57 protein-coding genes and 1 pseudogene (1 of these 58 running past the window's edge) are annotated in these 54,834 nt (G+C 71.3%); 29 read left to right on the plus strand and 29 right to left on the minus strand.

Annotated elements, in window-relative coordinates; genetic code table 11:
• Positions 1–89: 89 nt before the first annotated feature.
• Entirely contained in the window at positions 90–440 is a 351-nt protein-coding gene (locus AB0I91_RS26555) for a hypothetical protein (protein ID WP_499616570.1), read from the plus strand.
• A 67-nt stretch (positions 441–507) separates the two neighbouring features.
• On the opposite strand, the gene qcrB is transcribed toward AB0I91_RS26555, so the two are convergent.
• From qcrB to ctaE, 4 genes are read right to left on the minus strand one after another with little or no spacing between them, the layout of a single operon-like run.
• Positions 508–2,178, minus strand: a complete 1,671-nt coding sequence (qcrB, locus tag AB0I91_RS26560; RefSeq protein ID WP_498773643.1) for a cytochrome bc1 complex cytochrome b subunit — start codon at positions 2,176–2,178, stop codon at positions 508–510.
• Positions 2,175–3,299, minus strand: coding sequence for a cytochrome bc1 complex Rieske iron-sulfur subunit (gene qcrA / locus AB0I91_RS26565; protein WP_498773641.1), 1,125 nt, complete (start codon positions 3,297–3,299; stop codon positions 2,175–2,177). The genes qcrB and qcrA overlap by 4 nt, the downstream gene beginning before the upstream one ends.
• Entirely contained in the window at positions 3,296–4,105 is an 810-nt protein-coding gene (qcrC, locus tag AB0I91_RS26570; protein WP_498773639.1) for a cytochrome bc1 complex diheme cytochrome c subunit, read from the minus strand. Before qcrC ends, qcrA begins: the two co-directional genes overlap by 4 nt.
• 44 nt (positions 4,106–4,149) lie before the next feature.
• Positions 4,150–4,758 carry an aa3-type cytochrome oxidase subunit III gene (gene ctaE / locus AB0I91_RS26575; RefSeq protein WP_499639344.1) on the minus strand — a complete coding sequence of 203 codons (609 nt, stop codon included), beginning with the start codon at positions 4,756–4,758 and terminating at the stop codon, positions 4,150–4,152.
• 84 nt (positions 4,759–4,842) lie between these two features.
• On the opposite strand from ctaE, the pseudogene AB0I91_RS26580 reads away from it, so the two are divergent.
• From AB0I91_RS26580 to trpD, 3 genes and pseudogenes are all read left to right on the plus strand, one after another.
• Positions 4,843–5,220, plus strand: a pseudogene (locus AB0I91_RS26580) (hypothetical protein); the annotation flags it as partial.
• A 67-nt stretch (positions 5,221–5,287) separates the two neighbouring features.
• Positions 5,288–5,698: a hypothetical protein gene (locus AB0I91_RS26585; protein WP_498773637.1), complete on the plus strand. Its 411-nt coding sequence runs from the start codon at positions 5,288–5,290 to the stop codon at positions 5,696–5,698.
• 7 nt (positions 5,699–5,705) lie between these two features.
• Complete coding sequence (trpD, locus tag AB0I91_RS26590; protein WP_498773634.1) at positions 5,706–6,758, plus strand: anthranilate phosphoribosyltransferase; 1,053 nt, start codon at positions 5,706–5,708, stop codon at positions 6,756–6,758.
• Between the two features lie 172 nt (positions 6,759–6,930).
• Here the strand turns inward: trpD and AB0I91_RS26595 are convergent, their stop codons facing one another.
• Positions 6,931–7,803, minus strand: coding sequence for a LysR family transcriptional regulator (locus tag AB0I91_RS26595; protein ID WP_498773632.1), 873 nt, complete (start codon positions 7,801–7,803; stop codon positions 6,931–6,933).
• 82 nt (positions 7,804–7,885) lie between these two features.
• On the opposite strand from AB0I91_RS26595, the gene AB0I91_RS26600 reads away from it, so the two are divergent.
• Both AB0I91_RS26600 and AB0I91_RS26605 read left to right on the plus strand, forming a co-directional pair.
• Complete coding sequence (locus AB0I91_RS26600; RefSeq protein WP_499639346.1) at positions 7,886–8,782, plus strand: MBL fold metallo-hydrolase; 897 nt, start codon at positions 7,886–7,888, stop codon at positions 8,780–8,782.
• Positions 8,783–8,849: 67 nt separating this feature from the next.
• Positions 8,850–9,518 carry a lysophospholipid acyltransferase family protein gene (locus AB0I91_RS26605; protein WP_498773628.1) on the plus strand — a complete coding sequence of 223 codons (669 nt, stop codon included), beginning with the start codon at positions 8,850–8,852 and terminating at the stop codon, positions 9,516–9,518.
• 60 nt (positions 9,519–9,578) lie between these two features.
• Here AB0I91_RS26605 and AB0I91_RS26610 read toward each other — a convergent pair whose 3' ends face one another.
• Positions 9,579–9,995, minus strand: a complete 417-nt coding sequence (locus AB0I91_RS26610) for a cytochrome c oxidase subunit 4 (protein WP_230566755.1) — start codon at positions 9,993–9,995, stop codon at positions 9,579–9,581.
• Positions 9,996–10,007: 12 nt separating this feature from the next.
• Positions 10,008–10,940, minus strand: a complete 933-nt coding sequence (ctaC, locus tag AB0I91_RS26615) for an aa3-type cytochrome oxidase subunit II (RefSeq protein WP_498773626.1) — start codon at positions 10,938–10,940, stop codon at positions 10,008–10,010.
• Positions 10,941–11,147: 207 nt separating this feature from the next.
• Between ctaC and asnB the strand changes: the two genes are divergently transcribed.
• Positions 11,148–13,076 (plus strand): asparagine synthase (glutamine-hydrolyzing), encoded by a 1,929-nt coding sequence (gene asnB, locus AB0I91_RS26620; RefSeq protein ID WP_498773624.1) that lies wholly within the window; start codon positions 11,148–11,150, stop codon positions 13,074–13,076.
• A 55-nt stretch (positions 13,077–13,131) separates the two neighbouring features.
• Here asnB and AB0I91_RS26625 read toward each other — a convergent pair whose 3' ends face one another.
• Positions 13,132–13,551, minus strand: coding sequence for a MerR family transcriptional regulator (locus tag AB0I91_RS26625; RefSeq protein WP_498773622.1), 420 nt, complete (start codon positions 13,549–13,551; stop codon positions 13,132–13,134).
• A gap of 81 nt (positions 13,552–13,632) precedes the next feature.
• Here AB0I91_RS26625 and AB0I91_RS26630 point away from each other — a divergent pair, with 81 nt between their 5' ends.
• Together AB0I91_RS26630 and AB0I91_RS26635 are read left to right on the plus strand one after the other, a co-directional pair.
• Positions 13,633–14,811 (plus strand): MFS transporter, encoded by a 1,179-nt coding sequence (locus AB0I91_RS26630; RefSeq protein WP_498773620.1) that lies wholly within the window; start codon positions 13,633–13,635, stop codon positions 14,809–14,811.
• A gap of 73 nt (positions 14,812–14,884) precedes the next feature.
• Entirely contained in the window at positions 14,885–15,058 is a 174-nt protein-coding gene (locus tag AB0I91_RS26635; RefSeq protein WP_498773618.1) for a hypothetical protein, read from the plus strand.
• A 178-nt stretch (positions 15,059–15,236) separates the two neighbouring features.
• Here AB0I91_RS26635 and AB0I91_RS26640 read toward each other — a convergent pair whose 3' ends face one another.
• The 3 genes from AB0I91_RS26640 to AB0I91_RS26650 all read right to left on the minus strand — a co-directional run bounded on the left by AB0I91_RS26640 (position 15,237) and on the right by AB0I91_RS26650 (position 17,120).
• The gene (locus AB0I91_RS26640; protein ID WP_498773616.1) at positions 15,237–15,551 is read right to left on the minus strand and encodes a PASTA domain-containing protein; all 315 of its coding nucleotides are present in this window, start codon (positions 15,549–15,551) and stop codon (positions 15,237–15,239) included.
• Positions 15,552–15,635: 84 nt separating this feature from the next.
• Positions 15,636–16,010, minus strand: a complete 375-nt coding sequence (locus tag AB0I91_RS26645) for a HesB/IscA family protein (protein ID WP_498773614.1) — start codon at positions 16,008–16,010, stop codon at positions 15,636–15,638.
• A gap of 90 nt (positions 16,011–16,100) precedes the next feature.
• Complete coding sequence (locus AB0I91_RS26650; protein WP_499639349.1) at positions 16,101–17,120, minus strand: glycerate kinase family protein; 1,020 nt, start codon at positions 17,118–17,120, stop codon at positions 16,101–16,103.
• Between the two features lie 42 nt (positions 17,121–17,162).
• On the opposite strand from AB0I91_RS26650, the gene AB0I91_RS26655 reads away from it, so the two are divergent.
• The gene (locus tag AB0I91_RS26655) at positions 17,163–17,795 is read left to right on the plus strand and encodes a DUF3043 domain-containing protein (RefSeq protein WP_499616549.1); all 633 of its coding nucleotides are present in this window, start codon (positions 17,163–17,165) and stop codon (positions 17,793–17,795) included.
• 83 nt (positions 17,796–17,878) lie between these two features.
• On the opposite strand, the gene AB0I91_RS26660 is transcribed toward AB0I91_RS26655, so the two are convergent.
• From AB0I91_RS26660 to AB0I91_RS26675, 4 genes are all read right to left on the minus strand, one after another.
• Positions 17,879–18,229 carry a hypothetical protein gene (locus AB0I91_RS26660; protein WP_498773608.1) on the minus strand — a complete coding sequence of 117 codons (351 nt, stop codon included), beginning with the start codon at positions 18,227–18,229 and terminating at the stop codon, positions 17,879–17,881.
• A complete protein-coding gene (locus AB0I91_RS26665; RefSeq protein ID WP_498773606.1) occupies positions 18,229–21,948 on the minus strand; it encodes a hypothetical protein in 3,720 nt (1,239 codons plus the stop codon). The genes AB0I91_RS26660 and AB0I91_RS26665 overlap by 1 nt, the downstream gene beginning before the upstream one ends.
• Positions 21,949–22,438: 490 nt before the next feature.
• Positions 22,439–24,439: an FG-GAP-like repeat-containing protein gene (locus AB0I91_RS26670; RefSeq protein ID WP_499639351.1), complete on the minus strand. Its 2,001-nt coding sequence runs from the start codon at positions 24,437–24,439 to the stop codon at positions 22,439–22,441.
• On the minus strand, positions 24,436–24,963 hold the full coding sequence (locus AB0I91_RS26675; RefSeq protein WP_498773602.1) for a hypothetical protein: 528 nt from the start codon (positions 24,961–24,963) through the stop codon (positions 24,436–24,438). Before AB0I91_RS26675 ends, AB0I91_RS26670 begins: the two co-directional genes overlap by 4 nt.
• Positions 24,964–25,259: 296 nt before the next feature.
• Here AB0I91_RS26675 and AB0I91_RS26680 point away from each other — a divergent pair, with 296 nt between their 5' ends.
• Both AB0I91_RS26680 and AB0I91_RS26685 read left to right on the plus strand, forming a co-directional pair.
• Positions 25,260–26,246 (plus strand): aldo/keto reductase family protein, encoded by a 987-nt coding sequence (locus AB0I91_RS26680; RefSeq protein ID WP_498773600.1) that lies wholly within the window; start codon positions 25,260–25,262, stop codon positions 26,244–26,246.
• Positions 26,247–26,342: 96 nt separating this feature from the next.
• The gene (locus AB0I91_RS26685; protein WP_499639353.1) at positions 26,343–27,809 is read left to right on the plus strand and encodes a HEAT repeat domain-containing protein; all 1,467 of its coding nucleotides are present in this window, start codon (positions 26,343–26,345) and stop codon (positions 27,807–27,809) included.
• On the opposite strand, the gene AB0I91_RS26690 is transcribed toward AB0I91_RS26685, so the two are convergent.
• On the minus strand, positions 27,776–27,976 hold the full coding sequence (locus AB0I91_RS26690; RefSeq protein WP_498773596.1) for a hypothetical protein: 201 nt from the start codon (positions 27,974–27,976) through the stop codon (positions 27,776–27,778). The genes AB0I91_RS26685 and AB0I91_RS26690 overlap by 34 nt on opposite strands.
• A 78-nt stretch (positions 27,977–28,054) precedes the next feature.
• On the opposite strand from AB0I91_RS26690, the gene cobU reads away from it, so the two are divergent.
• The 3 genes from cobU to AB0I91_RS26705 are packed head-to-tail and all read left to right on the plus strand — an operon-like array spanning position 28,055 to position 30,353.
• Positions 28,055–28,612 (plus strand): bifunctional adenosylcobinamide kinase/adenosylcobinamide-phosphate guanylyltransferase, encoded by a 558-nt coding sequence (gene cobU / locus AB0I91_RS26695; protein WP_498773594.1) that lies wholly within the window; start codon positions 28,055–28,057, stop codon positions 28,610–28,612.
• Positions 28,609–29,646 carry a nicotinate-nucleotide--dimethylbenzimidazole phosphoribosyltransferase gene (gene cobT, locus AB0I91_RS26700; RefSeq protein WP_498773592.1) on the plus strand — a complete coding sequence of 346 codons (1,038 nt, stop codon included), beginning with the start codon at positions 28,609–28,611 and terminating at the stop codon, positions 29,644–29,646. Before cobU ends, cobT begins: the two co-directional genes overlap by 4 nt.
• A complete protein-coding gene (locus AB0I91_RS26705) occupies positions 29,646–30,353 on the plus strand; it encodes an adenosylcobinamide-GDP ribazoletransferase (RefSeq protein WP_498773590.1) in 708 nt (235 codons plus the stop codon). Before cobT ends, AB0I91_RS26705 begins: the two co-directional genes overlap by 1 nt.
• Before the next feature lie 234 nt (positions 30,354–30,587).
• Here the strand turns inward: AB0I91_RS26705 and AB0I91_RS26710 are convergent, their stop codons facing one another.
• A complete protein-coding gene (locus AB0I91_RS26710; protein WP_498773588.1) occupies positions 30,588–31,688 on the minus strand; it encodes a branched-chain amino acid aminotransferase in 1,101 nt (366 codons plus the stop codon).
• Between the two features lie 87 nt (positions 31,689–31,775).
• Positions 31,776–33,035: an amino acid permease gene (locus AB0I91_RS26715; RefSeq protein WP_499639355.1), complete on the minus strand. Its 1,260-nt coding sequence runs from the start codon at positions 33,033–33,035 to the stop codon at positions 31,776–31,778.
• Between the two features lie 149 nt (positions 33,036–33,184).
• On the opposite strand from AB0I91_RS26715, the gene AB0I91_RS26720 reads away from it, so the two are divergent.
• Positions 33,185–34,681 (plus strand): leucyl aminopeptidase, encoded by a 1,497-nt coding sequence (locus tag AB0I91_RS26720; protein ID WP_499615018.1) that lies wholly within the window; start codon positions 33,185–33,187, stop codon positions 34,679–34,681.
• A gap of 155 nt (positions 34,682–34,836) precedes the next feature.
• Here the strand turns inward: AB0I91_RS26720 and AB0I91_RS26725 are convergent, their stop codons facing one another.
• On the minus strand, positions 34,837–35,445 hold the full coding sequence (locus tag AB0I91_RS26725) for an NAD(P)-dependent oxidoreductase (protein WP_498773584.1): 609 nt from the start codon (positions 35,443–35,445) through the stop codon (positions 34,837–34,839).
• Positions 35,446–35,495: 50 nt separating this feature from the next.
• Here AB0I91_RS26725 and AB0I91_RS26730 point away from each other — a divergent pair, with 50 nt between their 5' ends.
• A complete protein-coding gene (locus AB0I91_RS26730; protein WP_499639358.1) occupies positions 35,496–36,065 on the plus strand; it encodes a TetR/AcrR family transcriptional regulator in 570 nt (189 codons plus the stop codon).
• Positions 36,066–36,177: 112 nt separating this feature from the next.
• Here the strand turns inward: AB0I91_RS26730 and AB0I91_RS26735 are convergent, their stop codons facing one another.
• Positions 36,178–36,498 carry an oxidoreductase gene (locus tag AB0I91_RS26735; RefSeq protein WP_230566773.1) on the minus strand — a complete coding sequence of 107 codons (321 nt, stop codon included), beginning with the start codon at positions 36,496–36,498 and terminating at the stop codon, positions 36,178–36,180.
• Between the two features lie 176 nt (positions 36,499–36,674).
• On the opposite strand from AB0I91_RS26735, the gene lpdA reads away from it, so the two are divergent.
• Positions 36,675–38,045, plus strand: coding sequence for a dihydrolipoyl dehydrogenase (gene lpdA, locus AB0I91_RS26740; protein ID WP_498773579.1), 1,371 nt, complete (start codon positions 36,675–36,677; stop codon positions 38,043–38,045).
• Positions 38,046–38,099: 54 nt separating this feature from the next.
• Positions 38,100–39,881, plus strand: a complete 1,782-nt coding sequence (sucB, locus tag AB0I91_RS26745; RefSeq protein WP_499639360.1) for a 2-oxoglutarate dehydrogenase, E2 component, dihydrolipoamide succinyltransferase — start codon at positions 38,100–38,102, stop codon at positions 39,879–39,881.
• A 111-nt stretch (positions 39,882–39,992) separates the two neighbouring features.
• Here the strand turns inward: sucB and AB0I91_RS26750 are convergent, their stop codons facing one another.
• Entirely contained in the window at positions 39,993–40,253 is a 261-nt protein-coding gene (locus AB0I91_RS26750; RefSeq protein ID WP_499639362.1) for a hypothetical protein, read from the minus strand.
• Between the two features lie 352 nt (positions 40,254–40,605).
• Here AB0I91_RS26750 and AB0I91_RS26755 point away from each other — a divergent pair, with 352 nt between their 5' ends.
• The 5 genes from AB0I91_RS26755 to AB0I91_RS26775 are packed head-to-tail and all read left to right on the plus strand — an operon-like array spanning position 40,606 to position 44,343.
• Positions 40,606–41,490 carry a TIGR01777 family oxidoreductase gene (locus AB0I91_RS26755; RefSeq protein WP_499639364.1) on the plus strand — a complete coding sequence of 295 codons (885 nt, stop codon included), beginning with the start codon at positions 40,606–40,608 and terminating at the stop codon, positions 41,488–41,490.
• Entirely contained in the window at positions 41,490–42,086 is a 597-nt protein-coding gene (locus AB0I91_RS26760) for a phosphatase PAP2 family protein (protein WP_499615006.1), read from the plus strand. Before AB0I91_RS26755 ends, AB0I91_RS26760 begins: the two co-directional genes overlap by 1 nt.
• Positions 42,073–42,816, plus strand: a complete 744-nt coding sequence (gene lipB, locus AB0I91_RS26765) for a lipoyl(octanoyl) transferase LipB (RefSeq protein WP_498773569.1) — start codon at positions 42,073–42,075, stop codon at positions 42,814–42,816. The genes AB0I91_RS26760 and lipB overlap by 14 nt, the downstream gene beginning before the upstream one ends.
• Positions 42,817–42,875: 59 nt before the next feature.
• Positions 42,876–43,862, plus strand: coding sequence for a serine hydrolase (locus AB0I91_RS26770; protein WP_499639366.1), 987 nt, complete (start codon positions 42,876–42,878; stop codon positions 43,860–43,862).
• 10 nt (positions 43,863–43,872) lie between these two features.
• Positions 43,873–44,343, plus strand: coding sequence for an ArsR/SmtB family transcription factor (locus tag AB0I91_RS26775; RefSeq protein ID WP_498773565.1), 471 nt, complete (start codon positions 43,873–43,875; stop codon positions 44,341–44,343).
• Here the strand turns inward: AB0I91_RS26775 and AB0I91_RS26780 are convergent.
• Both AB0I91_RS26780 and AB0I91_RS26785 read right to left on the minus strand, forming a co-directional pair.
• Complete coding sequence (locus AB0I91_RS26780; RefSeq protein WP_499639368.1) at positions 44,328–45,260, minus strand: LLM class F420-dependent oxidoreductase; 933 nt, start codon at positions 45,258–45,260, stop codon at positions 44,328–44,330. The genes AB0I91_RS26775 and AB0I91_RS26780 overlap by 16 nt on opposite strands.
• Positions 45,261–45,308: 48 nt before the next feature.
• Complete coding sequence (locus AB0I91_RS26785) at positions 45,309–45,953, minus strand: TetR/AcrR family transcriptional regulator (protein WP_498774081.1); 645 nt, start codon at positions 45,951–45,953, stop codon at positions 45,309–45,311.
• Between the two features lie 131 nt (positions 45,954–46,084).
• On the opposite strand from AB0I91_RS26785, the gene AB0I91_RS26790 reads away from it, so the two are divergent.
• From AB0I91_RS26790 to lipA, 3 genes are read left to right on the plus strand one after another with little or no spacing between them, the layout of a single operon-like run.
• Positions 46,085–46,543 (plus strand): hypothetical protein, encoded by a 459-nt coding sequence (locus tag AB0I91_RS26790; protein ID WP_498773562.1) that lies wholly within the window; start codon positions 46,085–46,087, stop codon positions 46,541–46,543.
• A 20-nt stretch (positions 46,544–46,563) separates the two neighbouring features.
• Entirely contained in the window at positions 46,564–47,505 is a 942-nt protein-coding gene (locus tag AB0I91_RS26795; RefSeq protein ID WP_498773560.1) for an oxidoreductase, read from the plus strand.
• 15 nt (positions 47,506–47,520) lie between these two features.
• Positions 47,521–48,525: a lipoyl synthase gene (lipA, locus tag AB0I91_RS26800; protein WP_498773558.1), complete on the plus strand. Its 1,005-nt coding sequence runs from the start codon at positions 47,521–47,523 to the stop codon at positions 48,523–48,525.
• Here the strand turns inward: lipA and AB0I91_RS26805 are convergent.
• A complete protein-coding gene (locus AB0I91_RS26805) occupies positions 48,500–49,531 on the minus strand; it encodes a saccharopine dehydrogenase family protein (RefSeq protein ID WP_499639370.1) in 1,032 nt (343 codons plus the stop codon). The two genes, lipA and AB0I91_RS26805, sit on opposite strands and share 26 nt — an antisense overlap.
• 24 nt (positions 49,532–49,555) lie before the next feature.
• Positions 49,556–49,846: a hypothetical protein gene (locus AB0I91_RS26810; RefSeq protein WP_498773554.1), complete on the minus strand. Its 291-nt coding sequence runs from the start codon at positions 49,844–49,846 to the stop codon at positions 49,556–49,558.
• 429 nt (positions 49,847–50,275) lie between these two features.
• Here AB0I91_RS26810 and AB0I91_RS26815 point away from each other — a divergent pair, with 429 nt between their 5' ends.
• On the plus strand, positions 50,276–50,680 hold the full coding sequence (locus AB0I91_RS26815) for a TIGR04141 family sporadically distributed protein (protein WP_498773552.1): 405 nt from the start codon (positions 50,276–50,278) through the stop codon (positions 50,678–50,680).
• A 5-nt stretch (positions 50,681–50,685) separates the two neighbouring features.
• Here the strand turns inward: AB0I91_RS26815 and AB0I91_RS26820 are convergent, their stop codons facing one another.
• Positions 50,686–51,126, minus strand: a complete 441-nt coding sequence (locus tag AB0I91_RS26820; protein ID WP_499614997.1) for an Lrp/AsnC family transcriptional regulator — start codon at positions 51,124–51,126, stop codon at positions 50,686–50,688.
• 80 nt (positions 51,127–51,206) lie between these two features.
• Here AB0I91_RS26820 and AB0I91_RS26825 point away from each other — a divergent pair, with 80 nt between their 5' ends.
• Entirely contained in the window at positions 51,207–52,073 is an 867-nt protein-coding gene (locus tag AB0I91_RS26825) for an MOSC domain-containing protein (protein WP_499639372.1), read from the plus strand.
• Here AB0I91_RS26825 and AB0I91_RS26830 read toward each other — a convergent pair.
• The 3 genes from AB0I91_RS26830 to AB0I91_RS26840 all read right to left on the minus strand — a co-directional run.
• Positions 52,064–52,849, minus strand: coding sequence for a hypothetical protein (locus tag AB0I91_RS26830; protein WP_499614992.1), 786 nt, complete (start codon positions 52,847–52,849; stop codon positions 52,064–52,066). The two genes, AB0I91_RS26825 and AB0I91_RS26830, sit on opposite strands and share 10 nt — an antisense overlap.
• Positions 52,850–53,988: 1,139 nt before the next feature.
• The gene (locus AB0I91_RS26835) at positions 53,989–54,516 is read right to left on the minus strand and encodes a flavoprotein (RefSeq protein ID WP_499639374.1); all 528 of its coding nucleotides are present in this window, start codon (positions 54,514–54,516) and stop codon (positions 53,989–53,991) included.
• On the minus strand, positions 54,513–54,834 hold the 3' end of the coding sequence (locus AB0I91_RS26840; RefSeq protein WP_499639376.1) for a helix-turn-helix domain-containing protein. 893 nt of this gene lie beyond the right edge of the window; the window shows 322 of its 1,215 coding nt (coding positions 894–1,215); its start codon lies off the right edge, out of view; the stop codon is at positions 54,513–54,515. Before AB0I91_RS26840 ends, AB0I91_RS26835 begins: the two co-directional genes overlap by 4 nt.

Consider the following 54,834-nt stretch of genomic DNA (forward strand, 5'->3'; position numbering starts at 1 on the left):
GCCAGCGTCCGCCGGGAGCAGGGGGTCGCCGGCGCGGGCCGGGAGCGCGCGCACCTGCGGCGACCCGCGTCCCGGCTAGGGTCACTCCCGTGTGCGAGTACTTCGCGATCCGCGCCGCCGACGGCGGGGCGTTGCCGCTCGCGGACGTCGGTGAGCGGCTCGTCGCGCTCGGGCTCAGGCACGACCGCGCCGCCACCTGGCTCACCGGGGACGAGACCGGCGCCATGATGGTCAACGCCGAGGTCGACGCCTCCGGCCGGTTCGCGACGGCGCCGGACGACCTCGTGGTCAGCCTCGACGTCACGCGGTGGTGCCCGCACTCCCACCGCACGGCGCTGTGGCCCGACGAGGCCACCACCCGGGCCCAGCACCACCTGCTGGACGCCCTCGCGCGCACGCTGGGGTGGACGCTGCTCGACCAGGACGACCCGGCCTACTGACCCCCGACCCGGGCACGACGAGGGCCCCGCACCTGGAGCAGGTGCGGGGCCCTCGTCGTCAGAACCGTCAGTCCTCCGGCTGGGCCGGCTTCCCGGCCAGCTCGCCCGCCGGCTTGTTCTCGGCGGTCAGCGAGTCCGCCGCGACACCGCGCTCGGCCCGCGCGCGGGACAGGGCGGCGGTCTCCTCCTGCGGGTCCGGGGTCAGGAAGCTGCCCGGCACCGGGTGGCCGGCCGAACCCAGCTTGTTCATCTTCTTCGGCACCGACGCGCCCTGGTAGGCCAGCGGCAGCGGGTGGCCGTGCTCGTCCACCGGGCCCAGCGGCTGGTGGACCTCGATGAACTCGCCGTGCGGCAGGCGCTTGATGATGCCCGTCTCGACGCCGTGCTCCAGCACCTCGCGGTCCGCGCGCTGCAAGCCGATGCAGATGCGGTAGGTGATGAAGTACGCCAGCGGCGGGACGAGGAGCATGCCGATGCGGCCCATCCACGTCATCGCGTTCAGCGAGATGTCGAACTTCATCGCGATGATGTCGTTGCCGCCCGAGAGCAGCAGCACCATGAAGTACGAGATCGCCATGGCGCCGAGCGACGTCCGGACCGGCACGTCGCGCGGGCGCTGCAGCAGGTTGTGGTGCGCGTAGTCCTTGGTCATCTTGCGCTCGATCCACGGGTACACCGCCGCGAGACCGGTCAGCAGCGGCAGGCCCAGGAGGAACGGCAGGAACGGCGCGGGCACCGTGTAGTTGCCCAGGTACAGCTCCCACGCGGGCCACAGGCGGATCAGGCCGTCGGTCCAGCCCATGTACCAGTCGGGCTGCACGCCCGCCGACACCTGCGCCGCGTTGTAGGGGCCGAAGTTCCAGATCGGGTTGATCTGGAAGATGCCGCCCATGATCGCCGTGACCGCCACGACCACGGCGAAGAACCCGCCGCCCTTGGCCGCGAACACCGGCATGATGCGCACGCCGACGACGTTGGTCTCCTTGCGGCCCACGCCCGGGAACTGCGTGTGCTTCTGGTACCAGACCACGCCGAGGTGCACCGCGATCAGCGCCAGGATGATGCCCGGGATGACCAGGATGTGCAGCGTGTAGAGCCGCGGGATGATCTCCGTGCCGGGGAACTCGCCGCCGAACGCCAGCCAGTTGATCCACGTGCCGACCACCGGGAACGAGATCAGCAGCGCCGCCATCACCCGCAGGCCGGTGCCGGAGAGCAGGTCGTCGGGCAGCGAGTAGCCGAGGAAGCCCTCGATCGCGCCCAGCATGAACAGCACGATGCCGATGACCCAGTTGATCTCACGCGGGCGGCGGAACGCGCCCGTGAAGAAGATCCGGAACATGTGCACGACGATCGCGCCCATGAACAGCAGCGCGGCCCAGTGGTGGACCTGGCGGACGAACAGGCCGCCGCGCACCTCGAACGAGATGTGCAGGGTCGACTCGAACGCCCGGGACATCTCGATGCCCTGGAGGTTCACGAAGCTGCCGTTGTAGACGACCTCCTCCATGGAGGGGTCGAAGAACAGCGCCAGGTAGGTGCCCGACAGCAGCAGGACGATGAAGCTGTACAGCGCGATCTCGCCGAGCAGGAACGACCAGTGCGTCGGGAAGACCTTGTTCAACTGCTTCCGCATGCCGGAAGCCATGTGGAACCGGTCGTCGGCCCACTTGGCGGCGCCACCCGCCACGCGGGCGCCCGCGCCCTGCCGTTTCGTCGGCGTGGTGATGCCACTCATGACTTACGCTCCCAGAACGCCGGACCCACGGCCTCGATGAAGTCGCCGCGGGCAATCAAGTATCCGTCCTCGTCAACCGTGATCGGAAGCTGCGGCAGGGCACGGGTCGCCGGACCGAACCGGGGCTTGGCGTAGTGGAAGACGTCGAACTGCGACTGGTGGCAGGGGCACAGGAGCAGGCCGGTCTGCTGCTCGTACAGCGAAGTGGGGCACCCGAGGTGGGTGCAGATCTTCGAGTACGCGTAGAAGTCGCCGTAGTTGAAGTCCTCCTGGCCCGCGCGCTTGGTCACGGCCTGGCCGGGGCGCAGGCGGATGAGCATGACCGGGCTGTCGGCCCGCTTCAGCGCGTGCACCAGGGCTTCTTCGTCGTCGCGCTCCGACTCGCGGAACGGGAACACCGTTTCGAAACCACCGGCTTCGAGGTCCTCGGGGCGCACCAGCGCGACGTCGTGGAAGTTGCCCGTGTGCCGGCGCAGGTAGACCTTCTCGCCGTTCTCGGACTTCCACGCGGTGTGCCAGAGCGAGTCCTTCGAGTCGCTGTCCGCCCACGGGTTCTTGATCAGGCCGCCGAGCGGCACGGCCAGCACGCCGAGGCCGAACACGCCGGCGCCGAGGCCCGCGGTCCGCTTGATGAGCGAGCGGCGGCCGATCGTGGAGCGCTCGCCGGCGTCGGCCAGCTGCGCCACGATCGTGGCCTTGTCCACCTCGGACGAGCCGCCCTCGTGGCGCTGCTGGACGGACAGCTCCTCGGGGATGAACTTCTTCGTGTACAGCAGCGCGCCGACGCCGAGGCCGAGGATCGACAGGCCCAGCGTGAAACCGATGACCGGCGTGTAGAGGCTGTACAGGATGTGCTCGTTGGTGTGCGGAGCCTCGTACTTCCACGGCCACCAGATGAACGCCACGAGGAAGGCGATGCCGGCGAGCGCGGCGATGGCGAACCAGAGGGCCACCAGTCGCTCGGCGCGCTTCTCCGCGCGCGTGCCCTTGACCGGCCAGCGGTCCTCGTAGTGGACGATCTCGACGCCGTCCAGCGCGGTGCCGAGCTTGACCAGCTCGTCCCGGCTCATCTCGGCGAGTTCCGCCTCGTCTGGCAGCTCGTTCGGCTTCACGCCGCTCATGCCTTGGCTCCGATCCAGAGGGTCACGCCGATGAGTGCGGCGATACCCACGATGAACGCGATCAGACCCTCCGATACCGGCCCTAGGCCGCCGAGGGGGGCGCCGCCGGGGTTGTTGTTCCCGTCGGTCACCGACTTGATGTAAGCGATGATGTCCTTCTTCTCCTCCGGCGTGAGCTGCCGGTCGGAGAACTTCGGCATGTTCTGCGGGCCCGTGAGCATCGCGGTGTACAGCTGCTCCTCGGACACGCCGTCCAGCTCCGGCGCGAACTTGCCGGACGACAGCGCCCCGCCGCGGCCGGTGAAGTTGTGGCACGCCGAGCAGTTGAGCCGGAACAGCTCGCCGCCGCGGGCCGGGTCCTCGCCGCGCAGCGCCTCGCCGCGCTCCGCGGGGGTCTGCGGGCCGCCGCCGCGGGTCTGGATGAACGCGCCGATCGCGTCCACCTCCTCCGGCGTGAACTTGGCGGGCTTGCGCTGCGCCTGCGCCTCCTGGCGGGCCATCGGCATGCGACCGGAGGACACCTGGAAGAACACCGCCGCCTCGCCGACGCCGATCAGGCTGGGTCCGCGGTCCTCGACGCCGTCGAGGTTCTCGCCGTGGCAGGTGATGCAGGTGTTGTTGTAGAGCTGCTCGCCCAGTCGCACCTGCGCCGGGTCGTCCTGCGCCTGCGCGGTCTGCGGCTGCGGCGCGAGGGCGCTGAACAGGAAGCCCGCGGCCAGCAGCGCGAAGCCCAGCGCGAGCAGGCCCGAGATCCGCCTGCGCAGCTTCGTGCCGCGCTTCCGGGCCCGTGTGGTGTTGGTGGTCATGTGTGCGGCAACCCTTGCTGGTGTGAGTTCGGGGTACGAGCTGGTCAGGGCACGATGTAGATGATGGCGAACAAGCCGATCCAGACGACGTCGACGAAGTGCCAGTAGTACGACACGACGATCGCGGAGGTCGCCTGCGCGGGCGTGAACTTGCTCAGCTTCGTGCGGACCAGCAGGTAGCCGAACGCGATCAGGCCACCGATCACGTGCAGGCCGTGGAAGCCGGTCGTCAGGTAGAAGACGGTGCCGTAGGCCGAGGCCGGGATCGTCGTGCCCTCGCTCACGAGGGTGACGTACTCACCGGCCTGACCGGCGACGAAGATCGCGCCCATGATCAGCGTCACGATGTACCAGCGGCGCAGCCCGAACACGTCACCCCGCTCGGCGGCGAACACGCCCCACTGGCACGTGAACGAGGACGCCACCAGGATGACCGTGAAGAACAGTGCGTAAGGCACGTTCAAGTGGGTCGGTGCTGGTGGCCAGTGCCCTTCGTTCTGGGCCTTCACCGTGAAGAACATGGCGAAGAGCCCGGCGAAGAACATGAGCTCACTGGACAGCCAGACGATCGTGCCGACGCTGACCATGTTCGGGCGGTTCAGCGAGTGCACGCGCTGGCCGATTGAGGGCGCTGCCGTTGTCACACGACGCATTATTGCTTGCAGGTTTTCGTCCCGCCCATCGGGTCCGGGGCACGTACGCAGGTCATCTGGGTCACACGCACGGTGAGGACGGTCATGGGGTTGTTGAGCCGGTGGCGTGATCGACGCGCGCGACGGGGTGTACCCGCACTGGAGATCGATTCACCCGGCCTGGCGGTGGTGGTGGAGGCGTTCGACGTCGCGGAGGCCGACTCGGCTGCGCTGGCCAGGTCGCCCCGGTGGCGACCGGACGAGCCCGCGGTCCTGCGCCACCACCTCGAACTGCCGCCTGACCAGGTAGAACGCGCGCGTGAGCTGCTCGCGCCGGACGGCTGGGCGCTCCGCCGCGAAGATCGCTGGCACGCGTTGCGGGTGCAGCGGTTGGACGCGTTGGGCTGCGCCCAGGAGCGGGCCCGGATGGCGAGCCTGGCCCAGCGGCTCGGCGGCGACTGGATCGGGTGGGACGCACTGCAAGTCACGCACGGTCAGCCGGATAACATCTGGGCCACCTCGCACCCCGACCCGCCGGAGGATCGCGCCGATGAGCACGCAGACGACCAGGATCCTGGTGTTCAGCCACCGCCCCGAGGTGCGTGAGACGATCATCACTGCGGTGGGCCGCCGACCCGCGCCCGACCTGGGTCGCGTCGAGTACGTCGAGGTCGGCAAGATCGCCGACGTCCTGTACGAGATGGACAACGGCGGCGTCGACCTGGCGATCCTGGACGGCGAGGCGCAGCCCACCGGCGGCATGGGCCTGTCCCGGCAGCTGAAGAACGAGATCACCGACTGCCCGCCGATCGTGGTCGCGGTGCGCCGCAAGGACGACCGGTGGCTGGCGACGTGGTCGCAGGCGGACGCGGTGCTGGTGCACCCGCTCGACCCGCTGGCCGCCGCCGAGACCGTGGCCGAGGTGCTGCGCTCGACGGCGCTGCCCGCCGTCCGGGGCTGAGGTCGCCGTGGAGCGCACCTGGCCGTTACTGCTGAACCAGCTCGTCGACCGCGTCGACCTGTCCCAGGGCGACACGGCGTGGGCGATGGACCAAGTGATGTCCGGCGCCGCGACGCCCGCGCAGATCGCCGCGTTCGCGGTGGCGCTGCGGGCCAAGGGCGAGACGCCGGAAGAGGTCGACGGCATCGCCACGATGATGCTGCGGCACGCCCGCCGGTTCACCGTGGACGTGCGCGCGGCGGACATCGTCGGCACGGGCGGTGACAACTCCGGGTCGGTGAACATCTCGACCATGGCGGCGATCGTCGCGTCCGCCGCCGGCGTGCCGGTGGTCAAGCACGGCAACCGCGCGGCGTCGTCCAAGTGCGGCACGGCGGACGTGCTCGAAGCGCTCGGCGTGGCCATCGACCTGCCGCCGCTGGGCGTGCAGCAGACGGTGGAGGAGCTGGGCATCGGGTTCTGCTTCGCGCCGGTGTTCCACCCCGGTTTCCGGCACGCGGGCGCGCCGCGGCGCGAGATCGGCATCCCGACCTCGTTCAACCTGCTCGGCCCGCTGACCAACCCGGCGCAGCCGAAGGTCGGTCTGGTGGGGTGCGCCCGGGTGGCGTTCGCGCCGCTGATCTCGGGCGTCTTCGCCCGTCGGGGCAACACCGTGCTGGTCGTGCGCGGTGACGACGGGATGGACGAGATCACCACGACCACCACGACGTCGGTCTGGGTCGCCGACGGCGGCGAGGTGCGGACCGACCGGATCGACCCGTCGGCGCTGGGCATCGCACCGGCGCTGGCCGACGACCTCAAGGGCGGCGACGCCTCGGTGAACGCCGAGGTCGTGCGCGACCTGCTGGCGGGGAAGCCGGGCGCGGTGCGGGACGCGGTGCTGCTCAACGCGGCGGGCGCGCTCGCCGCGCACGGCGGGCTGTCGGGCGACCTGCACGCGGACCTCGCCGGCGCGATGGGCCGGGCCGCGGCGGCGATCGACTCCGGCGCGGCGGCGGACCTGCTGCGGCGGTGGGCGGCGCGGTCGTCGGAGCTGAAGGCGTCCCTCGCGGACGGGTGACCTCGACGGCTGCGTGACCGCCCGAACCGACGGGTAAACGCCCGCGCGGCCGGGTGCCCCAGGCGGCCGGGCAACCCCGGCGGTCAGGTGACCCAGGTGGGTCAGGTGCGCGCCCGAGCCGTCGACCAACCCCCAGCGGCCAGCGGCCGGGTGAACGCCCGAGCCGTCGTCGTCAGCGGTCCTCTTGCGACGCTCGCGCGCCGTAGGCGGCCGCGGCGATGCGGGCGAACGAGCGCACGAGCGGGCCCGGTTCGGCGCCGACCCAGGCCACGACCAGGCGGCTCGGCGGCAGGTCGACCAGCGGCACCGTGGTGAGCCCCTCGGGCAGCGCGTGGCCCAGCGGGGCCAACCCCACCGAGCCGTTCCACAGCACGGCTTGCAGGCACTCGTGCGCGGTGCGCACGACCGGTCCCTCACGGTGCTTCCCGCCGCTCCAATAAGCCCGCCAGACCGGGTCCGCACCCTCCGGCAGGCGGAACCACCGCCGGTCGGCCAACTCGTCGGAGTGCACGCTCCCCCGGCCGGCCAAGGGGTCGTCCACGCGCAGGACCACGCCGACCGGATCGCTGCGCAGCACGTGCGTGACGATGCCCGTGTCGTCGAACGGCGCCCTGGTGAGGGCCACGTCGGCCAAGCCCGCCCGCAGCCCCGTGGTCGGGTCGGCGAAGTCCGCCTCGCGGATCCGGACCCGCACGCCGGGGTGGCGCGCGCGGTAGGTGGCGGCCAGCCGGGCGCCCACCTGCTCGGCGCTGTCGGCGAGGGTGCCGATCGTGATCGTCTCCGTGCCCGCCGCGGCGGCCACCTTGGCGCGGACCTCGTCGGCCCGCGCCAGCAGCGTGCGCGCCTCGTCGTAGAGCGACGCGCCGGCCGGGGTGAGGGCCACCCCGGCCGGCGAGCGGTGCAGCAGCACGTGGCCGAGCTCGGTTTCGAGCTGCTTGATCGCACGGCTGAGCGGCGGCTGGGTCATGTGCAGCCGGGTGGCGGCTCGTCCGAAGTGGAGTTCTTCGGCGACGGCGACGAAGTAGCGCAGCTCGCGGAGGTCCATCACCGGCGACGATACCGGGACGGTATCGGCGGTGCGGTACGGGTCTTGGACGCCTCCGCCCGGTCCGGAGTGGACTGGTCGCATGACCGGACCCACTTCGTTGCCCGACCCCGCCGTGCGGGTCTCCGACGCCCGTGACCTCGCCCGTGACCTCGTGGTGGTCCCGGACGGTGGCGTGCCGCTCGTGCCCAACATCGGCGTCATCGGCGGCTCGCACTCCGTGCTCGTGGTCGAGACCGGGTTGGGCGTGCGCAACGCGGAAGCCGTGCTGGAGTTCGCGGTCGAGCACGCCCGCGGCCGCAGGCTGTACCTGACCACGACCCACTTCCACCCCGAGCACGCGTTCGGCGCGCAGGTCTTCGCGGGCGAGGCGACCTTCCTGCTCAACCGCGACCAGGCCGACGACCTGGCGCGGAAGGGCCCCGGCTACCTGGAGATGTTCCGCGGGCTCGGCGAGTCGGTCGCCCGGCGGCTCGTCGGCGTCGAGCTCGTGCGTCCCGACCTCGTCTACGACCGCGAGCACACCCTGGACCTCGGCGGCCGGGTGGTGGAGCTGCGCGCCACGGGCCGTGCGCACAGCCGGGGCGACCAGGTCGTCCGGGTGCCGGACGCGGACGTGCTGTTCACCGGCGACCTGGTGGAGGCGGGCCAGTTCGCGATCTTCCCGTGGTTCCCGCCGCACGACACCGACGTCTCGGGCACCCGCTGGCTCGCGGTGCTGGAACGCCTCGCCGCGACCGGCGCGCGCACCGTCGTGCCCGGTCACGGCGAGGTCGGCGACGCGCGGCTGCTCGCCGACGTCCGCGACTACCTCAGGCTGCTGCGCGACGAGACGTGGGCACGCCGCGGTTCGGCGATGGACGAACAGGCGATCGCCGCGGAGGTCGAGGCGTTGATGGTCGAACGCCACCCCGGGTGGACCGGTCGCGAGTGGATCGGGAAGGGCGTCGGCTGCCTGTGCGCCGAGCACCCCGCGTGAACGACCGCGCCAGAGATTGCGGCCACCTTTTCACCGCCGCGCAACGGGGGCCAGTCATGCTGTCCACATGCTCTACACGGTGATGAAACGAGTGGTGGCGCCCACGGCGCGGCTGGTCTACCGGCCGACGGTCGAAGGGCTGGAGAACGTGCCCGCCGACGGTCCGGTGATCCTCGCGCCGAACCACCTGTCGTTCATCGACAGCGTCGTCATCCCGATGGTGGTGCCGCGCCGCGTCTCGTTCCTCGCCAAGGCCGAGTACTTCGAGGGCAAGGGCGCCAAGGGCGCGCTGTCCCGCTACTTCTTCGGCTCCCTCGGCCACGTCCCCGTGCGCCGGGGCCTGGGCCGGGCCGCCAGGGCGTCGCTGGACACCGCCAAGGACATCCTCGACCGCGGCGGCGCGTTCGCCATCTACCCCGAGGGCACGCGCTCGCTGGACGGCCGCCTGCACCGCGGTCGCACCGGCGTGGCCCGGATGGCGCTGGAGTCCGGCGCGCCGGTCGTCCCGGTCGGGATCATCGGCACCGACCAGGTGCAGCCGGTCGACCGCAGGCTGCCCCGCGTCCGCCCGATCACCGTCCGGTTCGGCGAGCCGCTGCGCTTCGACCGCTACGCGGGCATGCAGGAGTCGCTGCCGGTGCTGCGCTCGGTCACCGACGAGATCGTCTACCGCATCCTGGAGCTGTCCGAACAGGAGTACGTGGACAGCTATCAGAGCTCGAACGCCGCCGCCTGACGGCCCGGACACGACGAAGGGGCCCACCTCGCGAGGTGGGCCCCTTCGTCGACGTCGGGCTCAGTCGTGGCTCGGACCGGTGTGGTACTCGAACACCAGACCGCCGACGGCGATCAGCACGAGCACCACGGCGATCACCAGCAGCCAGATGTGCCAGAACGCGAGGGCGACACCCGCCGTCGCGGCGGCCGCCGCGAGGCCGATCGGCCAGTAGCTGCCGGGGCTGAAGAAGCCCAGCTCACCGGCGCCGTCGCTGACCTCGGCGTCCGCGTTGTCCTCGGGCCGCACCTCGATGCGCCGGGCGACGAACCGGAAGTACGTGCCGACGATCAGCGCCAACCCGCCGGTCAGCGCGAGCGCCACCGTGCCGGTCGGCTCGACGAAACCGGTGTCCGCCCAGGTCCAGTAGCCGTACACGACGGCCATCAGGAACGAGAACGCCATCACCAAGTCAAAAATGCGGGCTTCGACCTTCATCGCAGCGTCCTCCTACTTCCCACCGTCGGACGCCTCGCGGACAGTCCGGTCGGTGTCGAAGGGCTTGGTCGTCACGGCGTGCGGCGTGCACAGCTCACCGCAGTCCAGCTCGGTCAACGCCTCGGCGGCGCTGTAGGGCTGCCCGGTGTCCGGGTTCGTCTCCTGCCGCAGCTGCATGTACCGGTCGAAGTCGGCCGACTCCAGCGCCCTGACCTCGAAGTTCATCACGGCGTGGTAGACGCCGCACAGCTCGGCGCAGCGACCGACGAACGACCCGGTCCGGTCGATCTGGTCGATCTGGAACGAGTTGTCCTGGTTGTTCTTCTCCGGCTCGGGGAAGACGTCCCGCTTGAAGTGGAACTCCGGCACGTAGAACGAGTGGATGACGTCGGTCGACCGCAGGTTGAAGCGGATCGACTTGCCCTGCGGCACCACCAGGAGCGGGATCTCGCCGGACGTGCCGACGGTGCTCACGGGCAGGTCCGCGGTCTCGGTCTTGAACTGGGGGTACTGGAACTCCCAGTTCCACTGGAACGCGATCACGTCCACCGTGACGTCCGGGGTCTTGGACTTGTCGGTGACGTAGTTCTGCGTCACCGCGGTGAAGTAGAACAACACCGCGACGATGATCGTCGGCACGACCAGCAGCACGAGCTCCAGCGGCAGGTTGTAGGCGACCTGGCGGGGCAGCTCCTCGCTCTTCTTGCGGTGGAACGCGACCGACCAGAGGATCAGGCCCCACACGATCACGCCGACCGCGAGAGCCGCGACGACCGACCAGGTCCACAGCTCGCGCATCGCCTCGGCCTGCGGCGTCACGGCCACCGGCCAACCGAAGCGCAGCACCTCTTCCGTGGAGCAACCCGTGGCCCCGACGCCGACCAGGCCGACCAGCCCGCCGACCTTCGCCAGCCGGGCTGCCCTGGTGCCCTCCTTCAGGCCCACTGCTCGCCGCCTCCTCAGTCGCCCTCAACGTCAAAAAGCTCGCAGGCAGGGACGTGGAAGCGCCCCATGCCGGATCATGCGGGAGCGTAGCTCAGCGCACGGCGCGTCACCCGTCGGGGGCCGCCCCCTTGGAGTGCAGTTTCGGTCACACACCGGCCCCCCGGCATACTGGAGTCTTCTCCACACGACACGAAGGGTGTTTACGGCGTGTGCGGCCTGGTAGGACTGGTTTGCCCTGGCGAGAACGAGGCCGAGCGGGCGCGCTCGGCGGTGGCGGGGGCACTGCGCTGCATGCGCCACCGCGGCCCCGACGAGAGCGGCACCTGGCAGGGCGGTGAGGTCGTCTTCGGCTTCAACCGCCTGTCCATCATCGACATCGAGCACTCGCACCAACCCCTGCACTGGGGTCCGCACGACCAGCAGGGTCGCTACGCGATCCTGTTCAACGGCGAGATCTACAACTACGTGGAGCTGCGCGCGGAGCTGACCAAGCAGTTCGGCGCCGTGTTCGCCACCGACGGCGACACCGAGACGATCGTGGCCGCCTACCACTACTGGGGCCCGGCCGCCGTGGCCAGGCTGCGCGGCATGTTCGCGTTCCTGATCTGGGACAAGGCGCGCCGGGTCGTCTTCGGCGCGCGCGACCCGTTCGGCATCAAGCCGCTGTACTACGCGGCCGGTCCGGGCGGCGTGGCGTTCTCCAGCGAGAAGAAGTCGGTGCTGGAGCTGGCGCCGGCGATCGGCATCCGCCCGAAGGTCGACGAGAAGGCGCTGCAGCACTACCTGATCCTGCAGTACGTGCCGGAGCCCGAGTCGCTGCAGAGCGAGATCCACCGCATCGAGTCCGGCACGTCGTTCACGCTCAAGCCGGGCGGCAAGCCGGTGGTCGAGCGGTACTTCCCGGCCACGTTCCGGCCGCGCGCGGTGCGCGGCGAGGCCGACGAGAACCGGCTGTACGACGAGATCACCGAGGCGTTGCGCGACTCGGTGGCCAAGCACATGCGCGCGGACGTGACGGTCGGCTCGTTCCTGTCCGGCGGCATCGACTCGACCGTGGTCGCGGCGCTGGCCAAGGAGCACAACCCGGACCTGATCACGTTCACCACGGGGTTCGAGCGGCAGGGCTACTCCGAGATCGACGTGGCCGCCGAGTCTGCCGCCGCGATCGGGGTCAAGCACGTGGTCCGGGCGGTGACGGCGCAGGAGATGATGGACGCCCTGCCGCTGATCACGTGGTACCTGGACGACCCGGTGGCCGACCCCGCGCTGGTGCCGTTGTGGTTCATCGCCCGCGAGGCGCGTGAGCACGTGAAGGTCGTGCTGTCGGGCGAGGGCGCGGACGAGCTGTTCGGCGGCTACACGATCTACCGCGAGCCGCTGTCGCTGGCGCCGTTCGAGAAGGTGCCGGGCGCGTTGCGCAAGGCCATGGGCAAGGTGTCCACGAAGATCCCGCAGGGCGTGCGCGGCAAGGACCTGCTGCGGCGCGGGGCGCTCACGCTGGAGGAGCGCTATTACGGCAACGCGCGGATCTTCATGGACGACCAGATCCAGCAGGTGCTGCGCACGTACGACCCGAGCGTGTCGCACAAGGACGTGACGGCGCACGTGTACCGGGAGTCGGAGGGCTGGGACCCGGTGACCCGGATGCAGCACGTGGACCTGTTCACGTGGCTGCGCGGCGACATCCTGGTCAAGGCCGACAAGATGACGATGGCGAACTCGCTCGAGCTGCGGGTGCCGTTCCTGGACCCCGAGGTGTTCCGGATCGCGTCGCAGGTGCCGTCGGAGCTGAAGCTCACCAAGGAGACGACCAAGCACGCGTTGCGCCGGGCGATCCGCGACATCGTGCCCGCGCACGTGCTCAACCGGCGCAAGCTGGGCTTCCCGGTGCCGATCCGGCACTGGCTGAAGGACGAGATGCACGACTGGGCGGTGGAGACCGTGCGCCAGTCGCAGACCGACCAGTACCTCGACAAGGGCGCGGTGCTGCGGATCATCGAGGAGCACCGGTCGGGTGTCGCGGACCACAGCAGGCGGATCTGGGCGCTGCTGGTGTTCATGATCTGGCACGGGATCTTCGTGGAGGGCCGGATCCGCCCGGTCGTCCCCGAGCCGCACTACCCCGTCAAGCTCTAGCTCCCCCGCGGTGAAGGCCCCGGCGCGCGCGTGCCGGGGGCCTTCGCGCGTGGTCTCAGCCGGCCTTCTGCACCGGTTCCGACTCGCACCTCGCGTCGGCCTTCTCGGCCATGATCCGGCTGACGTCGCCGACCAGCCTGGTCAGGTGCTCCTTGGTGCGGGCCAGTTGCTCGATGCGGCCCTCGACGGACGCGAGCTCGTCGTTGAGCATGCGCAGGAGGGGCACGCAGCCCGCCTCGTCCTCGGGCAGCTGGACGTCCTGGTCGAACGCGTGCGCGAGCACCAGCTTGGCCAGGCGCACGTTCAGGCCGGAGTTGATGAGGCAGCGGACGCTGCGGACGCGTTCCACATCGGACTCGTCGTAGACGCGGTAGCGGGAATCCGTGCGCTGGGGCGTGAGCAGGCCCTGTTGGTCGTAGTAGCGCAGCATGCGCACGGTGGCGCCGGTCTTCTCCGCGAGCTCCCCGATCAGCACTTATTCCCACCCCTGTCCAGAAGAGCGCTTGATCACGCAACCTTGACCCTGACGTCAGTGTCACACTTTAGCGTCGTCGTCGTGATCGCCTTCATCCTGATGCTCAGCGCCTTCGCGGTGGGCACCTCCGAGTTCATCATCGTCGGCGTGCTGCCCGAGGTGGCCGCCGACCTCGGCGTCGACGTGCCGACCGCGGGCCTGCTGGTGACCGCCTACGCCATCTCGGTCGCCCTGGGCGGTCCGGTGCTCACCGTGCTCACCGGGCGCATCGCGCGTCGCAAGCTCCTGATCTCCGTCATGGCGCTGGCCCTGGTGGCGTCCCTGGGCAGCGCCCTGGCCGACGACTACACCCTGCTCATGGTCGCGCGCATGGTGGCCGCGCTCGCCCAGGGCCTGTTCTTCGCGGTGGCGTCCCAGATCGCCATCGCCGCCGTGCCGCCGGAGAAGCAGACCGCGGCCATCGCCAAGGTCGTCAACGGTGTCGCCCTGTCCACCATCCTCGGCATCCCGCTCGGCACGCTGATCGGCCAGAACTACGGCTGGCGGGCGTCGTTCGTGCTGGTCAGCGCGTTGACCGCGATCGGGCTGGTCGGGGTCGTGCTCGGCACGCCGAAGGTCGCGCACGAGCCGGAACCCGGCGTGCGGGCCAGCCTGTTCGCGTTCGGCAGGCGGACCGTGCTGCTGGGCCTGGCCACCACGATCCTGTCGTTCACCGGTCTGATCACGGCGTTCACGTACGTGGCGCCCGCGTTGCGCGAGGTGAGCGGTTTCGAGCCGGGTTGGGTGACCGGCGTGCTGCTCGTGTACGGCCTCGGGACGCTCGTCGGCAGCACGCTGGCGGGCAAGGTGGCGCCGGACCGGATCGCCCGCGTGCTGCCGATCCCGCTGGCCGTGCTCGGCGTGATGCTGCTGGCGCAGGGCCTGATGCTGGAGAGCAAGGTGGCGGCCGTGGTGAGCGTGTTCGTGCTGGGCGCGAGCGCGTTCACGGCGGGTCCGCTGATCCACACCTACCTGATGGGGCAGGCGGGTTCGGCGGCCGGGCTGGTCGCCTCGGTGAACATCTCCGCGTTCAACGTGGCCGCGGCGCTGGGCCCGATGCTCGGCGGCGTGGTGCTGACCAGCGGGCTCGGCCTGCGGTGGGTCGGGACCGTCGGCGGCCTGTCGACCGTGCTAGGCGTGGCGGTGGCCCTGGTGGTCGGCAAGGTGACCGCCCGTCCCGCAACGTCCACCGCACCCACACCGCTGGCCGCACACGTGTGAGCGGGCCCTACCGAGCGGTACTACCGCCCGGTAGGGCTTCTGTCAAGCCCTCGGCACGAATACGGTCGCCGATGTGAGGAACACCGAGGCGGACACGTTGGCCGAACTGATCGAGGACTGCACCGACCTGCCGCGCGAGCTGCGCGGCGCGGAGGCCGAGCCCCACCCCGAGCCCGGGGCCGCGACGCCGTGGCGGGTGGACGACGCCAATTACGCCCAGGTCGCCGACCTGGACGCCTACGTCTGAAGCTGCGACCGCACGCGCTTCAGCCTTCGCACGGCGTCGGCGGCGGTCCGCACGAGCCGAGCGACCTCCAGCAGTTCCCGAGCGCGTCCGGCCGACGCCGGGTCACGCACGCGGCCGACGCGGGCGCCGAGACTCACTCGGCAAGGCTGACCAGAGCCCGGCGGCAAGGCGCCGTCGCTCACTCGGCGTGGTCCTCGATCGGGTCGGCCTTGAGTTCGTCCTGCGTGGGCGGTGGGTGGCGTGGTTCGCGGTCGCCCGCGCCGCCCTCGTCGGGACGCTCCTCGAAGTCGATCATGACCGGCGTGCCGCGGCGCACCCGTCGGCCGGCGGTGGGGTCCTGCGCGGTGACGACCCAGATCCCGGGCCAGGTCAGCTCGCCCAGCGGCGGCCCGTCCAGGTGACGAGAGGTCACGACCACACCCGCGTCGTGGCCCGTCGTCCGCGCCTGCCGGACGGTCAGGCCTACTAAGTGGGGCACTTCCGCGTGCGTCATGGTCGCCAGCGTCCCACCCGGAGCAACGGAAAAGGCCCCCGCCGTGGCGGGGGCCTCTCCGTGAACCGCGGTCCAGCGGGTCGATCAGTGGAACGAGTCGCCGCAGGCGCACGAACCGCCGGCGTTCGGGTTGTCGATCGTGAAACCCTGCTTCTCGATCGTGTCGACGAAGTCGATCACGGCACCCTCGACGTACGGCGCGCTCATGCGGTCGACGGCCACCTTCATGCCGTTGAAGTCGCGCAGCGCGTCACCGTCGAGCGTGCGCTCGTCGAAGAACAGCTGGTAACGCAGCCCCGCGCAACCACCGGGCTGGACGGCGATGCGCAGGTGCATGTCGTCGCGCCCCTCCTGGTCCAGCAGCGCCTTGGCCTTCACGGCAGCCGCCTCGGTCAGCGTCACGCCGTGGGTGGGCGGGGCGTCAGGAGTCGTGGTGACTGCGTCCTGAGCGGTCGTCATGGCTCTCCCTCAGAGGTCCTTTGCGGGCATCTATCTCCGGGCAACACGGGAAGTACCCGCTTTGTTCCTACCCCCATGGTCGCACAGACGTCACGGCCGGGAGTGTGACCACTGCCTCGCCACGCGGGCGGCGAGGTCGGCCAGCGTCCCGTGCGGGTCCGCGAGGCTGCGCTCCACCGATCCGGCGTGCTCGGCCACCGAGTACGACTCCTGCACGCCCACCGCCGCTGCCTCCCGCCTGCCCACCGTGACCTGGCCCGCGAGCACCACGCAGGGCACGCCGCGCTCGGCCGCGCCACCGGCCACGGCGGTCACCAGCTTCCCGCGCAGCGACTGCCAGTCGAAGCTCCCCTCACCGGTCACGGCCAGGTCGGCGTGGTCCAGCGCTTCATCCAACCGGGTGAGCTCCCGCACCATTCCCGCGCCGGACGCCACCTCGGCCCCGAGCGCCATCAGCGCGGCTCCGAGGCCACCCGCCGCACCCGCGCCAGGCCGGTCGCGGACCTCGGCCAACTCGTCCATCGCCGCCAGCCGCGCCTCCAGCCGCGCCACCGCTCCGGGTGACGCGCCCTTCTGCGGGCCGAACGTGCGCGCGGCGCCGTGCGGGCCCAGCAGCGGGTTCCCCACGTCGGCGGCGGCGACCAGCCGGGCGGTGACGGCGCGGACGGTCTCCCGCAGCCCCGCGCCGCCGTCCGTCGTCCCCGAGCCGCCGAGGCCGACCACGATCGTGTGCACGAGGGCGTCGCCGGCCGCGTTGACCAGCTCGCCGACACCCCTGGTGGTGGCGGTCTCGGCGGCCCGCGCGCGCTCGTCGACGGGGACGAGGTGCAGGCCACAGGCCTGGGCGGACTCGACGTACGCGGACCCGTCGTGCTCCAGCCACGTCGCCTCGACGGGCGCGCCGAGCGGTCCGGTGACGGTCGTCGTGTGGAGCGTGCCGCCCAGCGCGGCGTGCAGGACGTCCACGAAACCCGGCCCGCCGTCGGCCAGCGGGCGCAGCCGGAGGTCGTCGTCGGGAGCGGTGCGGCGCCAGCCCTCGGCCACGGCCTCGGCGACCTCACGCGCGGTCAGCGTGCCGCCGAAGCAGTCCGGCGCAATGACAACTCGCACCTCGCGAACAGTACTTATCGGGGCATCTCCTACTCTGGTGTGGTGAGGTTCCTGCGCCGCAACGCCGACGAAGCCGCCGAGACCACCACCGAGGACGCTCCCGCGGAGGTGAACCCGGCCGATCCGTCGCGCACGCCAGGCAAGGGGCGGCCCACGCCGAAGCGACGCGAGGCCGAGGGCAAGCGGCGCGGCCCGGTGCCGCCGCCGCCCCGGACGCAGCGGGAGGCGTTGAAGCGGGCGCGCGGGAACAAGGTGTCCAAGGAGGAGCGCCGCGCGGCGGCGGCCGAGCGCCGGCAGCGGATGATGGCGGGCGAGGACAAGTACCTCCTGCCCCGCGACCGCGGCCCGGTGAAGGCCTACATCCGCGACGTGGTCGACTCGCGGCGCAACCTCATGGGCCTGTTCATGCCGCTGGCCATCCTGGTGTTCGTCGCGCTGCTCGTGCCGATGCCGGCCGTCCAGCAGTACGCGACGCTGCTCACCACGTTCATGCTGCTGGCGATGATCGTGGAGGGCTTCGTGCTCGGCCGGATGGTGAACCGGCGGGTGCGGCTGAAGTTCCCCAACGACACGACCCGGGGCCTGTCCATCGGCTGGTACTCGTTCATCCGCGCGAGCCAGCTGCGCCGCCTGCGCGTCCCCAAGCCGCGGGTGAGCCCCGGCGACAAGGTCTGACCGACCACGGAAAGCCATCATTCCCGCTACGGCATGTAGCGGGAATGATGGCTTTCCGTAACGAATCACGTCGTGCGATCAGGTCAGAGCAGGCCGTGGGCCCGTGCCCACCTGGTCGTCTGCTCGATCAGCTCACGGAAGTTGGCCCCTGCGCCGTACTCGTCCGGCGGCGGCCACTCGACCTCCACCACCGGTGGCAGGTCGTCGCGGATCACGCGCACCATCTCCCGCACCTCGTCATCGGTGTAGGAGCCGAAGTCCAGCCAGCCCAGCTCCTGATCCACGGACTTGGCCAGCCGGGCAGCGGCCACCGGGTCGCCGACCCGCTCGGCGATGAAGCGCATGAGCCACCAGAGCCCCGCTCTCGACGTATCCCACGACTCCTCCTCGTCGCGGCTCTCGCCCACCCTTCGGAAGAACACGTCACCTGACATCAGAGCGGCTGTCCTTCCAGGACCATGAACACGCGGGGCGAGTACGGCTTGATCAACGCGCGCAGCGCGTCGAGTTGATAGGGCTTCAAGGTGCGCACGTCGATCGGGACGTAGTGCGCCTTGGTCAGGTGTTTCAAGATGCTCCGCTCGAAGTTGCCCGACGCGATCTCGGCGTCGATGAAGTGCTCGCGGGCCGCCATCGTGTCCCAGATGTAACCGTTCCGCCCGTCCACCCATTCCGGCCCTTTCGCGTGCGGCCACCGCATGAGGGTCAAGCCGAGCTTCTGCTCCAGGTACAGCGCGACGTCGAGTTCCTGCTGGATGAACTGCTGCTTGGCGAAGTCCCAGCCGAGCGCCTGCTGCCTCGCCGCCTCCGACAGCCGGGCGGTGGCCGCGGTCTGCCGCGCGATCGCGGCCTCCACGACGCTCGCCTCGATCTTGATGCCCTGCAACGACGCGACTTGGCGGAGGGTGGAGACACCGATGAGCGCCGTCGCCGACGACCCGTAGACGCCCGCGACCCACGACGGGAAGAAGGCCATCCCGTCCGGTGCGAAAGCCAGCGCCAGACCACCGCAGACCACGGATGCCGCGCACAGCGTGCCCGCGAGGACCACCCCGCCGACCACCGCCGCGACGGTCAGGGTCGTGGCGGCGGCGTTCATGAGGTCGATGAACGGCTGGGCGAACTGCATTTCGAGCCGCGCGGTGAAGTCCGGCCGCAGGACGCTCGCGACGCAGTTCTTGAACAGCGCACTCGTCCGCTGCTCACCGAACAGCACGTCGCAGAGGTGGCCGTTCTCGATCGCCCGGTCGGTCTGCTCCTCCGGCGTGGCGGTGATCTGCCGGATGCAGTCGTCCATCTTCGCCTGGTCGTAGTAGTACCGGCCCTGGCAGTAGTCGTGCTGGGCGAGCGCGGCCTGGACGATCTCGTCCTTCGACTTCTGGACGGCTTGGTCGTACGCCTCGTTAGCCGCCGCGACCGCCGCGGCGGCGCTCTCGTTCGCCGCGACCGCCTGCTCGTACGCGTGCCGGGCGCTGCCCACCGCTTCGTTGGCGAACCCGGCGGCCTGGGTCGCGGACGCCTGCGCCCACACCGCCGACCGGGTGGCCTGCCCGGCGGAAGCGCGGGCCGAGTTGGCGGCGTTGCGGGCGGTGCGGGCCGAATCGGCCGCGCGCTGGGCGGACTGCTCGGCCGCCACAGCCGACTCGTGCGCGTCCTGGGCGTAACCTGCCGCTTCGTCGGCGGAGATCTGCGCCTGCTGGGCGTAGCCGGCCGCCTCGGCGGCCGCGTCACGGGCGAGCGCCGCCGCGGCCTGGGCGTCGAAGCTGTGCTTGACCGCGGTGGCCGCGGCGCCCGCCGCTTGGGCGAGGTGTCCGGAGACCTCGGCCTGGTGCGCCGCCGAGTCCGCGTCGTGGCGCATCGCGGTGAACCGGCCGACGTCCAGGAACCGCTTGATCGTGACCGGTGGGCCGGCCAGGGCGGCCTGGGCCATCGCCTTGGTCTCCGGACCGCTGTCCGGGGCGGAGGCGATCTGGTTGACCTTGATCCGGTCGTCGGTGGTCGAGGCCGTGTACTGGCCCTTGGCCAGGAAGTCGCGATAGGCCGTGCCGGTGCCCGCGTCGAGCGCCCGCTGGGCCGCGTTCACGGTGACCACGCGGTTCTGGGCACGGGCGTCGGCCTGCACCTGGTTGACCTTGATCCGGTCCTCGCTGTCGCGGCCGGGGTAGTTGCGCTCACGCAGGAAACGCGTGACGTCCGCATCCGAGCCGTTCAGCGCGGCGGCTGAGGCGTCCTTGAGCGCCTGGCTGCCGGATTGGTCGGCGACGGTCCCGAGCGTCACGCGGTCGTCCTGGCCCGCGGCCTTGGCCAGGCCGGCGCGCAGGTACTCGCGTACTTCGTCGTCGGACCCGGTCAGCGCGGCGCCGGCGGCGGCCTTGGTCCACGGGCCGGCCGAGCCGGTCAACCGCAGGGCGACCTTGCGGCCGTTGGCCACGGCCAGCGCCGGGTTCGCCACCGCCTCGTCGATCAGCCGGTTGGTCTCGGCGTCACGCAGGGCTGCCTGGTCGGCGTCCCACGCGGGCGCGGCCGGCACCGTCCGGATCGAGTCCCTGGCGGTGACCGCGGCGGCGCGGGCCTGGTCGGCCTGGACGGCCAACCGCTCGCTGTCGGCGGTGCGGGCCGCGTCGAAGATCTCGCGGGCCTGCACCGCGGCGTCGACCGCGGTCTGGGCGGCGGCGGAGGCCGCGTTGGCGTGCCGGGTGGCGGCTGCCGCGGCGTCGGCGGAGTTACCCGCGTGCGCGGCAGCCTCTTCCGCCGCGACGGCCGACGCGATGGCGTTTTCCGAGGCACGCTGGGCAGCGGCGCCCGCCTGGCCGGCCGCGTGGGCGGCCACAGCCGCGAAGGCGGTGGCAGCCGCGGCGGCCCGGGTGGCGCGGTCGGCCATCGCGCGGGCGGTCGCGGCCGCGTTGGTGGCCACGCTCGCATCGGCGCCGGCCTGGGCCGCGTAGTTGCCCGCGTCGATCGCGGCCTGCGCCGCCGCGCCCGCCTGCTGCCCGGCACTGTTGGCCGAGGACGCCGCGACGCCCGCGTTCAACGCGGCCGACTGCGCGGCGAGGGCGGCTTGACCCGCGGTGTCGGCGCTCGCCGCGTTGTCCCGCGCGGCCTGGGCGGCCGATCGGGCGCCCGCGGCGTCGCTCGCGTTCACCGTCGCCGCGATGGCGGCCGAGTACGCCTTGACCGCGGAGTTGCCCGCCATCGAGGCGGCCGTGGCGGCACGGGCCGCAGCGCCAGCGGCGATCCACGCGGCGTTGCCGGCGGAGTTCGCCGCACCCACCGCGTCCCGGGCCGCGGTGGCGGCGCGGTCGGCGGCGTCCGCCGCAACACCGGCGGCCGCCGCGGCCTCGGCGGCATTGCCCTGGGCGTTCCGCGTCGCTTCCGCCGCCCGCAGCGCGGCGTGCTTGGCCAACTCGGCTTCGACCACCGCGCGGTCACCCGCGTCCTTGGCGGCCTGCGTCTCCTGCGCGGCCAGCTCACCCGCGACCTTGGCGACGCCGGCGAGTTCCGCGATGGTCGCGGTTTCCTGGTCACGCGCCTGCGCGACCGGCCAGTCGAGGTCCAGGAACTCCTGGAACGCGTCCTGCGTGCCTAGGTCCAGCGCGACCTGGGCCTTCTCCCGAACCTTCGGCCCGCCGACGGACATGATCTGGTTGACCCGGATGCGCAGGTCCGCGGTCTGCGGCGCGCGCCAGCCGGTGTCGATGAAGGTCTGGAGCGCTTCGTCGGTCCCTGCGTCGAGCGCGGCTTGGGCGGCGGCGCGCAGCTCAGCGCCGCCGATGGACATCATCTGGTTGACGCGGATGCGCATGTCCTGCCGGCGGGGCGTCACCCAGCCGCTCTCCAGGAACGTGCGCACCGCCTCCGCGGTGCCTGCGTCCAGCGCGCGCTGGGCGGCGTCCTTCACCACGTAGCCGCTGGAGTCGAGCATCGCGGTCACCCGACGGCGGTCATCCGCGTCCGCGGCGGCCTGCCAGCCGTTGGCCAGGAACTCACGGACGGACGTGTCGTCGCCGATCAGCGCCCGGCCCGCGGCTTCCCGCAGGGCAGGACCGCCGAGGCGCCACATGAGTTCCGCCCGGCCGCGATCGGTCGCGGTGTGGCCGGTCTCGGCGGACGCGGCCGGCACGACGAGCGTGCCCGCGAGTGCGACCAAGGCCATGACCACGCTGGTGAAGCGCAGACGTCTACCACGACGGTTCACACGTTCCCCCGGATTCCCGGGTGCGCCCGGCGCACCCGACGTCGACGGTGGGCCGATCGGCCCACCGGGTTGCGGCACGGACGTCGTCGCCGTCGGATGCGGCGCGACCGCCCGGGACGCGGAGCGGTCGAGCCGGCGGACCTCAGCCGTGAGGTGTCCGCCGGCACGACCGGTCAGGGCACGAGCAGGTGGAAGTCCGGCTCGGCGGACGCGTAGCGCTCGGCGTTCCGGCCACGACACCGCGTCCGCTGGGCCACGCGCGCTGCCGTCGGTGTTGTCGGAGCGCTCGAACCAGCGCCGGCGCTGCCCTCGCTCCCGGGCCGGGAGGTCGTACCGGAAGCGCACCAGGTCGCCACCAGCTCCCGCGTGTGGATCACGCGGTCACCCGGCGCGGTGATCGAGCCGGACGGCCCGGTCGCCCGCGCCGGTCGTCTCGCCGGCGGGACTGTCACAGGATCCGCGCCCCTTGAGCTTCCCAGTTCTGCGGGCCGCCGTCCCACTGCTGCACCATCGGGTCGAACCCGGTGGCGTTGCCGTACCAGACGAACGCGCGCGTCACGCCACCGTCGTAGTTGTAGAAGGTAGCGATGTCGGCCCGGCCGTCACCGTTGAAGTCACCCGCGACCCAGCGGGCCAGTTCCGCGTAGAAGTTCCCCGCGCCGCTGCTCCACTTCAGCACCGGCGGTGTGATGCCGTTGGCGTTGGCGTAGAACACGAACATCGAGGTAGAGCCGCCGGAGTAGTTGTAGAGCGCGGCGATGTCCGCCCGACCGTCACCGTTGAAGTCACCGGGGACCCAGCGGGCCAGTTCCCCGTAGAAGTTCCCCGCGCCGCTGTTCCACTGCGGTGCCAACGGCGCGAACCCGGTGGCGTTGGCGTGGAACACGAACAACCCGGTCGTCCCGCTGCCGTAGTCGTAGGCCGCACCGATGTCCATGCGGCCGTCACCGTTGAAATCACCGGTGACGAACGTGGCCCGCCACTGCTCGAAGTTGCCCGGACCGCTGTCCCACTTCAACACCGGCGGCGCGAAGCCGGTGGCGGCGGCCTGCCACAGGTACAGCCGCGTCACGCCGCCGCCGAGGTCGTAGAACGCGGCGATGTCGACGCGCCCGTCACCGTTGAAGTCACCGGAGACCACCTTGGCGGACTGCGCCGGCCAGTTCTCCGGACCACTGTTCCACTTCTCCACCCACGGGTCGAACCCGGTGGCATTGGAGTAGAGCACCACCAGCGCCGTCTCGCCACCGCTGCGGTTGTAGAACGCGCCGAGGTCCGCCCGACCGTCACCGTTGAAGTCACCCGTGACCCAGCGGGCCTGCGAAGCCGTGAACTGCCCCGCGCCGCTGTCCCACTTGAACTCGGGCAGGCCGATGCCGGCCGGGCCGCCGGGCCACACGGGCACCCGCGTCCGGTCGTTACCGGAGTCATAGACGGCGGCGATGTCGTCGTCGCCGTCGTGGTCGAAGTCGCTACGGGTGGGCAGCGCCGTCGTCGCGGAGACCACCTCCGACTCCGAAGCCTGGCCGTCCTTGACCCCGACCACCCGGTAGTACCAGGTCTGCTCAGCCGCCAGGGCGGTGTGCGTGAACGACCGGGTGGTGACCGTGCCGACCAGGGTGGAGGGTCCGACCGGCACGTCCGCAGACTGCGACGCGTACACCCGGAACGACTGGTAGTCGCGCGGGGTCCAGTTGAGGTGGATGGCGTGCCGCTGCGCGGGAGTCGCGGACACTTCGAGCATTCGCGCCTGGAACCAGCCGGCGAGGTCGTCCGCGCGGGTCTCCGTGGAGCCCTGGCGGGTCTCGGTCACCTCCAGGCAACCGTGCTGCCAGGAGGTCCTGTGCACGCCGACCAACTGCGGGACCCCACCGACCTCGCGGAATGCGGGACCACCGGCGTCGCCCTTGCAGGTGTCCGCCGGACCCGTCAACACCGCGTCCGCGGTGTTCAGCGACGAAACGGTCAACGACGAGACGTGTGGGCGGTTCGGCACCCACTCGGTCGCCGTGCGGCCGAACCCGCCGACCTTCACCGTCTCGCCCACCGCCAGCGCACCGGTGCTCAACGCGATCGGCGTGACGTTGGTCGGGGTCGTCAGCAGCTTCACCATCGCGAGGTCGCGCTCGGCGTGCCGCACGACCTTGACGACCTTCGTGCGGTGCCCCCTACCGGTCCCGAGGTCCACGGCGCCCACGAGCACGCCGACGTCCCCGGTCTCCGGCAGGCATGAAGCCGAGGTGACCACCCATCGCGGGTCGATCAGCGCGCCCGAGCACACTTTGCCCGCGGCGCTGATCCGGGCGAGGAACTGGTAGGAGCCGTCCGGCACGACGTTGCCGCCGGAGACGGCTTGCGAGGAGCCCGACGTCAGCAAGCCCGCCACCACGACGCCCGCCGCCGTCATCGCCGTCCAGCGCGTCAGCCGGTTCCCGATCGAGGTGCTCAACGCTGGACCTCCAAGCGCAGCAGCGTCTCCGGCGTGCCGCCGGTCGTGCCGATGCCGACCTGGATGCTGCCGTCCGGGTCCAACGCCACGGTCTTGTGCTGCCCGGATTCGCCGACCACCTCGGCGGTGCCGTTGTGACCCGCGCCCGGCTCGTAGCCGTCGCCGCGGATCTCGTAGACGTCGGGCAGCAGCATGGTCACGTAGCCGGTGTCGAGGACCTTGAAGCACACGCGGCCCTCGTCGTTACGGCCGACGTTGAGGTCCGACGAGTAGACCTCGATGAACCTCACCGGGCCGCTCGGCGGCTGCGCGCAATCCACGTGCAGGACGTGCCCGTCGCCGGCGACGAGTCTGAAGCCGTACTCCAGTTCCACTCTCTCTTTTCCCGGGTAGGCGTAGTCCTCCACCAACGACTGCTGCTCGTCGGCCGCGGTGGTCTGGTTCGCGTGTGCCACGAGGACGCCCCCGGACACCACCGCCCCGACCGCCACCGCGGTCACGAGGGCGCGCGACAACGACATCATCTGGATAGCCTCCAGGTTGTTTGTTCGGCGAGTGCCGGATGTCGACAGCGGCGCAGCCGGGTGCCGCGGTCCTCAGATCACCGTCCGGCGTGCCGCCGAACCCGCGGGAACGTCCACCGCGCCTTCCCCCAGACCGCACGTCCCCAGCCGTGCCGAGGTCAAGTAGCTCATATGGCACCGCTCGAATCGACGTGGGACACCTCACAGACCGTTTCTCGCGCTCGCGTAACGCCCAGGTCCCGACCCGGAGGAGAGTTCATTAGCAACCCGAACGACCCGGTACTAGGCTTGGCCGCATGGAGTTCCGACGCCTCGGCCGCAGTGGCCTGAACATCAGCGAGATCTCGTACGGCAACTGGCTCACCCACGGGTCCCAGGTCGAGGAGGACCAGGCGACGGCCTGCGTCCGGGCCGCGCTCGACGCGGGCATCACCACGTTCGACACCGCTGACGTCTACGCCAACACCAAGGCGGAGTCGGTGCTGGGCCGCGCGCTGACCGGCCAGCGCCGCGAGTCGCTGGAGATCTTCACCAAGGTCTTCTGGCCGACCGGCCCCGGCGGCCCGAACGACAAGGGCCTCGGTCGCAAGCACATCATGGAGTCGATCAACGGCTCGCTGGAGCGGCTGCAGACCGACTACGTCGACCTCTACCAGGCGCACCGGTACGACAAGTCCGTGCCGCTGGAGGAGACGATGCTGGCCTTCGCCGACGTCGTCCGCTCCGGCAAGGCCCTCTACATCGGCGTGTCCGAGTGGAACGCCGACCAGATCGCCCGCGGCGCGGCGCTCGCGCGTGAGCTGAACGTGCCGTTCATCTCGAACCAGCCCCAGTACTCGATGCTGTGGCGCGTCATCGAGTCGCAGGTCGTGCCGACCTCGGAGCGCGAGGGCATCAGCCAGATCGTGTGGTCGCCCATCGCCCAGGGCGTGCTGACCGGCAAGTACCTGCCGGGGCAGCCGGTGCCGGAGGGCTCGCGGGCGACCGACGAGACCGGGTCGAAGTTCATCCAGCGCTTCCTGCGCGACGAGGTGCTGACCAAGGTCCAGCAGCTCAAGCCGCTGGCCGACGAGGCCGGTCTGTCGCTGGCCCAGCTCGCGGTCGCGTGGACCCTGCAGAACCCGAACGTGGCCAGCGCGATCATCGGCGCGTCCCGCCCGGAGCAGGTGCACGAGAACGTGAAGGCCGCCGGCGTGAAGCTCGAGGACGAGCTGCTGAAGAAGATCGACGACGTGCTCGAAGGCGTCGTCGAGTCCGACCCGCGGTTCACCGTCACCCCCTGACGCGCGCCACCTCGCGAAGCCCCGCACGGGACGACCCGGGCGGGGCTTCGCGGCGGTTCACCGGGAACTCACCGGCCCGCCCGTTCGCTGGAGGCCGTGCGCGAACCGAGCGACCGGCGACCCGGTGACGTCCTCGTGGCACGGCTGGTCGCGCTCGACGCGACGTCGGCGCCCCACACCGCGGCGTACCGGGAGCTCTACGAGCACGCCCACGACCGGGCACTGCTCTCGGACCCGGCCGGGAGCCGCTGGTTGGTGGCGCTGACGGCGCACCCGACCAAGTCGGTCCGCGTGATCGCGCTCAGCGCCCTCGCCGCGGGCCGCGACCCCGCCCACCAGACGATCATGGTGGACGCGCTGTCCGATCCCGACCCGCTCCTGGTGACGTCCGCCGTGCGCGGCCTGACCGCGGAGACCGTGGCGGAGGTCTTCGACCGACTGGTCGAGCTGGCGGGCCGGGCCGGCCCGCCGTGGGCCTGGGCGCGCCGGTTCGCCGCGCGGCGCATCGCCGAGTCCGGGCACCCCCGGCGGCTCGCCATCCTGGCCGACGCGTTGGCGCACGCGGATCACGGCGGGGTGCACGACATCGCGCACACGCTCGCTCGTGCCGGCGACCTCGGCGTCGCCCCCGCGCTGATCGAGCACCTGCGGTCCCGCAGCACGGGCCTGGGCGCGGTCGCGTTCGCCCTCGGCCACCTCCGCGTCGCGGACGCGACCAGCCCGCTCATCGACGCGCTGCGCACGAACGACATCACGCAGACGACCGCCGTGCTGGAGGCGCTGGGCAAGATCGGGGCGGACCGGGCGGCGCCCGCCATCCGACCGGTGCTCGACCACGGGCAGGCGGTCGTGCGCGAGGCCGCCCTCCTCGCCTTGTCACGCATCGGCAGTCCGCTGGTCGTCCCCGCGGCCCTCGCCGCCACCGACGACGGCGACCCGGCCGTCCGCGAACGCGCCATCCGGGTGCTGGCCGAGCACGGTGATCAGCGCGCCGTCGGTCGGCTGGCGGCGGCGTGCGACGGACGGCACGTCCGCGTCGCGCTCACGGGACTCGTGCGGCTGGCCGATCCCCGGGTCGCACCCACCTTGGTGGACGTGCTGCTGCGGACGACCGACCGGCGCGCCCGCAAGCTCGCCGGACGAGCCCTCGTGCGGACCGGCGCACGGACCCCTCTGCCCACGTGGCGCAAGGATCCCCTGGCCCGTCGCGCCGCTGTCTGGGTGGTGGGGCAACGCGCCGACGCACGCGATTCCCACCTGCTGACCAGGGCCCTGAAGGACGAGGACGAACTGGTCCGCGCCCGCGCCGCCGCCGGACTGGGTCGGATGGCGATCACCGAAGCCGTCGCACCGCTGACGGACGCCCTGACCGACCCCCGACCGCGGGTGCGCGCCAACGCCGCCACCGCCCTGGGCCGCACCGCTCCGCCCGACCTGCCCGACCGCCTCGCAGCCGCTCTGCGCGACCCGCACCCGGCCGTCCGGTCCGCGGCCGCCGCCGCACTACGGCCGCGAACCCCGACCGCGCGTCACTCTGCCGGCGCGAGGGACATCGGCCCGTAGACCTCCGACTCGCTGCGCAGCAACGTCACCTGCGCGACCCCCGCCTCCCGCAGCTCGGCCCACGTGGAGCTGAACCAGTCCTCCGCGGCGGTCTGATCGGGGAAGGCCAGCGGCGGCCCGTCGATCTCGTGCCCCTGCTCGTCCTGGTACCGCCACCGGTACTCCATGACGAACCTCCTCACGATGTGCCGTGCGGGTAACGTTCCCGGTCAGGCTATGTCCTCCTGAAACGGTTGGAGTGCGGTGTGACGCGTCGGACACTGGTGCTGGGCGGCGCGCGTTCGGGCAAGTCCGCGCACGCCGAGGGACTCCTCACCGAGGACGTGGTCACCTACGTCGCCACCGCCCGCCGCTACCCCGACGACGCCGACTGGGAGCTGCGGATCGCCCAGCACGTGGCCCGCCGCCCCGCCACCTGGACGACGGTGGAAGCGCCCGCGCCGAGCGACCTGATCGCCCTGCTCACCGCCACCAGCGAGGCCGACCCGCCGATCCTGGTGGACGACGTGGCCACCTGGCTCAACGGCGTGCTGGACGACGCCGGCGCCTGGGAGGGCCACGGCATGGGCGTGGTCGAGCAGGAGTGCTCGGCACTGGTCCACGCGGTCGCCAGCACCCGCGCCCGGTTGGTCCTCGTCTCCGCGGAGGTCGGCCTCGGCGTCGTGCCCAGCACGCACTCTGGCAGGCTCTTCCGCGATCACCTCGGTTCGCTCAACGCGCGGCTGGCCGAGGTGTGCGACGAGGTCCTGCTGGTCGTCGCCGGAATCCCCCTGCGACTGCGCGAACCCGGAGGTAGTCGGTGACCATCGAGTTCCCGTCCGTCGAGCCGCCCAGCGCGGACGTGCGGGCCGAGGCGTTGGCCAGGCACGCCGTGCTCACCAAGCCCGTCGGCTCTTTGGGCAGGCTGGAGGAGCTCGGCGCCTGGGTCGCCGCCTGCCAGGGCGAGTGCCCGCCCAAGCCCTTCACCCGGCCCCGCGTGATCGTCTTCGCGGGCGACCACGGCGTCGCCCAGCACGGCGTCTCCGCCTACCCACCCGAGGTCACCGGCCAGATGGTCGCGAACTTCCTGGCCGGCGGCGCGGCGGTGAACGTGCTGGCCAACGTCGCGGGCGCGACCGTCCGCGTGGTCGACCTGGCCGTCGACTCCGAGACCGCCGTCGGCGACCTCAAGGTCCGCCGCGGCTCCGGCTCCATCGACCGCGAGGACGCCCTGACCCTCGAAGAGGCCGAGCGAGCCGTCGAGATCGGCCGCAAGCTCGTGGACGACGAGGTCGACGGCGGCGCGGACCTGCTCATCGCCGGCGACATGGGCATCGGCAACACCACCCCCGCCGCGGTCCTCATCGCCGCCCTCACCGGCTCCGAACCCGTGGCCGTGGTGGGCCGGGGAACCGGCGTCGACGACCACGGCTGGATGCGCAAGACGGCCGCGATCCGCGACGCCCTCCGCCGCGCCCGCCCGGTGATCAACGACCCGGTGGCCCTGCTCGCCGCCTCCTCCGGCGCGGACATCGCCGCCACGGCCGGCTTCCTCGCCCAGGCCGCAGTCCGCAAGACCCCCGTCATCCTCGACGGCGTGGTCGTCGGCGCGGCCGCCGTGGTCGCCGAAGAACTGGCACCCGGCGCCCGTGACTGGTGGGTCGCCGGCCACCGCTCGGTCGAGCCCGCGCACGCCCTGGCCCTCGGCCACCTCAGCCTGGAGCCGTTGCTGGAGTTCGAGATGCGCCTGGGCGAGGGCTCCGGCGCCGTCGCGGCCCTCCCCCTGGTCGTGATGGCCACCAGGATCCTGGCCGAGATGGCGACGTTCGACAGCGCGGGCGTCTCCGGACCCGCCTGATGCGCCTGGCGTTGTCGTGGCTGACCGTCCTGCCCGTCCGCGTCGGCTCCAACGAGGTCGACGCGCGGGCAGCACGACGTGCCATCGCCTTCGCCCCGTTCGTCGGCCTGCTGCTGGGAGGAGCAGCCACAGCCCTGCTCCTCCTCCCGCTACCCGACCTCGTCGCCGGCTTCCTGACCGTCGGCTTCCTCGCCCTGGCCACCCGCGGAATGCACCTGGACGGCCTGGCCGACACCGCCGACGGCCTCGGCTGCTACGGCCCCCCTGAACGCGCCCTGGCCGTGATGAAAGACGGCGGCGCGGGCCCGTTCGCCGTAGTCGCACTGATCGTCGTCCTGGGCGCGGAAGCCGCCGCCTTCCCGACCGTCGAATGGGGCGCCGTCCTCCTCGCCCTGACCACGGGCCGCGCCGCATTCATCCTCTGCTGCCGCCACGGCATCCCCGCCGCCCGCCCCGAAGGCCTGGGCGCACTGGTAGCCGGCACCCAACCAACCTGGACCGCCATCACCTGGTGGACCGCCCTCGCGACCGCAAGCTTCTTCATCCACCCCTGGCAGGGCCCGCTCTCAATCGCCCTCGCCGCCGCCCTGACCCTCCTGCTGATCCACCACACCAGCAAACGATTCGGCGGAATCACCGGCGACGTCCTGGGCGCAGCCTGCGAAACGGCCACCTTGACCGTCCTCGCCATCAACTCTCTCAACTAACTCAACAACTAACCGGAACACCCACCGAGGCCCGAATACCCACAAAGGCCCGATTTTACATGGGGTTCGGGTGCTTTAGGCTGGTCGAAGCCGGGCAGGCTTGGCGGACGCTTTTCCCGCCAGGCCTGCCCGGCTTTGGCCTGCCTGGAGTGCCCGTAAGGGGCCCCATGTCAAATCGAGCCGGCCTCAGCCACCAAGCCGCTCTCCCAACTCGACCCGCGCCCGACCGCAGCCCTAATCAATCTTCACCATCCACCCATGAGGATCAGCCACGAGCCCCTGCTGAATCCCCGTCAAGTGGTTGCGCAGCTTCATCGTCACATCCCCGGTAACCCCACCGGAAACCGAGAACTCACCACCCGCGTGCTTCACGTGCCCCACCGGCGTGATCACCGCCGCCGTCCCGCAAGCGAACACCTCGGTCAGCTCACCGGACTCGGCCTTCTTCTCCCACTCCTCGGTGGAAATCCGCCGCTCCTCCACCGCATGACCGAAATCGGCGGCCAACCGCAGCAACGAGTCGCGCGTGATCCCCGGCAACAACGCACCGGACAGCTCCGGCGTCACCACCCGCGCGTCCTCCCCGGCACCCAGGACGAAGAACAGGTTCATCCCACCCATCTCCTCGACCCACCGCCGCTCCACCGCGTCGAGCCACACGACCTGGTCGCACCCCTGCTCGGCGGCCTGCGCCTGCGCCACCAACGACGCCGCGTAGTTGCCCGCGAACTTGGCCGCACCGGTCCCGCCGGGCGCCGCGCGCACGTACTCCGTCGACAACCACACCGTCACCGGCTTCAGCCCGCCCGCGAAGTACGACCCGGCGGGCGACGCGATGAGCACGTACACGTACTCCTTCGCCGGCCGCACGCCCAGGCCCTTCTCCGTCGAGAACATGAACGGTCGCAGGTACAGCGACTCCTCGGGGATCGCGGGCACCCACCGCTCGTCCACGGCCAGCAACTCCCGGATCGACTCCAGGAACAGCTCGTCGGGCAGCTCGGGCATCGCCAACCGGCGCGCCGACGCGCGGAAGCGCTCGGCGTTGGCCGAGGGGCGGAAGGACGCGATCGACCCGTCGGGCTGGCGGTAGGCCTTGAGCCCTTCGAAGATCGCCTGGCCGTAGTGCAGCACCATGGCCGCCGGGTCCAGCTCCAGCGAGTGGTAGGGCTCGACGACGGCGTCGTGCCAGCCCTGCTCCTGGTTCCAGCGGATCGTCACCATGTGGTCGGTGAAGTGCTGCCCGAAGCCCGGCCTGGCAAGTACCTCCGCAACGCGCTCCGGGGTCGCCGGCTGCGGGTTGGGGGTCCGGGTGAAAGGCAACGCGGTCGTCATGACAGCACGATAGCCGCCACTTCTACGTCAGAAAATCGCTGTCCCGACGCTCGGACATCCGACCATCCAAAAGAGGCGGGCCGACCCTCAACCGACCGCCTGCCGCGCACGACCCAGCGCGAGCAACCCGGTACCCAGCGCGAGCGCCACCCCGGTGATCACCAACGCCTCGGCGGGCGCGCTCATCGCCAGCAGCACCGACAGCCCCAACCCCAGGCACGCCGTGCGCATCGGCCACGTCCGGTCCTCCTGCAGCAGCACCCGCGCCGACGCGTTCGTGAAGCCGTAGTAGAACGCCGTGCCGCACGCGCCCACCGCCAACGCCGTGGCCGGCGGCAACGCCACCACCGCGCCGACCGCCAGCGCCGCTCCGACCACCTCCAACGGCCAGCCCGCCCGGATCGCCGGCAGATCACCCGTCTCGGTCAACCCGACCAGCGTCCGCCGCGCCGACCCGAGCACGAAGAACAGCGACGACACCGCCGCGACCCCCGCCCCGACCGCGAGCACGGGCAGCAGCCACCGCCCGTCGGCCACGATCAACGCGTCCCGCAGCGGCGCGGGCGACAACGCCAACCGCGCCGACCCGAGCTGCCGCAGCACCGCCGCGCCGACCGCACCGCCGACCACGAGCACCACACCGATCGCCACCGGCACCGCGAAATGCAGGACCCGGGCGGAGAACTCCTGGTCACCGCGTCGAGGAGCGGTGACGCGCTCGAACCCGACGAACGCCGCGAACAACAGCATCGACGCGCCCATCACCCCGTCGAACCCGGCCTCGGCGGGCACGTCCCCGAGCCCGAAGGGGTTCTCCGGCGGCGCCACCGAGAAGCACACCAGCACCACCAGCACCAGCACGCCGAGCACGACCGCCACCGCCGCCACGCTCAGCCCGGTGCTCCACCGAACCCCGGCCGCACCCAGTGCGGCCGTCACCGCGATCAACCCCACGGCCGCCAGCTCCCGGTGCTCCGGGACCACGTACGCCCCGAACATCCCGGCCAACGCCGCCGCCATCCCCGCTCTGCCGACCAGGTGCGCGCTGGCCCCGATGCGCGCGGGCCAGGGGCCGAGCTGGTTGCGGATGTAGGCGTACCCACCGGGTGCGTCCGGGTACGCCCGGTGCTGATCGGCGGTCGAGAACGCGCAGCACAACGCGGTCACCGCGGCTAAAACCAGACCGGGGAGGAACCACGGACCCGCAACGGCCGCGGCAGGGGCGAAACCGGTGAAAACACCGGCCCCCAGCGTCGCGCCGAGAGCGAGCGCCACGGCCCCGGCACGGGGCGTGATCGTCACCGGTACACGGTCCCATATCGACCAGGTGACCACTAACGCCCGCACGGTTGACCCCCGTTCGTGTTAATTGTTACTCCTTGCGATCGAAGGTGCGGCGCTCATGAGTGTTAACGGGACCTTTAGCATTCGTCACGATCCACCCCATCCCGCCGCACGACCAGAAAGTGCCGGGAGGACCCCGTCAAGGAGCCGCAGTGACCGCGCCCAAGCTGGCCATCACCGACAGTGACCCGAGCAGCACCACCGCCGACGCCGTTGTGGTGGGCACAGTCCAGGGACCGGACGGTCTCGCCCTCGCGGCCGGGTCGGAGGCGGTGAACGCCGCGTTCGACGGCACGCTGCTGGACGTGCTCGACTCCGTGGGCGCGAGCGGCAAGGCCGACGAGGTCGTCACCGTGCCGACGCTCGGCAAGCTCGCCGCCCGCGTCGTGCTCGCCGTCGGGCTGGGCAAGACCGCCGACGACGGCTCGGTCACGGAGGACCAGGTGCGCCGCGCGTCCGGCGCCGCCGCCCGCGCGCTGTCCGGCCGCAAGCGCGCCGTCACCACGCTGTCCGCCCTGCACCTCGGCCCCGCCGTCGAGGGCACCGTGCTGGGCGCGTACTCGTTCACCGAGTACAAGTCGAACAAGGGCGACGGCCCGGTCGCGCGCGTCGACCTCGTCGCGCCCGCCGAGGGCAACATCCGGGCGCACCGCGCGACGCTCAAGGCGTCCACCGCGATCGCCGAGGCCGTCACCGCGACCCGCGACTTCGTCAACACCCCGCCGAACGACCTGTTCCCGGCGTCGTTCGCGGACCGGGCCGCCGCCCTGGCCAAGGCCGAGGGGCTCGAGGTCGAGGTCCTGGACGAGAAGGCGCTGCGCAAGCAGGGCTTCGGCGGCATCCTCGGCGTCGGCGGCGGCTCCAGCCGTCCCCCGCGCCTGGTGCGCATCACCTACCGCGGCCCGAAGGCGGGCAAGAAGGTCGCGCTGGTCGGCAAGGGCATCACGTTCGACACCGGCGGCATCTCGATCAAGCCGGCGGCGGGCATGGACGAGATGACCTCGGACATGGGCGGCGCGGCGGCCGTGATCGCGACCGTCGTGCTGGCCGCGAAGCTGAAGTACCCGCTGGAGGTCACGGCCTGGGCGCCGATGGCCGAGAACATGCCGTCGGGCACCGCCTACCGGCCCGGCGACGTGCTGACCATGTACGGCGGCAAGACCGTCGAGGTGCTCAACACCGACGCCGAGGGCAGGCTGATCCTGTCCGACGCGATCGTGCGCGCCTGCGAGGACGCGCCGGACTACCTGATCGAGACGTCCACGCTGACCGGCGCGCAGGTCGTGGCGCTCGGCAAGCGGACCGCCGGCGTCATGGGCACCGAGGAGTTCCGCGACCGCGTGGCCGCGATCGGACGGGCGGTCGGCGAGCAGGCGTGGGCCATGCCGCTGCCGGACGAGCTGCGCGGTGACCTCGACTCGAAGGTGGCCGACATCGCGAACGTGGCCGGGCACCGGTTCGGCGGCATGCTCACCGCGGGCGTGTTCCTGCGCGAGTTCGTGGCCGAGGGCGTGACCTGGGCGCACATCGACGTGGCCGGTCCGTCGTTCCACACCGGCGGTCCGTACGGGTACACCACCAAGGGCGGCACCGGCGTCCCGGTGCGCACCATGGCGGCGGTGCTGGCGGACATCGCGGCGAACGGGTAGCTGGCGGAGAGCGGCGGCCGACCTCCGGTTCGTCCGCCGCTCTCCGGCTGGTCGCACCGGCCTCCGGTTGGCCGCGCCGGCCTCCCGCTGGCCGCACCGATCTTCGGTGCACCTCCCGATCTTCGGCCGGTCACGCCCTTTGGCCACACCGACCTTCAGTTCGCCACGCTGATCGCTTTGCGCACGGTCCCCGGGTCGGCCAGGCACCGCAGCACCAGCGATGCCAGGTCGGCCCGGGACACCCGCATGCCCCCGCGCACGTTGGTGTCCACCGCGGTCCGGAACGCGTCCGTGCGCGGCCCGTCGGTCAGCTGCGGCGGGCGGACGATCGTCCACTCCAGACCGCTCGCGCGCACGACGTCCTCCATCCGCGCCATGTCACCCCACGGGTGCTTGAGCACCTGGCGCAGGATCGGCTTGACCAGGTAGCGGCTGAACGGGTCGTCGCCGTCGGTCACCATGCCGCTGTTGCTGACCACGAGCAGCCGGCGCACGTCGTGCGCCCTCATCGCGGTGATCACCGACTTGGTGCTGTCGGTCTGCACGGACGTCGGCTTGCGCGCCGCGCGCGTGCCGATCGCCGAGACGACGGCGTCCGCACCGGCCACGTGCGGCCCGATCGAGTCGGGGTCCATCACGTCGGCCACGGTGTCGCGACCGTTGCGCGTGCGCACGATGGCCGTGACCTCGTGACCCGCCTCCCTGGCCAGCTCCACGATCTTCGTGCCGGTGCCGCCGCTGGCTCCCAGAACGGTGATCCTCATGCTCCACCTCTCGCGGTTGGTGAGTACTCACTAACCCCTAGGATAACCACATGACCACACGCGACCGCATGCTCGACGCGGCGGCCCACGTCATGCGCACCAAAGGGCTCGCGCGGGCGACCACCAAGGAGATCGCCAAGGCGGCGGGATTCTCGGAAGCGGCGCTGTACAAGCACTTCGCGGACAAGACCGAGCTGTTCCTGGCCGTGCTGCGGGAACGCGCGCCGAGCGACCTGGCCGGGCTGCTGGCGGGGTTGGAGGCGGGGCGCGGCGACGTGCGGGAGACGTTGGCCGGGATCGCGCGGGCGGCGGTCGCGTTCTACGTCGAGACGTTCCCGATCGCCGCGTCGATCTTCTCCGAGCCCGCGTTGCTGGCCGCGCACCGCGAGGCGTTGAAGGCGCACGGGGTCGGGCCGGGGACCGTGCCGCAGACGCTGGCCCGGTACCTCGAGGCGGAGCGCGCGCTGGGGAGGTTGCCGGCCGGGGTCGACCCGGGGTCAGCGGCGGACCTGCTGCTGGGCGCGTGCCACTACCAGGCGTTCCTGGGGTTCTTCTCGGACCACCCGGTGGACGTGGACGCGCTGGTCAGGACGTTGTGGGACGGGATCGGCCAGGCCTGAGCGCGGTCATACCCAGCACGGCCACACCCAGAACGGTCACGCCCAGAACAGTCACGCCGAGAACAGTCACGCCGAGAACAGTCACGCCGAAGACGGTCCCGCCGAGGACGGGTCACGCCCCCTGGTTCTTGCGCCGCGAGTACTCCCGCATCCGCTTCGGGTAACCCACGATGCCCGCGTCGTAGATCGGGATCTCCAGCTTCTTGGCCAACCGCTTGGCGCCTTCCGTGCCGTCGATCCGGCGACGCGTCCACTCGCCGTCGTGCGCCACGAGCACGACCGTGGTCTCCGTCACGGTCGTCTTCGGCTCGACGTACGCCTCGACGCCTCGGCGCGCGGCAGCCCACTGCTCCAGGTGGCCGGTGTCCGTGGACGTGGCCGATCGCAGCACGCCAGGGCGCTGCTTCCTGCGAAAACGGTCGAACAGCCCCACCGGGCCACCTCCTGCAAGGACCTCTGGCGACCATGGTGCCGGCGCGCGTGTGAAGGTGGGGGCAAATCACCCGAAGACCGACACCGCGTCGCGGCCGTTCGCGCGGTAGTGACAAGATGGCAACTACACGCGCGCACCCGCGCGGAGTAAGGCATCAAGCTCTCCAGGGAGAACCCGTGACCGACACCTCCGCCGACCTTGTGATCCTCGGTGGCGGCTCGGGCGGCTACGCCTGCGCGTTCCGCGCGGCCGAGCTCGGCCTGTCCGTCATCCTGGTCGAGAAGGACAAGCTGGGGGGCACGTGCCTGCACCGCGGCTGCATCCCGACCAAGGCGCTGCTGCACGCGGCGGAGGTCGCGGACAACGCGCGCGAGGGTGACCAGTTCGGCGTGAAGTCCTCGCTGGAGGGCATCGACATCGCGGGCGTCAACTCCTACAAGGACGGCGTGGTCGGCCGGCTCTACAAGGGCCTCCAGGGCCTGGTCAAGGCCAACAAGGTGACCATGGTCGAGGGCACGGGCAAGTTCGTCGGCCCGAACACCGTCGAGGTGGACGGTCAGCGCTACACCGGCAAGAACGTCGTCCTGGCGACCGGCTCGTACGCCCGCAGCCTGCCCGGTCTGGAGATCGGCGGCCGGGTCATCACCAGCGACCAGGCGCTCAACCTGGACTTCATCCCGGAGAAGGTCGTCGTGCTCGGCGGCGGCGTGATCGGCGTCGAGTTCGCCAGCGTGTGGGCCTCCTTCGGCGCGGACGTGACCATCGTGGAGGCGCTGCCCCGCCTGGTCCCGGCCGAGGACGAGTACGCGTCCAAGCAGCTGGAGCGCGCGTTCCGCCGGCGCGGCATCAAGTTCAAGACCGGCGTGAAGTTCACCGGCGCCACCCAGGACGAGTCGGGCGTGTCGGTCACGCTCGAGTCCGGCGACGTGCTGGACGCGGACCTACTGCTGGTCGCCGTCGGCCGCGGCCCCAACACGGCGGGCCTCGGTTACGAGGAGGCCGGCGTCACGGTGGATCGCGGCTTCGTGATCACCGACGAGCGGCTGCGCACGAGCGTCCCGGGCGTCTACGCCGTCGGCGACATCGTGCCCGGCCTGCAGCTCGCGCACCGCGGCTTCCAGCAGGGCATCTTCGTCGCCGAGGACATCGCCGGGCAGAACCCCAAGGTCATCGACGAGGCGGGCATCCCGCGCGTCACCTACTGCAAGCCCGAGGTCGCCTCGGTCGGCCTCTCCGAGGCGGCGGCCAAGGAGAAGTACGGTTCCGTCGAGACGTTCGTCTACGACCTCGCGGGCAACGGCAAGAGCCAGATCCTGAAGACCGCCGGCGGCGTCAAGCTCGTCAAGGCGCCCGATGGCCCGGTGGTCGGTGTCACCATGGTCGGCGAGCGGGTCGGCGAGCTGATCGGTGAGGCCCAGCTCATCTACAGCTGGGAGGCCTACCCCGAGGACGTGGCTCCGCTGGTCCACGCCCACCCGACCCAGACAGAAGCCCTCGGCGAGGCTTTCCTCGCCTTGGCCGGCAAGCCGCTGCACGTGCACGGCTGACCGTCGCACCCCAGTCAGCCGATCCCCGACCCACGCACGAGGAGTCAGCGAACGATGGCCTTCTCCGTCCAAATGCCCGCACTCGGCGAGAGCGTCACCGAGGGCACGGTCACCCGCTGGTTGAAGCAGGAGGGTGACCGCGTCGAGGTCGACGAGCCCTTGCTGGAGGTGTCGACCGACAAGGTCGACACCGAGATCCCGTCGCCCGCGGCGGGTGTGCTCCAGAAGATCGTCGCCCAGGAGGACGAGACCGTCGAGGTCGGCGCCGAGCTCGCCGTCATCGGCGACGGCTCGGAGCCCGGGGCCTCGTCTTCGTCCTCGTCCGACTCGACCGCCGGTGAAGCCGCCGCGCCGGCCGAGGAGGCGCAGCCCGAACCGCAGTCCGCACCCGAGCCCGCCGCTGAGCCCGAAGCGCAGTCCGCGCCTCAGGCGTCGGCACCGGCGTCGGCCGGTGGTGGCTCGGCCGAGGGCACCCCGGTGACCATGCCCGCGTTGGGCGAGAGCGTCACCGAGGGCACCGTGACCCGCTGGCTCAAGGCCGTCGGCGACTCGGTCGAGGTCGACGAGCCGCTGCTGGAGGTGTCGACCGACAAGGTGGACACCGAGATCCCGTCGCCGGTGGCGGGGACGTTGCTGGAGATCACCGCGGGCGAGGACGAGACCGTCGAGGTCGGCGGCCAGCTCGCGGTGGTCGGCTCGGGTTCGCCCGCGCCCGCGGCGCAGGAAGCGCCCAAGCCCGCTCCGGCGCCTGCTCAGGAGGCCCCGAAGCAGGAAGCGCCCGCGCCCAAGCAGGAGGCCCCGGCGCCCCGGCAGGAAGCCCCGAAGCAGGAGGCCCCGGCGCCGAAGCAGGAAGCGCCTGCTCCCAAGCAGGAGGCGCCGGCGGAGGAGTCGGCCAACGGTGCGCCCTACGTGACGCCCCTGGTGCGCAAGCTCGCCTCGGAGAACGGCATCGACCTCGCCACGCTCAAGGGCACGGGTGTCGGCGGCCGGATCCGCAAGCAGGACGTGCTGGCGGCGGTCGAGGCCAAGAAGGCCCCGAAGCAGGAAGCGCCCAAGCCCGCGGCGTCCGCCCCCGCCCAGCGGGTCGCCTCCGCGCCGGCGGACACCAGCGGCAAGCGCGGCACGGTGCAGAAGCTGCCCCGGCTGCGGCAGATCGTCGCCCAGCGCACGCGTGAGTCGCTGCAGGTCTCGGCGCAGCTGACCCAGGTGTTCGAGGTGGACGTCACCAAGATCGCCCGGCTGCGGAACAAGGCCAAGGCCGCGTTCGAGCAGCGCGAGGGCACGAAGCTGACGTTCCTGCCGTTCTTCGCCAAGGCGGCGGTCGAGGCGCTCAAGCAGCACCCGGTGCTGAACGCGTCGATCGACGAGGAGAAGAAGGAGGTCGTGTACCACGGTGCCGAGCACCTGGGTATCGCGATCGACACCGAGCGCGGCCTGCTGAACGCGGTCATCGCGAACGCCGGCGACCTCAACCTGGCCGGCCTGTCGCACAAGATCGGCGACCTGGCGGCGCGGGCGCGGGGCAACAAGCTCACGCCCGACGAGCTGACCGGTGGCACGTTCTCGCTGACCAACCTGGGCAGCAACGGCGCGCTGTTCGACACCCCGATCATCCAGCAGCCGCAGGTCGGCATCCTGGGTGTCGGCGTGGTCAAGAAGCGCCCGGTGGTGATCACGGACGAGAACGGTGACGACACGATCGCCATCCGGTCCATGGCCTACCTGGCGCTGACGTACGACCACCGGCTGGTCGACGGCGCGGACGCCGGTCGGTTCCTCACGACCGTGAAGAACCGGCTGGAAGAAGGTTCGTTCGAGGCCGATCTGGGTCTCTGAGTTCCAGTTCCGCCGAAGGCCGCTCCCCGTTCACCGGGAGCGGCCTTCGGCCTGTTCGGCGAGCGTCGGCGAAGGTCGTGAGCACCTCATCGCCGGCCGCGTGGCACGGCCCTAGAACCGCAAGCCGAGCCTGAGCAGGGACTCCGGTCGACGCCAGGCGAACCACGAGCCGGTCACCCCGACGGCGAAGCCCAGCGCCGCGCCCGGGGCGAACAGCACGACGGTCAGCGAGTCCTCGCCGTCGAGGACGATGTGGCCGATCGGGTCCTCCGGCGAGTAGCGGACGGTGACGGACTGGCCGACCGCCAGCTCGTCGTACTTCGAGCACATCGCCACCGAGCGCGAGCGCCCTTCCGGTGTCGAGTACGACATCTGGTACTTGTGGCAGTTCCGGTGGCCGCCGGGCAGTTCCGATTCCACCGTGGCCTGGGCGCGGAGGTCGTTCGCACGATCCGCCGCTCCACGCCGAGCAGCGACAGCATCACCGCGGCGACAACGGTGAAGACACCGAAGAACGCCCGGAGGAAGGGCACGTGCCTCCGGCGAATCCTGACGGAGTCCCAGTATTCGGGGAAGTCGGCGTTCTCGTGCCTCACCATCGGTTCAGCATGGCATTTCGCGGCCTGGCGACCGGGGGTTTCGGCCGAAGGCGTCGACCGGGGCGTGGTGGGGGTGACACGTTCGCCGCTGTGCAACCGGGCCCTTGCTGCGAGACGATCAAGGCATGCGTGTTGTGGTCGCGGGATCGTCGGGCTTGATCGGCACCAGTTTGGTGGCCGCGTTGCGCGGTGGTGGGCACGAGGTCCTGCGGTTGGTTCGGCGGCGGCCCTCGGGGCCCGACGAGCGTGGTTGGGACCCGCCTGCCGGGCGGATCGACGGTGGTGCGCTGGACGGCGTGGACGCGGTGGTGAACCTGTGCGGGGCGGGGGTTGCGGACAAGCGGTGGAGTGACGCGCGGAAGCAGGTGTTGTTGGACAGCCGCACGGTGCCGACGGAGGTGTTGGCGGCGGCGGTCGTGGAGCACGGGGTTCCGGTGCTGGTCAACGCCAGTGCGATCGGGTACTACGGCGACACCGGTGACGAGGTGGTGGACGAGACCAGCCCGTCGGGCACGGGGTTCCTGGCGGAGTTGTGCCGGCAGTGGGAGGCGGCGACCGCGCCCGCGGACGGGCACGCGCGGGTGGTGAGGATGCGGACGGGGTTGGTCATCAGTCCGGCTGGTGGGTTGTTCGGGAAGATCAAGCCGTTGTTCGCGTTCTTCCTGGGCGGGCGGCTCGGTGACGGGCGGCAGTACATGCCGTGGATCTCGTTGGACGACGCGATCGCGGCCATCCGGTTCGTGGTCGAGCACGACGTCTCGGGGCCGGTGAACATCACCGCCCCCAGTCCGGTCACGAACGCGGAGTTCACCCGGACGGTGGGGCACGCGCTGCACCGGCCGACGCCGTGGGTGGCGCCCGCGTTCGTGTTGAAGGCGGTGTTGGGCCAGGTCGCCGAAGAGGGTCTGCTCGCCGGTCAGAGGGCGGTGCCGCGGGTGTTGGAGCAGCGCGGGTTCCGGTTCCTGCACCCCGCCCTCGGTGCGGCCGTGGCGGCGGCCGTCGAGAGGTGATGGGTGCGCTGATCGGGGTCGTGCTGGCGCTGGCCTCGATGGTGCTGGGCGTCACCGTCCGCGAGGAGCCGCCCGCGTTGGACGAAGGGCTGCGGCGGACGGCGCTGGGGCTCGGGACGGGGTTCGAGCACGCGTCGGTGCTGGTCAGCTTCGTGCTCAGCCCGGGGTTGGCGACGATCGCGTTGATCTCGCTGGGGCTGCGCGCGCTGTTGGCGAAGGACCCGTTGTTGGCGCGGGCCGCGGTGCTGTTGGCCGCCTGCTGGTCGACCGTGCTGGCCCGGTACGCCTACCAGCGGGTTCGGCCGATCGAGTTCCCGAAGTGGGCCTACCCGAGTGGGCACGTCACGGCGGTCACGGCGGTCGCGTTCACGGGTGTGGTGCTGTGCGCGTGGTTGGCCCGCCGGCACCTGAGGTCGGCCGTGGTGCTGGCGTGCACGGCGGTGGTGTTGACGGCGGCCAGTCGGGTCGTGCTGGAGATGCACTGGTTCACCGACACGGTCGGCGCGGTGTTGGCCGTGGTCGGGGTGGGTCTCGTGGTCGCCCACGCCCTGGGGCTGGTGCCCGTGGGCGTAATGTCGAGACGTGAGCAGTCCTGACCTTTCCTGCCGCACCTCGACGGACCCGATCGAGGTGCGCGAGCTGGGCACCATCGACTACCTGGCCGCGTGGGACCTGCAACGGGAGCTCGCCGAGGAGCGCGCGAACGGCGCGATCGGCGACACGATGTTGCTGCTGGAGCACCCGCCCGTCTACACGTGCGGTCGGCGCACCGAGCCCGAGGAGCGGCCCAAGGGCGGTGACGTGCCGGTCGTCGACGTGGACCGGGGCGGGAAGATCACGTGGCACGGGCCGGGCCAGCTGGTCGGCTACCCGATCGTGGGGTTGGCCGAGCCGTTGGACGTCGTGCAGTACGTGCGGAGGCTGGAGCAGGCGTTGATCCACGTGTGCGACCAGCTGGGCGTGCGCACGGGTCGGGTCGAGGGGCGTAGCGGTGTGTGGGTCCCGGCCGATGACAAGGGTGTGGAGCGCAAGGTCGCGGCGATCGGGATCCGGGTGCAGCGCGGCGTCACCATGCACGGGTTCGAGATCAACTGCGACGCGGACCTGGCGGCGTTCGGGGACATCATCCCGTGCGGCATCCGGGACGCCGGGGTGGCGTCGTTGTCGCGGGAGCTGGGGCGGGACGTGACGGTGGCCGAGGTGCTGCCGCTGGCGCGCCAGGCGGTCGTCGACGCGTTGAACGGCGACCTGCCGGTGACCGAGCGGACGCTGGTCCGCGCGCAGCCGGTGGCGGCCGGGGTGACGTTCGCCGTTCAGGCGGGCTGACAGGATAGCCCTCCCTCTCTAGTATTCCGGAATTACGGACTATTGGAGGGAGATTCGTCGTGCTCCTGACTCGACGACACCTGTTCCGAGCGTGCGGGGTGGCCGGTGTCGCCACCTTGCTGCCCGCGGCCGGCGCGAACGCGGCTCCCGACGACTGGCTCGGCTGGTTACGCGCGAACCGGCGGCACGTGGCCGCGGTGCTGGACGACGGGCGCGGTGGCCGGATCGCGCACCGGTCCCACGAGCGGCAGCCGTTGGCGTCGGCGGTGAAGGTCGCGCACGTGGTCGCGTACGCGAAGGGTGTCGAGCGCGGGCTGGTCAGGCCCGACGAGAAGGTGCGCGTCGGGGACTGGGAGCAGTACTACCTGGGCTTGGACGGTGGCGCGCACCAGGCGGCGTTGCGGGCGTTGGACATCCCGTTCTCGAACGGCGTCACGGCCGACGACCCGCGGCGGTTCGTGCGGCTCGACGAGCTGGTCGCGGTGATGGTCCGGCACAGCGACAACGCCGCCGCGGACTTCGTCCGGCAGCGGGTGGGCGAGGGGCCGGTCCGGGACACCGGGCTGGAGGCGCCGGAGATCCTGGCCGAGTGGCTGCACCTCGTGCTCGGCAGGCGGGTGGACGTGCGGGACTACCTGCGGGACCCGCGGTTGCGGTTGGAGGTGCTCGGGAAGTTCCCGGACGTCCCGAAGAGCTACCAGGCGCAGCGCGCCTGGGCGAGGGGCACGTGGACGGGCACGGCGGCGGCAGTCGACCGGGCGCACCGGGCGGCGGCGTCCGCGCCACTGGCTCGCGGGCACCTCGAACGCGGTAACCCCGTGCCGCCGGGGGTGGTGGGCGTCGGGGTCAAGGGCGGGTCGCTGCCGGGCATCGTCACGGTCGGTTGCAGCGTGCGCTGGGAGGACGGTCGGGTCGGCAGCGCGGCGGTGTTGACCAGGGAGGTCGACGAGGCCTGGCACGCGCGGTCGGACGAGTTGGCGCGGTTGGTCCGCACGGCCCTGGTGGAGCCCGATGTCCTGCGGGAATTCCACCTGAGCCTCTCGTAGGATCACCGCGATGGACTTGGTGCAGCGACTTGCCGAGCTGGAGCAACGCGTGGCCGCGTTGGAGGGCGGCGCGCGGCAGGCGCTCCCGTCGTCGGACGAGGACGGCGGCGAGTTCGGCTACGGCGGGCAGGTCGCGGTGGGCGACGGCCAGGTCTCGTGGCGGATGGAAGTGACGCCGGAGCGCGCGCTGTCGTTGCCCGACCGGCCCCGGATCGAGGTGCTGTCGGCGTTGGCGCACCCGGCGCGGGTAGAGATCGTGCGCGCCCTGCTCGCCCGGGGCGACCGACCCGCGACGGCGTTGCAGGAGGCGGCCGGGCTGGGGTCGACCGGCCAGCTGTACCACCACTTGAAGGCGTTGACGGCGTCCGGTGTGGTGGAGCAGGACAAGCGCGGGAGCTACCGGCTGCGGCCGGCCGCCGTCGTGCCCGTGCTCGTCCTGCTCACCGCCGCTTCGGACGTCGCCGGTCAGCTGCGCAGCTGAGGCGCGACGGCCTCCGCGATCAGCTCCACGTGGTCGAGGTCGGCCAGGTCGAGGACCTGGAGGTAGGCCCGGCTGATGCCGGTCTTCTCGCGCCACGAGCCGAGCTTGTCGACGACCTTGTCCGGCGTGCCGGCCAGGCCGTTCTGCCGCAGTTCGTCGACCTCGCGGCCGATGACGGCGGCCCGGCGGGCGACCTCGGCGTCGTCACGCCCCACGCACACCACCAGGGCCGCGGAACGGGTGATCTCCGCCGGGTCGCGGCCGATCTCGGCGCACGCCGCGTCCACGCGCGCCAGCACCTCGACGGCGCTGTCCATGGGCTGGAACGGCAGGTTGAACTCGTCGGCGAACTTCGCCGCGAGCGCGGGCGTGCGCTTGCGACCCGTGCCGCCGACCACCACCGGGATCCGGCCAACGGGCTTGGGCAGCGCGGGCGAGTCGGCCAGGGTGTAGTGCTTGCCGTCGAAGTCGTAGGTCTGGCCGGCGGGCGTGTTCCAGAGGCCGGTGATGATCTCCAGCTGCTCCTCGTACCGCTCGAAGCGCTCGCGGGTGGCGGGGAACGGCAGGCCGTACGCGGTGTGCTCGGCCTCGAACCAGCCCGCACCGAGGCCGAACTCGACCCGGCCGCCGGACATCTGGTCCACCTGCGCCACGGAGATGGCCAGCGGGCCGGGGTGGCGGAAGGTGGCGGCGGTCACCAGCGTGCCCAGTCGGATCGTCTGGGTGTCGCGGGCGAGGCCGGCGAGCGTGATCCAGGCGTCCGTCGGGCCGGGCAGGCCGTCGACGCCGCCCATCTTGAGGTAGTGGTCGGAGCGGAAGAACGCGCCGTAGCCAGCGGCCTCGGCGGTGCGCGCCACCGCCAGCAGCTGGTCGTAGGACGCCCCTTGCTGGGGCTCGGTGAAGATGCGGAGTTCCACCCCGCCGACGCTAGTCGGCCGCGCGGGAGGCCCGCGATCCGAGCGTCTTCACCGGCGACGTGACCGTGATCGCTTCTCCTCGACCGCGACGGGCGCGGGCACGTCCCGGACGCGCAGCCCTTCGACGACGCGAACGATGGTGCGTTCCACCTCGGCGCTGGCCTTGCGCGGGTCCGACGCGCCGGCGATGGTGCTGGCGCCCGCCGAGAGGGCGCCGAACAGCAGGCGGCTCATGGTCTCCACGGGGAGCTGCTCCAGCTCGCCGGACGTGACCAAGACCTCGATCGTGGAGCGCAGCAGGCCGTAGCTGAAGTGCTCCTCGGCCTCCCGCCAGCGCTCCCAGCCCATCACCACCGGCGCCTCGTGGATCACGATGCGCTGGTAGGCGGGCTCCAGGCAGACCCGGACGTACGCGCGCAGGCCCGCGATGGCGGTCTCCCACGGGTCGCCGGGCGCGCTGACGATCTCGCCGAGCTTCTCGATGAACTTGGTCTCCACCGAGTCGAAGGCGGCCTCGAACAACGCCTGCTTGCCGCTGAAGTGGTGGTAGAGCGCGCCCTTGGTGAGGCGGGCCCGCTTCGCCACCTCGTCCAGCGAAGTGCCCGCGTACCCGCGTTTGGTGAACAGCTCGACGGCACTGTCCACGAGGGCCTGCCTCGTCGACTCCGAGTAGTCCAACCGCCTCGACCGCACTGTCACCACGTTCACAACCGTACGACATACCGGCGGTACGTACTCGTGGTATGTTCGCCTCATCGGCCATACCGACGGTATGCCACAGACCTGAGGTATGACGCCGGTCACCACGAGAGGAGGGCGTGATCATGAGTTGGTCCGACTTCTACCGGCGGCGCGACGCTCTGGACGCCGTGCTCCGCGCCGCGGCGGGGGATCCCGCGGCACCCCTGACGTTCGACCGCGACCTGTTCGCCACCGAGGAAGACCTGCTCCTGGCGTTGCACTACCGCTGGATGCAGCAGCTCACCGGACGGCTCGGCGCGGCGCTGGAGGACAGCGACGACGACCGCGTCGAGACCGTGGCCCGCACGTGGCGCGCGCTGGCCGCCGAGCAGCCGGTGCTGCGCGCGGTGCTTGACGCGCACCTGACGTCCGCCGAGGCCGTCGAGCGGGAGCAGCGGATGCTGGCCCTGACGGCGGGCCTGGCGGAGCTGTCCGAGCCGAGCGCGGAGATCGCCCGCGTCGGCGCGGCGTTCGCGGGCCTGCTCCGCACCCGACCGGCCGTCGTGGCGGGCAGGCACCGCAGGCTTGCCAAGAGCGCCTGAGCGCCTGGTAGGTGTTGAGCATGCCGAAGTGGAACGCCCGGAAGTGGGACACCGCGGACATCCCGGACCAGGGCGGGCGCACCGCGCTGGTCACCGGGGCCAACTCGGGCCTCGGCCTGCGCACCGCCGAGGTGCTGGCGGGCAAGGGCGCGCACGTCCTGCTGGCCTGCCGGTCCCCCGAACGCGGGCAACGCGCGCTGGAGCGCGTGCTCGCCGGCGGCGGCAAGGCCGAGCTGGTGCCGCTGGACCTGGCCGACCTGTCCTCGGTCCGCTCGGCCGCGGCGCTGGTGCGCGAGCGCACCGGTGACGCGCTGGACGTGCTGGTCAACAACGCGGGCGTGATGGCGGTGCCGCTGGGGCGCACCGCCGACGGCTTCGAGCGCCAGTTCGGCACCAACCACCTCGGCCACGCCGCGCTCACGTGGCTGCTGATGCCCGCGTTGCGCACGCGGCCGGGCGCGCGCGTGGTCACCGTGTCCAGCCTGGCCCACCAGGCGGGCCGGCTCGACCTGGCCGACCCGAACTACGAGGTGCGCCGGTACACGTCGTGGGGCGCCTACGGGCAGTCCAAGCTGGCGAACCTGCTGTTCATGAGGGAGCTGGACCGGCGCACCCGCGCGGCGGGCCTGGACGTGACGTCCGTCGCGGCCCACCCCGGCGTCACCGCGACCGAGCTGAGCGCCAACATGGCGCGGGCCCAGGGCAACGCGCTGCTCGGCCTCGGCGCCAAGATCAGCGACTTCTTCTCGCAATCGGTCGAGGTGGGGGCGTTGCCGCAGCTCTACGCGGCGACGTCACCGGACGTCGAACCGGGCGGCTACTACGGGCCGGACGGGTTCCGGGGGATGCGCGGCCACCCGGCGCCGGCGGGGTCGACGACGGCCGCCCGTGACGACCTCGCGGCGAGCCGCTTGTGGGACCTGACGGCCGAGCTCACGGGCGTCGCGCCCGACCCCTCGTGACGTAGGGTTGAAGTCGTGACCGTCGTACCTGAAGGTCGGAAGCTGCTGCGGCTGGAAGTCCGCAACAGCCAAACGCCCATCGAGAAGAAGCCCTCGTGGATCAAGACCAAGGCGAAGATGGGCCCCGAGTACCGGGAGCTCAAGGGCCTGGTCAAACGCGAGGGCCTGCACACGGTGTGCGAAGAGGCCGGTTGTCCCAACATCTACGAGTGCTGGGAAGACCGGGAGGCCACCTTCCTGATCGGTGGCGAGCAGTGCACCCGTCGCTGCGACTTCTGCCAGATCGACACCGGCAAGCCCGCCGACCTGGACCGCGACGAACCGCGGCGGGTGGCGGAGTCGGTGCAGGCCATGGGGCTGCGCTACTCGACCGTGACCGGCGTGGCGCGTGACGACCTGGCCGACGGCGGCGCGTGGCTGTACGCGGAGACCGTCCGCCAGATCCACGAGCTGAACCCGGGCACCGGCGTCGAGCTGCTGATCCCGGACTTCAACGCGGTGCCCGAGCAGCTGGCCGAGGTGTTCTCGTCGCGGCCCGAGGTGCTGGCGCACAACCTGGAGACCGTGCCGCGGATCTTCAAGCGCATCCGGCCCGCGTTCCGCTACGAGCGGTCGCTGGAGGTCATCACCGCGGCCCGCGAGGCCGGTCTGGTGACGAAGTCCAACCTGATCCTGGGCATGGGCGAGACGCCGGACGAGGTCACCGAGGCGTTGAGCGACCTGTACGACGCGGGCTGCGAGATCATCACCATCACGCAGTACCTGCGGCCCTCGCCCCGGCACCACCCCGTGGAGCGGTGGGTGAAGCCGGAGGAGTTCGTGACGCACAAGGAGACCGCCGAGGGCATCGGGTTCTCCGGTGTCATGGCCGGTCCCCTGGTCCGCTCGTCCTACCGCGCCGGGCGGCTGTACGCGCAGGCCGTGCAGAAGCGCGGCGACGTGCTGCCGGAGAACCTGCGCCACCTGCTCGAGGCGGGCAGCGCGGCGCAGGAGATCACCTCACTGTTGTCGGCTCGCTGACCACCACGCCGTCCAGCGCTCGGACGTAGTCGGAGCCGAACGCGCTGGACGGCGTGTGCGCGCCGGGGGCCGTGCCGGCGAGGCGTTGCACGGCTCGGACCACCGAGTCGGCGGTGAGGTCGTAGGCGTTCGGCCCGGTGAGCGCGGCCCGGACCCGGTGGCCCTCGTCGTCCCAGACCTCGCCGAACACCTCGCAGCGGGTCTTGGCCCTGGTCGCGGCGCTCGGGCCGCCGATGCGCCCGGCCAGCGCCCGGCCGAGCCGTTGGGCCAGGTCGGTGCGCAGCAGCGGCGCGGTGAGCGGCTGGAGCTTGCCCAGCACGCCCGGGATCGTGGTGAACGTCGTGACGTTCGGGATGCCGGTGGACCGGTAGGCCGTGCTCACGTCGCCCCACGGGATGGCGCCGACCTCCCTCGGCCGGTCGCGGAAGTGCGCCGTGCGTCGACGGTGGCCGAGCCGGACGCCGCGGATCTCGCCGTCCACCCGCGCCCGTCCCCCACCGCCCGAGCCTTCGACGGCGGTCAGCGCCGTGCCCGTGCTGGCGCCGCCCTGGACCACGAACGCGAGGTCGAGGTGCGTGGCCGTGGGCAGGGCGTCGTGCAGCATCGCGGCGAGGCAGTCGGTGGGTACGACGTCGAACCCGGCGCCGGGCAGCAGCACCACGCCGGCGCGCTTCGCCTCCTCGTCACGCCGGCTGATGGCCTCGAACACGTCGATCTCGCCGGTGATGTCGACGTAGTGCGTCCCGGACTCCAGGCAGGCGTCCACCATCGGCCTTGAGGTGGACGAGAACGGCCCGGCGCAGTGGGCGACCGCGTCCACGTCCCGGAGCGCTCGCGCCGCGTCCCGGAGGTCGAAGACCCGGTGCTCCAGCCCCAGCCGTTCGGCGAGGGGCCGCACCTTCGCCGCGTCCCGCCCGGCCAGCACCGGCCGCAACCCGCGTCGCACGGCCAGTTCCGCCACCAGCGTGCCGGTGAACCCGTAAGCGCCGTAAACCATCCACGTCATGCACTAGAAGCTACTCGCAGGTAGCTAAGCCGACGACCGGCGGCGCACCACGACGCTCCCGACCACCAGCAACGCACCCAACACGCAGACGGGAGCGGCCCAGGCCAACCGCTCCAGACGCAGCCGGCCGCAGATCTCGAGGAACGCCGCGCCCTCCGCCTCGACCGCGACGCGGTCGAACCCGAGGCCCACGCTGTTGCCGCAGGAGACGGAGAACCCGGACGGCGAGTCGGTGGACAGGGGCAGCAGCATGATCAGCAACCCGGCCAGGAAGAACGCAACACCGACCACCGCGGTGACGGCCCTGGGCGACATGCGAAGAAGTTACGTCTTCGACCCGCCCCGGCATAGGGGGATGCCACATAGGGGGATCCGGCGAGCAGCCCCTAATGGGCCATCCGGCCTACCCGGGGCAAGCGGCACGTCGGTGCGCCGAACGGTCGTACGAGCCGCCGGCCCGATCAGTCGAACCATTCGCGAGAAAGGACGAATTCAGGAAATCTTCAGCACACGACCACCGTCGCAAAACGATAATCACACCATCGAGTGACTTGCTTTCCGATGGCACCACCCAATACGCCCAATGCCGCACCTCAGCGTGCATCTTCGCACCTCATCGCCCGCACCGGGCGGTCCCGCCGCTGAACTCAGACCCCTTGCCGCTCGCCGATCGACTTCACCATTCCACCCGTCCAGGGGTCACGGTTATTGCACCTCCGCCGCCGAAAAGGAGTTCCGACCGCCGTGAACAGCGTTGACGACCGCACCCTGCTGACCGCCCTGGAACGCCGACTGGCCGCCGCGCTGGGCGGCAGCACCCGGTTCGGCCACCTCGCCCTGCGCTGGCCCGCCGCCGCGGCGAGACGGGCCGGCACCACGGTCGCGTTCCGCACCAACGACGTCGGCGGCTACGGCCCGATCCCGCTCGACCGGACCCTGGACGTCACCACCGTCACCACCCGCTTCGCCCAGATCCCGGAGTTCGCCCGGACCGACGAGCTCAAGCAGTCCCGGCTGATCCCCTGCGCCGACCACGAGCGCGAACAACTGCTCACCGCACCGATCCCGATGGACCGCTGGATCGCGTTCGAGACCACCGTCGGGGGCCGCACCTACCGGCTGCGCGAAGGTCGCTGGCACACCGACTGACCGCGTCACGGCTCGTGCTTGACGGTCTTCATGCTCAGGTGGGAGTCGACGCGACCGATGCCGGGCGCGTCCTCCAGCCGGTCGGTGACGAAGCGCTCGAACGACTCCAGGTCCGCGGTCGCGACCCGGAGGAAGTAGTCGGGCAGGCCGAACATCCGGCGGAACTCGACCACCTCGGGGAAGCCCGCGACCACTTCCTCGAACCTGGCGACGGTGGCCCGGTCCTTGACGACGAGGTCGACGTTGACGATCACCTCGAACGCCCGGCCGGTCCGGACCGGGTCGACGCGGGCGTGGTAGCCGGTGATGACGCCGTCCTGTTCGAGGCGGCGCACCCGGCGCAGGCAGGGCGCCGGGGTCAGGCCCACCCGGTCGGCCAGTTCGGTGTTCGTGAGCCGGGCGTCGGAACGGAGCTGCTCGATTATTGCCCGATCGATGCGATCCACACCGGATCATTGCCGAAACCGCAGGTGCTGGACAACATTCGGCAATCGGATTGCCCGGCGTTGCGGCTACCGTTGCCGCCATGGCGACGATCTCCGCGCTGTACCACTACCCGGTGAAGGGCTGCGCCGGGCTCAGCGTGCCGACCGCCGCGCTGGGCCGTGCGGGCCTCGGCCACGACCGCCGCTTCCTCGTCACCGACCTCACCGGCACCTACCGCTCCCAACGCCGCGACCCGCTGCTGGCCACCATCCACCCGTCCGTCGACGCCGAGCACCTCACCCTCTCCGCACCCGGCGCGGGCACGATCCGGGTGCCGGTCGACTCGACCGCGCCACGGCGGCCGGTCACCCTGTTCGGCCGGCCGTACACCGGGATCGACCAGGGCGAGGACGTCGCCACCTGGCTCACCGCCGTGCTGGGCAAGCCGAGCAGGCTGGTGCTCGCCCCACCCGAACACCACCGCGTCACCGACGGCCTCACGCCGGGCACGTCCGCCTACGCCGACAGCTGCCCGATCCACCTGATGTCGACGGCCTCACTGCGCGACCTGAACACCCGGATCACCGCCCACGGCGGCCAACCGGTGCCGATGAGCCGCTTCCGCCCGAACGTCGTGGTCGACGGCTGGGACGCCCACGAGGAAGACCACACCCTCCACCTGACCGCGGGCGACGCCGAACTGGGCTACGCGAAACCCGCGATCCGCTGCGTCGTCACCACGGTCGACCAACCAACCGGCACCAAGTCCGGCCCGGAACCACTGCGCACCCTCGCCACCTACCGCCGCCGGGCCGACGGCGTCGCCTTCGGCGCCAAGCACGCCGTCCTCCGCCCCGGCCACCTCTCCGTCGGCGACGCGCTCATCACCCTCGAACGCTCCGAAGCCGATCTCTCGACCCCACCCCGAACCACCGTCACCGAACGACCGAGCAGCACTTACGCCTGACCGACGAACACCGCCTTGTCGGAACCGAAATCGGGCTGAAGGGTGATCTGAAGCTCGCCGGCCTGCGCACCGACCGCGAAAGTCGTCTCGTACGTGTAAGTCTTGCCGGGCAGCACCGTGGCATTCTCCAAACCGCCACTCCCACATCCGCCACTGGAGTCGAACACCGTCTCCGCCTTCCGACCGTCGAACTGCGCATCGCTGCCGAACGACAGCAGCCCGGCGTCGAACGGCTTGTCGGTGCCGTTGGTGACGGTCACCGTGACTCTCGCCGCACGAGTGATGTTCGACGGCGCCGCGTACTCACCGGGCGTGCACGGCGTGGGCGCGGAAACCTCGACGGCCAGGCCGTTGGCCCAGGTGTAGCGCTGGCCCCAGGTGGGCGGCGCCGCTGCCGCCTCGGGCTTCTGCTCGACCGGCGCGACACCGTCCGTGCCGCCGCTGACCTGACCCTGGTTGGTCGAGCCGTTGATGATCTCGTCCAACTTCTCCACCGCCGCTTGCTGGGCCATGACGGTGAAGACGATGCCGAGCACGCAGAGCACGACACCGATCACGGCGATGATCTTCTTGGTGCCGAAGAGGCCGATGAACCCGAGCACGAAACCGACACCGGCGACGACGGCGGTCAGGTTGTTGAAGATGATGATGGGCGAGCCGACAATTCCCACGATGCCGAGAATGAGGGCCGTCCACGCGAGCGCGCCGAACTTGGTCGGCTTCACCACGACCTGCTGGGGGTACGGCTGCGGGTAAGAGGTCTGCTGCTGTTCCATGGCGCACTTCCTCGAAATTCGGTGTACGCCGGAGAATCGCCAAGCCCCGAACGATCGTTACAACGTCCACCCGACCGTTATCCCAGCGACCGCAATGTAACGCCCGGCTCGTTCCACCCGATAAGCCCGCCCTCACAAAAACGCGAGTTTCATTCAATTACCGACCGGAGTCGGCCCCCAACGCCTTCAGCAGCACCAGGACGGCAGCCCGACTCGCCGACCTCAGCTTCACAGCCGGTCACAATCGACGATGTCAACACCCCGGACGTGGTATTCGCCGGCCATCTTCAGCGCGACGGCCTTTGACAGGGCTTGTGCGGTAGAGCACCGTGCTTGTAGGGCAGGTCGGTGGCCCACCTGGCTGGTGGGCCACCGACTCCCTAGCGGGAACAACCGGTGGACTCGGCGTTCACCGGCGGGCGCTCATCCACTTGCAGAGTGCAGCGCCCAGGTATCCGACAACAGCGGTGCCCCCGGCCAGCCAGGTCGGGGTCATCGCTCCGCCAAGCGCGAGCACCCCGGCTCCGGCAGTCCCGAGGTTGCCGATGTCCGTGCAGACTTCGGCAGCCCGTTGCCAGGTACGACGCCCGGACGGCTCACGCCGTGCCGAACGCCCGGACTTCACCAACCACCCCATGTGACCTCCTACCGGGTGGTGCGGATGGCAGTCCTTCCGCCATCCAGCTGGAACAGCGGCGACGGGTGCCCTCAAGAAGTCCTGCATCTAATTGGTACCCGGATTCCTACGATGCACAAGCAAGATCGGCCGACCGGGTAGAGGGCGGAATGCACTCGATCGGCCTATCTAAAATGACCCCCGGTTGCACACCGGACACACTGATGCCGAATCGGATGTCGCTGTCCGTCCCGAGCCAAGGGCCGCACCCGGCACTGATTCCCGCCGACCAGCGATTTGACGTCGGCTCGGCGCAACGCCGACACCGGGTTCCGCCCTAACGGCCCAAGACCGGTACAACGCTCAGTATTGTCCCCGCGAAAGTCCGACGCCGAAGTCGAGGTCGATGCGCACGCTCAGTAGGCACCTGGGGGAAGCCACTCGGGCGATCTTGCCACCGTCACTCACCCGACTCACTACCGCCCGCACCTGCCACTCGGCGGCAGCGGACCCGGCGCACCACCTACTCGACGGCGTCAAGGGCCAGGTGCCACGGATAGTCGGCCAGCACGCTGCCGCCGGTCCTCGGTGGGTGCGGGCGGAAGCCACGTTCGCCGAACAGCACCTTCACGCCGGACGACCGCAACGCGTCGATGCTGCGGTGGAGGACCGGATTGGCGGCGAGGGCGGTGTTGACGAAGGGCAGGACGGCGATCGGCACGCCGAGCCCGGTGAGTTCGGCGAGCTGCGTCAGCACGTAGGTGTCGGCGATGCCGGCCGCCCATTTGTTGATCGTGTTGTAGGTGGCGGGCGCGACGACGACCGCATCGGCGCGAGGTAGCGCCGACTGCCCCTGGCGCTGGTAACCGGTCCGGACGGGGTGGCCGGTGAGGTGTTCGACCTTGTCCAGGTCGAGGAAGTGCTCAACCGCGGCGGGCGTGGCGACGCAGTAGACCGACCAGCCCCTGTCCTGGGCGAGGTCGATGGCGACGTCGATGCGATCAGCCGGGCCGGCGCCGCAGACGATCAGGTACAGGACTCGTTCGGTCATGCGGGCACTCCGGCTCGGTGAGCCATCTGGCGGACCTGGCGGGCGGGTTCACCGGTGGTGGTCGACAGGAGCGTGCGCAGCACGGTGTGGGCCGCCGGTCGGCAGCGGACTTCCTGTGGTGCGACGCGTTCGGCCCGAGCCAGGGTGCGGGCGGCTTCGGCGTAGTCGTCGCGGTGGGTGTTGGCCTTCGTCAGGTCGAGCAGGTAGTTGGCTCGACGCTCCGGCGGCAGGGCGTTGAGAGCGCCCTGCGGGATGGTGCTCGCGAGGTGGAGTGCTGCCTCCGCCTCGTGGAGCCGGACCAGAGCGGACACCCGGTGA

This window comes from Actinosynnema sp. NPDC049800 (assembly GCF_040656635.1).
Lineage (GTDB): Bacteria > Actinomycetota > Actinomycetes > Mycobacteriales > Pseudonocardiaceae > Actinosynnema.

Coding starts and splice junctions, on each gene's coding strand:
- AB0I91_RS26675 (WP_498773602.1), bottom strand. CDS start 24,963: ATGATGTCGTTGTCGCGCGCCCTCGTGACCGCGGTGGCGGTCGGGGCG.
- AB0I91_RS26705 (WP_498773590.1), top strand. CDS start 29,646: ATGCGCCTGGCGTTGTCGTGGCTGACCGTCCTGCCCGTCCGCGTCGGC.
- AB0I91_RS26835 (WP_499639374.1), bottom strand. CDS start 54,516: ATGACCGAACGAGTCCTGTACCTGATCGTCTGCGGCGCCGGCCCGGCT.
- AB0I91_RS26665 (WP_498773606.1), bottom strand. CDS start 21,948: ATGGCCTTGGTCGCACTCGCGGGCACGCTCGTCGTGCCGGCCGCGTCC.
- sucB (WP_499639360.1), top strand. CDS start 38,100: ATGGCCTTCTCCGTCCAAATGCCCGCACTCGGCGAGAGCGTCACCGAG.
- AB0I91_RS26585 (WP_498773637.1), top strand. CDS start 5,288: ATGAGCACGCAGACGACCAGGATCCTGGTGTTCAGCCACCGCCCCGAG.
- qcrB (WP_498773643.1), bottom strand. CDS start 2,178: ATGAGTGGCATCACCACGCCGACGAAACGGCAGGGCGCGGGCGCCCGC.
- AB0I91_RS26640 (WP_498773616.1), bottom strand. CDS start 15,551: ATGACGCACGCGGAAGTGCCCCACTTAGTAGGCCTGACCGTCCGGCAG.
- AB0I91_RS26595 (WP_498773632.1), bottom strand. CDS start 7,803: ATGGACCTCCGCGAGCTGCGCTACTTCGTCGCCGTCGCCGAAGAACTC.
- AB0I91_RS26795 (WP_498773560.1), top strand. CDS start 46,564: ATGCCGAAGTGGAACGCCCGGAAGTGGGACACCGCGGACATCCCGGAC.
- AB0I91_RS26805 (WP_499639370.1), bottom strand. CDS start 49,531: ATGACGTGGATGGTTTACGGCGCTTACGGGTTCACCGGCACGCTGGTG.
- AB0I91_RS26710 (WP_498773588.1), bottom strand. CDS start 31,688: ATGACGACCGCGTTGCCTTTCACCCGGACCCCCAACCCGCAGCCGGCG.
- AB0I91_RS26755 (WP_499639364.1), top strand. CDS start 40,606: ATGCGTGTTGTGGTCGCGGGATCGTCGGGCTTGATCGGCACCAGTTTG.
- qcrA (WP_498773641.1), bottom strand. CDS start 3,299: ATGAGCGGCGTGAAGCCGAACGAGCTGCCAGACGAGGCGGAACTCGCC.
- AB0I91_RS26660 (WP_498773608.1), bottom strand. CDS start 18,229: ATGTCAGGTGACGTGTTCTTCCGAAGGGTGGGCGAGAGCCGCGACGAG.
- qcrC (WP_498773639.1), bottom strand. CDS start 4,105: ATGACCACCAACACCACACGGGCCCGGAAGCGCGGCACGAAGCTGCGC.
- AB0I91_RS26775 (WP_498773565.1), top strand. CDS start 43,873: ATGGACTTGGTGCAGCGACTTGCCGAGCTGGAGCAACGCGTGGCCGCG.
- AB0I91_RS26690 (WP_498773596.1), bottom strand. CDS start 27,976: ATGGAGTACCGGTGGCGGTACCAGGACGAGCAGGGGCACGAGATCGAC.
- AB0I91_RS26830 (WP_499614992.1), bottom strand. CDS start 52,849: ATGGAACAGCAGCAGACCTCTTACCCGCAGCCGTACCCCCAGCAGGTC.
- ctaE (WP_499639344.1), bottom strand. CDS start 4,758: ATGCGTCGTGTGACAACGGCAGCGCCCTCAATCGGCCAGCGCGTGCAC.
- AB0I91_RS26605 (WP_498773628.1), top strand. CDS start 8,850: ATGCTCTACACGGTGATGAAACGAGTGGTGGCGCCCACGGCGCGGCTG.
- AB0I91_RS26825 (WP_499639372.1), top strand. CDS start 51,207: ATGGCGACGATCTCCGCGCTGTACCACTACCCGGTGAAGGGCTGCGCC.
- AB0I91_RS26680 (WP_498773600.1), top strand. CDS start 25,260: ATGGAGTTCCGACGCCTCGGCCGCAGTGGCCTGAACATCAGCGAGATC.
- AB0I91_RS26645 (WP_498773614.1), bottom strand. CDS start 16,010: ATGACGACCGCTCAGGACGCAGTCACCACGACTCCTGACGCCCCGCCC.
- AB0I91_RS26750 (WP_499639362.1), bottom strand. CDS start 40,253: ATGTCGTACTCGACACCGGAAGGGCGCTCGCGCTCGGTGGCGATGTGC.
- AB0I91_RS26730 (WP_499639358.1), top strand. CDS start 35,496: ATGACCACACGCGACCGCATGCTCGACGCGGCGGCCCACGTCATGCGC.
- AB0I91_RS26725 (WP_498773584.1), bottom strand. CDS start 35,445: ATGAGGATCACCGTTCTGGGAGCCAGCGGCGGCACCGGCACGAAGATC.
- AB0I91_RS26610 (WP_230566755.1), bottom strand. CDS start 9,995: ATGAAGGTCGAAGCCCGCATTTTTGACTTGGTGATGGCGTTCTCGTTC.
- AB0I91_RS26790 (WP_498773562.1), top strand. CDS start 46,085: ATGAGTTGGTCCGACTTCTACCGGCGGCGCGACGCTCTGGACGCCGTG.
- AB0I91_RS26600 (WP_499639346.1), top strand. CDS start 7,886: ATGACCGGACCCACTTCGTTGCCCGACCCCGCCGTGCGGGTCTCCGAC.
- AB0I91_RS26760 (WP_499615006.1), top strand. CDS start 41,490: ATGGGTGCGCTGATCGGGGTCGTGCTGGCGCTGGCCTCGATGGTGCTG.
- AB0I91_RS26810 (WP_498773554.1), bottom strand. CDS start 49,846: ATGTCGCCCAGGGCCGTCACCGCGGTGGTCGGTGTTGCGTTCTTCCTG.